General features: G+C 66.1%; 50 protein-coding genes (2 of these 50 only partly in view). 14 read left to right on the top strand and 36 right to left on the bottom strand.

The window, feature by feature from the left end:
* From trpA to BDOA9_RS05460, 4 genes are all read left to right on the top strand, one after another.
* Positions 1-212 carry the end of a tryptophan synthase subunit alpha gene (trpA, locus tag BDOA9_RS05475; protein ID WP_025032944.1) on the top strand. It extends 625 nt beyond the left edge of the window, so only the last 212 of its 837 coding nucleotides appear in the window; its start codon lies off the left edge, out of view; the stop codon is at positions 210-212.
* Positions 213-321: 109 nt separating this feature from the next.
* A complete protein-coding gene (gene accD / locus BDOA9_RS05470) occupies positions 322-1,263 on the top strand; it encodes an acetyl-CoA carboxylase, carboxyltransferase subunit beta (protein ID WP_025032943.1) in 942 nt (313 codons plus the stop codon).
* Positions 1,260-2,603 carry a bifunctional folylpolyglutamate synthase/dihydrofolate synthase gene (locus tag BDOA9_RS05465; RefSeq protein WP_025032942.1) on the top strand — a complete coding sequence of 448 codons (1,344 nt, stop codon included), beginning with the start codon at positions 1,260-1,262 and terminating at the stop codon, positions 2,601-2,603. Before accD ends, BDOA9_RS05465 begins: the two co-directional genes overlap by 4 nt.
* 22 nt (positions 2,604-2,625) lie before the next feature.
* Positions 2,626-3,366 carry a metallophosphoesterase family protein gene (locus BDOA9_RS05460; protein WP_025032941.1) on the top strand — a complete coding sequence of 247 codons (741 nt, stop codon included), beginning with the start codon at positions 2,626-2,628 and terminating at the stop codon, positions 3,364-3,366.
* Positions 3,367-3,504: 138 nt separating this feature from the next.
* Here BDOA9_RS05460 and BDOA9_RS05455 read toward each other — a convergent pair whose 3' ends face one another.
* The 12 genes from BDOA9_RS05455 to ubiE all read right to left on the bottom strand — a co-directional run bounded on the left by BDOA9_RS05455 (position 3,505) and on the right by ubiE (position 21,673).
* Positions 3,505-4,512: an ATP-dependent DNA ligase gene (locus tag BDOA9_RS05455; protein WP_025032940.1), complete on the bottom strand. Its 1,008-nt coding sequence runs from the start codon at positions 4,510-4,512 to the stop codon at positions 3,505-3,507.
* A 145-nt stretch (positions 4,513-4,657) separates the two neighbouring features.
* Entirely contained in the window at positions 4,658-4,978 is a 321-nt protein-coding gene (gene trxA, locus BDOA9_RS05450; protein ID WP_008540017.1) for a thioredoxin, read from the bottom strand.
* 70 nt (positions 4,979-5,048) lie between these two features.
* On the bottom strand, positions 5,049-8,558 hold the full coding sequence (addA, locus tag BDOA9_RS05445) for a double-strand break repair helicase AddA (protein ID WP_025032939.1): 3,510 nt from the start codon (positions 8,556-8,558) through the stop codon (positions 5,049-5,051).
* Positions 8,552-11,698, bottom strand: a complete 3,147-nt coding sequence (addB, locus tag BDOA9_RS05440; protein ID WP_025032938.1) for a double-strand break repair protein AddB — start codon at positions 11,696-11,698, stop codon at positions 8,552-8,554. Before addB ends, addA begins: the two co-directional genes overlap by 7 nt.
* 210 nt (positions 11,699-11,908) lie before the next feature.
* Positions 11,909-12,631, bottom strand: a complete 723-nt coding sequence (locus BDOA9_RS05435; RefSeq protein ID WP_025032937.1) for a nucleotidyltransferase family protein — start codon at positions 12,629-12,631, stop codon at positions 11,909-11,911.
* A 118-nt stretch (positions 12,632-12,749) separates the two neighbouring features.
* Entirely contained in the window at positions 12,750-13,067 is a 318-nt protein-coding gene (locus BDOA9_RS05430; RefSeq protein WP_025032936.1) for a PilZ domain-containing protein, read from the bottom strand.
* Positions 13,068-13,152: 85 nt separating this feature from the next.
* Positions 13,153-14,670, bottom strand: a complete 1,518-nt coding sequence (gene tsaE / locus BDOA9_RS05425; protein ID WP_025032935.1) for a tRNA (adenosine(37)-N6)-threonylcarbamoyltransferase complex ATPase subunit type 1 TsaE — start codon at positions 14,668-14,670, stop codon at positions 13,153-13,155.
* The gene (locus BDOA9_RS05420; protein WP_025032934.1) at positions 14,667-17,171 is read right to left on the bottom strand and encodes a sensor histidine kinase; all 2,505 of its coding nucleotides are present in this window, start codon (positions 17,169-17,171) and stop codon (positions 14,667-14,669) included. The genes tsaE and BDOA9_RS05420 overlap by 4 nt, the downstream gene beginning before the upstream one ends.
* Before the next feature lie 191 nt (positions 17,172-17,362).
* The gene (gene dut / locus BDOA9_RS05415; RefSeq protein WP_025032933.1) at positions 17,363-17,821 is read right to left on the bottom strand and encodes a dUTP diphosphatase; all 459 of its coding nucleotides are present in this window, start codon (positions 17,819-17,821) and stop codon (positions 17,363-17,365) included.
* A complete protein-coding gene (gene coaBC / locus BDOA9_RS05410) occupies positions 17,818-19,269 on the bottom strand; it encodes a bifunctional phosphopantothenoylcysteine decarboxylase/phosphopantothenate--cysteine ligase CoaBC (protein ID WP_025032932.1) in 1,452 nt (483 codons plus the stop codon). Before coaBC ends, dut begins: the two co-directional genes overlap by 4 nt.
* 71 nt (positions 19,270-19,340) lie before the next feature.
* The gene (gene ubiB, locus BDOA9_RS05405) at positions 19,341-20,915 is read right to left on the bottom strand and encodes a 2-polyprenylphenol 6-hydroxylase (RefSeq protein ID WP_025032931.1); all 1,575 of its coding nucleotides are present in this window, start codon (positions 20,913-20,915) and stop codon (positions 19,341-19,343) included.
* Entirely contained in the window at positions 20,912-21,673 is a 762-nt protein-coding gene (gene ubiE, locus BDOA9_RS05400; RefSeq protein ID WP_025032930.1) for a bifunctional demethylmenaquinone methyltransferase/2-methoxy-6-polyprenyl-1,4-benzoquinol methylase UbiE, read from the bottom strand. Before ubiE ends, ubiB begins: the two co-directional genes overlap by 4 nt.
* Before the next feature lie 81 nt (positions 21,674-21,754).
* Between ubiE and mutM the strand changes: the two genes are divergently transcribed.
* On the top strand, positions 21,755-22,636 hold the full coding sequence (mutM, locus tag BDOA9_RS05395) for a bifunctional DNA-formamidopyrimidine glycosylase/DNA-(apurinic or apyrimidinic site) lyase (RefSeq protein WP_025032929.1): 882 nt from the start codon (positions 21,755-21,757) through the stop codon (positions 22,634-22,636).
* Between the two features lie 256 nt (positions 22,637-22,892).
* On the opposite strand, the gene BDOA9_RS05390 is transcribed toward mutM, so the two are convergent.
* The gene (locus BDOA9_RS05390; RefSeq protein ID WP_025032928.1) at positions 22,893-23,636 is read right to left on the bottom strand and encodes a ParA family protein; all 744 of its coding nucleotides are present in this window, start codon (positions 23,634-23,636) and stop codon (positions 22,893-22,895) included.
* 353 nt (positions 23,637-23,989) lie between these two features.
* On the bottom strand, positions 23,990-25,348 hold the full coding sequence (locus tag BDOA9_RS05385; protein WP_025032927.1) for a serine protease: 1,359 nt from the start codon (positions 25,346-25,348) through the stop codon (positions 23,990-23,992).
* Between the two features lie 91 nt (positions 25,349-25,439).
* On the opposite strand from BDOA9_RS05385, the gene BDOA9_RS05380 reads away from it, so the two are divergent.
* Positions 25,440-26,243 carry a HesA/MoeB/ThiF family protein gene (locus BDOA9_RS05380; protein WP_025032926.1) on the top strand — a complete coding sequence of 268 codons (804 nt, stop codon included), beginning with the start codon at positions 25,440-25,442 and terminating at the stop codon, positions 26,241-26,243.
* Between the two features lie 95 nt (positions 26,244-26,338).
* Positions 26,339-26,614, top strand: coding sequence for a DUF3303 domain-containing protein (locus BDOA9_RS05375; protein ID WP_025032925.1), 276 nt, complete (start codon positions 26,339-26,341; stop codon positions 26,612-26,614).
* A gap of 82 nt (positions 26,615-26,696) precedes the next feature.
* On the opposite strand, the gene BDOA9_RS05370 is transcribed toward BDOA9_RS05375, so the two are convergent.
* Positions 26,697-27,698, bottom strand: a complete 1,002-nt coding sequence (locus tag BDOA9_RS05370; protein ID WP_025032924.1) for a 2-hydroxyacid dehydrogenase — start codon at positions 27,696-27,698, stop codon at positions 26,697-26,699.
* Between the two features lie 321 nt (positions 27,699-28,019).
* Between BDOA9_RS05370 and BDOA9_RS05365 the strand changes: the two genes are divergently transcribed.
* A complete protein-coding gene (locus tag BDOA9_RS05365; RefSeq protein ID WP_025032923.1) occupies positions 28,020-28,550 on the top strand; it encodes an SH3 domain-containing protein in 531 nt (176 codons plus the stop codon).
* 198 nt (positions 28,551-28,748) lie between these two features.
* Here BDOA9_RS05365 and irrA read toward each other — a convergent pair whose 3' ends face one another.
* The gene (gene irrA / locus BDOA9_RS05360) at positions 28,749-29,237 is read right to left on the bottom strand and encodes an iron response transcriptional regulator IrrA (protein WP_025032922.1); all 489 of its coding nucleotides are present in this window, start codon (positions 29,235-29,237) and stop codon (positions 28,749-28,751) included.
* 353 nt (positions 29,238-29,590) lie between these two features.
* On the opposite strand from irrA, the gene fabA reads away from it, so the two are divergent.
* From fabA to fabI, 4 genes are read left to right on the top strand one after another with little or no spacing between them, the layout of a single operon-like run.
* On the top strand, positions 29,591-30,112 hold the full coding sequence (fabA, locus tag BDOA9_RS05355; RefSeq protein ID WP_025032921.1) for a bifunctional 3-hydroxydecanoyl-ACP dehydratase/trans-2-decenoyl-ACP isomerase: 522 nt from the start codon (positions 29,591-29,593) through the stop codon (positions 30,110-30,112).
* Positions 30,113-30,162: 50 nt separating this feature from the next.
* Complete coding sequence (gene fabB, locus BDOA9_RS05350; protein WP_025032920.1) at positions 30,163-31,386, top strand: beta-ketoacyl-ACP synthase I; 1,224 nt, start codon at positions 30,163-30,165, stop codon at positions 31,384-31,386.
* 1 nt (position 31,387) lies between these two features.
* On the top strand, positions 31,388-31,747 hold the full coding sequence (locus BDOA9_RS05345) for a hypothetical protein (protein ID WP_152033139.1): 360 nt from the start codon (positions 31,388-31,390) through the stop codon (positions 31,745-31,747).
* A complete protein-coding gene (gene fabI / locus BDOA9_RS05340) occupies positions 31,744-32,544 on the top strand; it encodes an enoyl-ACP reductase FabI (RefSeq protein WP_025032918.1) in 801 nt (266 codons plus the stop codon). The genes BDOA9_RS05345 and fabI overlap by 4 nt, the downstream gene beginning before the upstream one ends.
* Here the strand turns inward: fabI and BDOA9_RS05335 are convergent.
* The 4 genes from BDOA9_RS05335 to BDOA9_RS05320 are packed head-to-tail and all read right to left on the bottom strand — an operon-like array spanning position 32,541 to position 35,461.
* Positions 32,541-33,137 (bottom strand): glutathione S-transferase family protein, encoded by a 597-nt coding sequence (locus BDOA9_RS05335; protein WP_025032917.1) that lies wholly within the window; start codon positions 33,135-33,137, stop codon positions 32,541-32,543. The two genes, fabI and BDOA9_RS05335, sit on opposite strands and share 4 nt — an antisense overlap.
* A gap of 10 nt (positions 33,138-33,147) precedes the next feature.
* On the bottom strand, positions 33,148-34,050 hold the full coding sequence (locus BDOA9_RS05330) for a hypothetical protein (protein ID WP_152033138.1): 903 nt from the start codon (positions 34,048-34,050) through the stop codon (positions 33,148-33,150).
* An 18-nt stretch (positions 34,051-34,068) separates the two neighbouring features.
* Positions 34,069-34,533, bottom strand: coding sequence for a GNAT family N-acetyltransferase (locus BDOA9_RS05325; RefSeq protein WP_025032915.1), 465 nt, complete (start codon positions 34,531-34,533; stop codon positions 34,069-34,071).
* 4 nt (positions 34,534-34,537) lie between these two features.
* The gene (locus BDOA9_RS05320; RefSeq protein WP_025032914.1) at positions 34,538-35,461 is read right to left on the bottom strand and encodes a hydrogen peroxide-inducible genes activator; all 924 of its coding nucleotides are present in this window, start codon (positions 35,459-35,461) and stop codon (positions 34,538-34,540) included.
* A gap of 114 nt (positions 35,462-35,575) precedes the next feature.
* Between BDOA9_RS05320 and katG the strand changes: the two genes are divergently transcribed.
* Entirely contained in the window at positions 35,576-37,741 is a 2,166-nt protein-coding gene (katG, locus tag BDOA9_RS05315) for a catalase/peroxidase HPI (RefSeq protein WP_025032913.1), read from the top strand.
* A gap of 196 nt (positions 37,742-37,937) precedes the next feature.
* Here katG and BDOA9_RS05310 read toward each other — a convergent pair whose 3' ends face one another.
* From BDOA9_RS05310 to rimP, 9 genes are all read right to left on the bottom strand, one after another.
* Positions 37,938-38,669, bottom strand: coding sequence for a superoxide dismutase (locus BDOA9_RS05310; RefSeq protein WP_025032912.1), 732 nt, complete (start codon positions 38,667-38,669; stop codon positions 37,938-37,940).
* 204 nt (positions 38,670-38,873) lie between these two features.
* Positions 38,874-41,036: a polyribonucleotide nucleotidyltransferase gene (pnp, locus tag BDOA9_RS05305; protein ID WP_025032911.1), complete on the bottom strand. Its 2,163-nt coding sequence runs from the start codon at positions 41,034-41,036 to the stop codon at positions 38,874-38,876.
* 377 nt (positions 41,037-41,413) lie between these two features.
* On the bottom strand, positions 41,414-41,683 hold the full coding sequence (gene rpsO / locus BDOA9_RS05300; protein WP_008540131.1) for a 30S ribosomal protein S15: 270 nt from the start codon (positions 41,681-41,683) through the stop codon (positions 41,414-41,416).
* 2 nt (positions 41,684-41,685) lie between these two features.
* Positions 41,686-42,795, bottom strand: coding sequence for a tRNA pseudouridine(55) synthase TruB (truB, locus tag BDOA9_RS05295; protein ID WP_025032910.1), 1,110 nt, complete (start codon positions 42,793-42,795; stop codon positions 41,686-41,688).
* Positions 42,792-43,223 carry a 30S ribosome-binding factor RbfA gene (rbfA, locus tag BDOA9_RS05290; protein ID WP_025032909.1) on the bottom strand — a complete coding sequence of 144 codons (432 nt, stop codon included), beginning with the start codon at positions 43,221-43,223 and terminating at the stop codon, positions 42,792-42,794. The genes truB and rbfA overlap by 4 nt, the downstream gene beginning before the upstream one ends.
* A 157-nt stretch (positions 43,224-43,380) precedes the next feature.
* Complete coding sequence (gene infB, locus BDOA9_RS05285) at positions 43,381-46,092, bottom strand: translation initiation factor IF-2 (protein WP_025032908.1); 2,712 nt, start codon at positions 46,090-46,092, stop codon at positions 43,381-43,383.
* A 69-nt stretch (positions 46,093-46,161) separates the two neighbouring features.
* Positions 46,162-46,845, bottom strand: coding sequence for an RNA-binding protein (locus BDOA9_RS05280; RefSeq protein WP_025032907.1), 684 nt, complete (start codon positions 46,843-46,845; stop codon positions 46,162-46,164).
* 23 nt (positions 46,846-46,868) lie between these two features.
* A complete protein-coding gene (nusA, locus tag BDOA9_RS05275; protein ID WP_025032906.1) occupies positions 46,869-48,479 on the bottom strand; it encodes a transcription termination factor NusA in 1,611 nt (536 codons plus the stop codon).
* Between the two features lie 2 nt (positions 48,480-48,481).
* Entirely contained in the window at positions 48,482-49,237 is a 756-nt protein-coding gene (rimP, locus tag BDOA9_RS05270) for a ribosome maturation factor RimP (RefSeq protein WP_025032905.1), read from the bottom strand.
* A 404-nt stretch (positions 49,238-49,641) separates the two neighbouring features.
* Between rimP and BDOA9_RS05265 the strand changes: the two genes are divergently transcribed.
* Positions 49,642-50,724, top strand: coding sequence for a DUF2336 domain-containing protein (locus BDOA9_RS05265; RefSeq protein WP_025032904.1), 1,083 nt, complete (start codon positions 49,642-49,644; stop codon positions 50,722-50,724).
* A 98-nt stretch (positions 50,725-50,822) separates the two neighbouring features.
* Here the strand turns inward: BDOA9_RS05265 and trmB are convergent, their stop codons facing one another.
* From trmB to BDOA9_RS05230, 7 genes are all read right to left on the bottom strand, one after another.
* Positions 50,823-51,533, bottom strand: coding sequence for a tRNA (guanosine(46)-N7)-methyltransferase TrmB (trmB, locus tag BDOA9_RS05260; protein ID WP_025032903.1), 711 nt, complete (start codon positions 51,531-51,533; stop codon positions 50,823-50,825).
* Positions 51,530-52,687, bottom strand: coding sequence for a M20 family metallopeptidase (locus BDOA9_RS05255; protein WP_025032902.1), 1,158 nt, complete (start codon positions 52,685-52,687; stop codon positions 51,530-51,532). The genes trmB and BDOA9_RS05255 overlap by 4 nt, the downstream gene beginning before the upstream one ends.
* An 86-nt stretch (positions 52,688-52,773) precedes the next feature.
* Positions 52,774-53,187: a helix-turn-helix domain-containing protein gene (locus BDOA9_RS05250; RefSeq protein ID WP_018319423.1), complete on the bottom strand. Its 414-nt coding sequence runs from the start codon at positions 53,185-53,187 to the stop codon at positions 52,774-52,776.
* Positions 53,188-53,404: 217 nt separating this feature from the next.
* Positions 53,405-55,018, bottom strand: coding sequence for an apolipoprotein N-acyltransferase (gene lnt, locus BDOA9_RS05245; protein WP_025032901.1), 1,614 nt, complete (start codon positions 55,016-55,018; stop codon positions 53,405-53,407).
* Positions 55,015-56,133, bottom strand: coding sequence for a hemolysin family protein (locus tag BDOA9_RS05240; protein ID WP_025032900.1), 1,119 nt, complete (start codon positions 56,131-56,133; stop codon positions 55,015-55,017). The genes lnt and BDOA9_RS05240 overlap by 4 nt, the downstream gene beginning before the upstream one ends.
* Before the next feature lies 1 nt (position 56,134).
* Positions 56,135-56,644 carry an rRNA maturation RNase YbeY gene (gene ybeY, locus BDOA9_RS05235; protein WP_025032899.1) on the bottom strand — a complete coding sequence of 170 codons (510 nt, stop codon included), beginning with the start codon at positions 56,642-56,644 and terminating at the stop codon, positions 56,135-56,137.
* A 60-nt stretch (positions 56,645-56,704) separates the two neighbouring features.
* On the bottom strand, positions 56,705-57,671 hold the 3' portion of the coding sequence (locus BDOA9_RS05230) for a PhoH family protein (RefSeq protein WP_025032898.1). It continues 29 nt past the right edge of the window; the window shows 967 of its 996 coding nt (coding positions 30-996); its start codon lies off the right edge, out of view; the stop codon is at positions 56,705-56,707.

Here is a 57,671-nt window from a genome sequence, read left to right as displayed (position 1 = left end):
TCTGCGTCGGTTTCGGCATCCGCACGCCGGAGGCGGCACGCGCCATTGCCGAGAAGGCCGATGGTTCGGTGGTCGGCACCGCACTGGTCGACGCGCTCAAGAACAGCCTCGATGCCGAGGGGCGGGCGACCGCCAAAACCGTTAACGCCGTCGCCGAATTGACGGCCGCCCTGGCCCAGGGCGTCAAGGGCGCGCAGCAGGCGGCGGAATAGGCCATAATTCCGCTTTTGGGGCAGTCGACACGGCGGCTTGCCGGGCCGATGCCCGGCCGCCATATATCCTTCAGGCGATTCCATGCGGGATCGCACATCGGAGCAAACCATGAACTGGCTTACCAATGTGGTTCGGCCGAAGATCCGCAACATGCTGCGGCGGGAGACGCCGGAGAATCTGTGGATCAAGTGCCCGGATTCCGGACAGCTCGTGTTCTACAAGGACGTCGAGGCCAACCAGTTCGTCATCCCCGGCTCGAACTACCACATGCGCATGGGCGCGGTGGCGCGTCTCAAGTCGATCTTCGACAACGAGACCTGGTTCGACGTCGCGCTGCCGGAGGTCACGCCTGATCCGCTCAAGTTCCGCGACGAGAAGAAATATGCCGACCGCATCAAGGATGCGCGGGCGCGGACCAATCTGAACGATGCGGTCAAGGTCGGCTACGGCAAGCTCGAAGGCGCCGCCGTCGTCGTCGCCGTGCAGGATTTCGACTTCATGGGCGGCTCGCTCGGCATGGCCGCGGGCGAGGCCATCGTGCGCGGCATGGAGCTCGCGGTCGAGAAGAAGTCGCCGTTCATCGTGTTCGCGGCGAGCGGCGGCGCGCGCATGCAGGAAGGCATCTTGTCCTTGATGCAGATGCCGCGCACCACCGTTGCGGTGCAGATGCTGCGCGAGGCAAAGCTGCCCTACATCGTCGTGCTGACCAACCCCACGACCGGCGGTGTCACCGCATCCTATGCGATGCTCGGCGATGTGCAGATCGCCGAGCCCGGCGCGCTGATCGGCTTTGCCGGCGCGCGCGTGATCGAGCAGACCATCCGCGAGAAGCTGCCCGAGGGTTTCCAGCGCGCCGAATATCTCAAGGAGCACGGCATGGTCGACATGGTCGTGCATCGCCACGAGCTGCGGCCGACGCTGGCGCGGCTCTGCCGCCTCTTGACCAAGGCGCCGGCGCAGGAAGGTGCATCGAAGTCCGCTGAGCCGGTCGCGAGCCCGGCGCAGATCGTATCGGCCGCCGAGACGGCGCCGGCTGCGCCGCACGCGTGAACGCCTCCCCTGACAGTGCAAAGACACCGCTCGGCGAATTGATCGGGCGGCTGTCGGCCCTGCATCAGAAGCGCATCGATCTCGGGCTGGAGCGGATGCACCGCCTGCTCGAGCGGCTCGGCCACCCCGAGCGCAAGCTGCCGCCGGTGATCCACATTGCCGGCACCAACGGCAAGGGCTCGACGCTGGCCTATCTGCGCGCGACGCTGGAGGCTTCAGGCCTGCGCGTCCACGCCTATACCTCGCCCTATCTCGTCCGCATCAACGAATGTTTTCGCCTTGGCCGCGTCGGTGGCGGTGTGCTCGTCGATGACGACGAGCTGCGGGCCGCGCTGGAAGAGGTCGAGCGCGTCAACGCCGGCGAGGCTGCGACCTTGTTCGAGCTGAAGACCGCCGCTGCCTTCCAGCTGTTCGCGCAGAATCCGGCCGACGTGGTGCTGCTCGAAGTCGGTCTCGGCGGCCGGCTCGATTCGACCAACGTGGTCGATGCGCCTGCGGCCTGCGTGATCACGCCTGTCAGCATGGACCACATGGATTTCCTCGGCGATACGCTGGCGTCGATTGCCGGCGAGAAGGCCGCGATCATCAAACGCGGCGTGCCCGTGATTTGCGCCGAGCAGATGCCGGAGGCGATGGCCGTGATCGAAGCGCAGGCGCGGCGCATGCATGCGCCGCTGTTTGCCGCGAACGAGAGCTGGCACGTCAATGTCGAGCGCGGGCGTCTGGTCTATTCCGACGACCGCGGCTTGATGGACCTGCCGGCGCCGCGTCTGTTCGGCCGCCACCAATTCGCCAATGCCGGGCTCGCGATCGCGACGTTGCGCGCGCTGCCGACCATCAAGGTCAACCACGCCGCGTTCGAGGCCGGCATCCTCGGAGCCGAATGGCCGGCGCGGATGCAGCGCCTCACCTCTGGCGAGCTGCTGTCCTGGGGTCCTCAGGGCTCGGAGATCTGGCTCGACGGCGGCCACAATGCCGAAGGCGGGCGGGTCGCGGCAGCGGCGGTCGGCGATCTCGAGGAGCGGGTGTCGCGGCCGCTGGTGATCATCGCCGGCATGATGGCCAACAAGGATGCGCAGGGCTTCCTCGCCAATTTCGCCGGCCTCACCCGTCACATCATCGCAGTGCCGATCCCCGACACCGAGAATGCGATGCCGGTCGACCGTCTCGCCGATGCCGCGCGCAGCCTCGGCATGCGCGTCGAGCCCGCCCCCGGCGTCGAAGCCGCCCTGCGCGCGCTGGCCCAGCTCGCCTACGAGCTGCCGCCGCGCATCCTGATCACCGGCTCGCTGTATCTCGCCGGCCACGTGCTGGCGATCAACGGCACGCCGCCTGCATAAGTCCGGGCTACAGGAAATGCCAATGCGCTTTGCCGCGATTGCCGACATCCACGGAAACTACCTCGCGCTGGAAGCCGTGCTCGCCGACATCCGCGCGCTCGGCATTGCCGACATCGTCAATCTCGGCGACATGCTGAGTGGCCCGCTCGATGCGCGCCGCACCATCGAGATCCTGATGCCGCTCGACGCCGTACATGTGCTCGGCAATCACGATCGCTACTTGCTCGACCGTCCGCCGGAGAAGATGGGCTCGTGGGATCGCCCCGCCTACGAACAGCTCGACGCCGCCCACCTCGACTGGCTGCGCGCACAACCGATGACGCGGGTCTTCGGCGAGCAGGTGTTTCTCTGCCACGCGACGCCTGATAACGACGAAGTCTACTGGCTCAACACCGTCCATCCCGACGGCGCGGTGGCGCTGTCGCCGCTTGATCGGATCGAGCAGCTCGCGCAAGGCGTCACGCAATCGCTGATCCTGTGCGCCCACACCCATCTCGCCCGCGCCGTGCGCCTGCGCGACGGCCGGCTGATCGTCAATCCCGGCAGCGTCGGCAGCCCCGGCTTTCGCGACAAGCATCCGTACCGGCATGTCGTCGAGGCCGGAACGCCGCACGCGCGCTATGCGATCCTCGAACGCGTCGATGGCGCGTGGCAGGTGACGTTCCGGCATGTCGCATATGATCACGAGGCCATGGCCGCGCTGGCGCGCCGCAACGGTCAGCCAGAGCTGGCGCACGCGCTGGCGACGGGGTGGATCGGCTAAAACCTCTCGTGTCCCGGACAAGGCGCATCGCGCAAGCGATGAGCCGCAGAGCCGGGAATCAGGCGCGACAGAGCACATTTGCCGCGACATAGGCCCCGGCTCTGCAGCGCTTCGCGCTGCGTCCGGGGCACGAGCGCGTCACGTCAGCAGCTTCATCGGATCGGCCGCCTTCTGCTTCAGCTGCTCGAAGGTGCATTGCCGCGGGGCCTTGTCCGGGCGCCAGCGCAGGATCGAGGTGCCGTGGCGAAAACGCTCGCCGCTGAAATGGTCGTAGCAGACCTCGATCACCAGCTTCGGCTTCAGCGGACACCATTTGGCCGAGCGCTCGGTCGACCAGCGGCTCGGCCCGCCCGGCGCGTTGCCGGTGAAGCCGGGCTCGCCGATCAGCGCTTCGAGCCGATCGGTCAGAGCAGGCTTTGCCTCCGCCTTGATCGCCGAGGTGAAGCCGACATGGTGCAGCAGGCCGTCATCGTCGTAGAGCCCGAGCAGCAGCGAGCCGACGACGTTCCGGCCGGCGATCTTGTTGGTGGCATAGCGGAAGCCGCCGACCACGCAATCGGCGCTGCGGAATTTCTTGATCTTCTGCATGCCGTCGCGATTTCCCGCCTGGTAGGGCAGGTCGATGCGCTTGGCGATGACGCCATCCGAGCCGCCGCCGGATTGCGCCAGCCATTTTTTGGCCGTGGCGTAGCTCGTCGTCGACGGTGAGAGACGGAAGAGGCTGCCCTTGAGATTGGACTTCGCAAAGGATTCCAGCGCAGGCCGGCGCTCGCGCAGAGTCTTTTCGGCGAGATCTTTCTCTCTGGATGTCGCGAGCAGATCGAAGACGAGGTAGAGCGCCGGTGTCTCCTGCGAGAGCTTGTTCACGCGGCTTGCCGCCGGGTGGATTCGTTGCAGCAGCGCGTCGAACGAAAAGCTCTTGCCGTGCGGCACGACGAGTTCGCCATCGAGCGTGAAGCGGTCGGCCTTCAGCTCCAGGGCCGCGGCGACGACTTCCGGGAAATAACGCGCGAGGTCCTCGCCGGATTTGGAGCGCAGGTCGACCTTGCTGCCGTTCCTCGTCAGCAGGCAGCGGAAGCCGTCCCACTTGGGCTCATATTGCCATTCATTGCCGCGCGGGATCGCGTCGACCGAACGCGCCTCCATCGCGGCGAGAGCGGTGGGCTTGCGGTCGCGCTTTCGGGCAGGAGCAGGCAAGGGCGGGACTCGTCATACGCTGAACACGTCCCATCAACGCCAAACGGCCGGCTTTCGCCGGCCGTTGTCGAAAATAATCTTTACGCGAGCTGGATCAGACCGCGGAGGTGATCCATTGCTGCAGCTTCGCCTTGGGCGCGGCACCGACCTGGCGCGAGGCCATCTCGCCGCCCTTGAAGATCATCAGGGTCGGGATCGACATCACGCCGTATTTCGAGGCGGTCTTCGGGCTCTCGTCGACATTGAGCTTGACGATCTTGACCTTGTCGCCCATCGCGCCGGCGATCTCGTCGAGAGCGGGTGCGATCATGCGGCAGGGGCCGCACCACTCGGCCCAGAAATCGACGACCACGGGGCCGTTCGCCTTGAGCACTTCGGCTTCGAAATCGGCGTCGGAAACCTTGCTAACGGCCATTGGGAGTACCTCACTCGGTTGAAAGAGAATCGGCGCGACCTGGAATCGCGCCCGGGATCATGCGGTCAACCTATGAACGGCTCCTTGCCGGGTCAAGGATGCTCACAGCGAGATGAAGGGATGCCAGCGCCGCGTCCAGCGCGGGGGCCGAAATCTCCATATATTCAAGGGTCTCGGTCCAGAGCAGCACGGCCCTGACGAGCTTTTGGGGATAAAGCCGCGCCAGCACCGCGCGGTACAGCGCAAGCTGCCGGACATAGGCGGCGGGCGCCTCGGCCGCGCTCCTGGGCGCTGCCTGGTTGGTCTTGAAGTCGACGATCAGGACCTCCTCGGGGCGCACGACCAGCCGGTCGATCTGCCCCGAGACCAGGGCCGGGGTGCGGCCCGGCCGCTCCAGCCGGCCGGCGATGGCGACCTCCGCCCGGCTGCCGGCAGCAAAGACCGGGGCGAAACGCGGGTCCGTGATCAGGGCGAGCACCTTGTCGGCCAGTGCGATGCGGTCCGCCTCGGGCCACTCCGCGGCGTTGCGCGCCATGAAGCCGAGCGCGGCCTCGCGCCGGCGCTCCATGGCGATGTCGGGCAGGGATTGCAGCAGCCGGTGCACCAGCGTGCCACGCTGCAGCGCCAGCGCGCGCGACTGGACCGATTCGCCTGATCGGACGCTGCGTCCTTCCTCGGCAGATTGGCCCGAGGGGCGCACGGGATCCTCCTCGATGATCTCGCGCGGCGCCGGTGTCCGCAGCCAGTCCGGCAAGACGATGGTCTGGTGCACCGAGGTCGCCGGCGCGCCCAGCGCCGCGGCATCCTCGGGACGGGCGAATCGCGTCACCTTGCCGAGCGGCGTCTCGATCACCTGCTTGTCGAGGCCGGAGCCTTTGAGCCCGGTGTCGACGAGGTCGTACCAGCTCAGCTTGCGCACCGTCTTCATGTTGCCGGGCATGCAGCCGCCGACGATCAGCCGGTCGGCCGCGCGCGTCATCGCGACATAGAGCAGGCGGCGGTATTCATCCTCTGTCTCCTCCAGCATCGCCTTGCGCGCATCGGCGACCGGCTTGGGATCGTCGGCCTTGCGGCCGGCCCAGACCACGATCTCGCCGCCATTGCCGCGCGGCACGTGGATCAGCCGCAGCCGCTGCGAATCGGCGGGCGAGGACGTGGTGTCGACCATGAACACGACCGAGGCCTCGAGGCCCTTGGCGCCGTGCACGGTCATCACCCGCACCTCATCGCGCGAGATCTCCATGTCGCGCTTCACCTCGGTGTCGGCCGAGCGCAGCCACGCCATGAAGCCCTGCAGCGAGGCCGGCGCCTTGCGCTCGTAGTTCAGCGCCAGTTCCAGGAACTCGTCGAGCGCGTCATTGGCCTCATGGCCGAGCCGGCGCAGGATGCGCGCACGTCCGCCGTCGCCGCCGAGCAGCCAAGCGTAGAAGGCGAACGGCGTCTCCTCGCGCGCGCGCGTTTCGCAGGCTTCCAGGCGTCGCAACACCGTGGCGAATGTCTCGCTTGTGGCCGCATGTTCGCCGAGCGCGCGGCGCAGCGAGCCCTTGCGGTCATGGGCAAGCGTGAACAGATCGTCGTCGTCGAGACCGAACAACGGGCTCTTCAGCGCCACCGCGAGCGCGAGATCGTCCTGCGGCAGCAGTAGCGCGTCGGCAAGGTTCATCAGGTCGATGATGCCGATATGCTCGGTCAGCTTGAGGCGGTCGGCACCGGCGACCGGCACGCCGGCGTGCTTCAGCGCCTGGATCACGGCGTCGAATGCGTTGCCGCGCCGGCGCACCAGGATCAGCATGTCGCCGTAGCGCAAGGGACGACGCTCGCCCTCGTGCCCTGTCAGCGTCCCGCTCTCGACCAGCCGCCTGATCTCGGCCTGGATGCGTCGGGCGAGCTTCACCTCGGGGCTGGTGACGGCGACGCCGTCGAACGGCGCGCGCCAGCCCTCGATGTCCTGCCGATCGTCGGCCTCCGCCAGGTCCCACAGCTCGATCACGCTCGGGCCGGCATCGCTGAGCGCATTGTGCAGGGGATGTCCGATCTCGACCGAGTGGATGCTCTTGTAGATCGCGGGATCGCGGAAGACGTGGTCGACCGAATGCAGGATCGTCGCGCCCGAGCGGAACGAATAGGTGAAGGCGACCGGATCGAATTTCAGCCCGGCGGCGGTGAACTTGCGGTGCAGCTCGCGCCGGCGCGCGTCGAACTCGCGGGGGTCGGCGCCCTGGAACGAGAAGATCGACTGCTTCTCGTCGCCGACGGCGAAGACCGTGCGGTTCAGGCCCTCGCGCGCGCCTTCGCCGGCGGTGAACTCGGAGATGATGTGCGCGATGATGTCCCATTGCCGCGGGCTGGTGTCCTGGGCTTCGTCGATCAGGACGTGATCGACGCCGCGGTCGAGCTTGTAATGCACCCAGCCCGACGCGATGCGGTCCAGCATCGCCAGCGTCTTGTCGATGAGGTCGTCATAGTCGAGCAGCCCGCGCTCCTGCTTCTCGCGGCGGTAATTCGCGGCGGCGGCGGTCGCGATATGCAGCAGGGCCGCGGTGCGGTCACGAACGGTCACGGCGCGACGCTTCTCGATCAGCCCTGCAAGGCGCTGCGCCTCGGCTTCGAACAAGCGGGCCACGGACGGATTGTGATCGCAGAACTTCTTGGTCAGCACCGCCTTGCGCGGCAGCTTGTCGTCGGTGAGGAACACGGACAGATAGGCATCGACCTGGTCGCAGCCGGAAAACGCCTTTGCCGCGCGCAGCCGCCCGGCCTGGTCATTGTCGGACTTGCTGCCGTCCTCCAGCGCGAAGGCGATGTCGTCCCAGCGCGCGCGCGGCAGGAACGGGCCATCCAGAATTTCCGTCTCGACGGCTTCGATACGGTCGCCGATGTCAACGCCCAGCACCGCAGCCATCTGCGCGCCAGCGGCTTCCGCATTGCCGGCTTCGTCGGTCCAGGCCATGAAATGATCGCGGCTGAGGCAGGCCTCGCGCACGACCTCCTTGAAGGTGACATCCGCGGCGCTCGCCATCGCCGTCAGCAGCGCGCGGCCGGTGACGCTCTCCGGATCGCGCGCGGCTTCCAGCAGCACCTTCAGATTGGCGCGCTCCATCATGTCGGTCTGGTCGCGCTCGTCGATCACGGCAAAGCGCGCGGGAACGTTGGCCTCGAACGGAAATTGCTGGAGCAGCCGGGTGCACAGCGCGTGGATGGTCTGCACCTTCAGCCCGCCCGGCGTCTCCAGCGCGCAGGCGAACAGCTTTCGGGCGTCGCGGCGCAGTTTTGCGCCGGGATGCGGAATGCCGACCGCCTTGATCGCCGCGTCGAGCGCACCATCGTCCAGCGTCACCCAATGACCGAGCGTGGTGAACACGCGCTCGGCCATGTTGGCGGCGGCGGCCTTGGTGAAGGTGATGCAGAGGATCTTCTCCGGCGGCACGCCCGACAGCAAGAGCCGGATCACGCGCTGCACCAGCACATGCGTCTTGCCCGAGCCGGCATTGGCCGACACGAAGGCCGAGGCGGTCGGATCGGACGCGCGCGCCTGCCGCGCGCGCACTTCATCGGGGATCGGGCGCGGCAACTTCACCATTCCTCGATTCCCAAACCGCCGGCCGCGGACCATTCCTTGATCCGGGCGAGATCGTCATAGGTGCCGTAGCGGTTCGCCCACATCGGCAGGTTCAGCGAGGTATAGGGCTGGTTCTCGTCCTCGAAGGCGCGGATCAGCGCTTCCAGCTTGGCGCGTGCTTCCGCGGCCGCGGTGTCCGGCGGCTGCGGCTCGTCGCCCGGCTTGTATTTGAGCTCGAGGATGCGCTCCTCGCCCGGTGGGTTGTTGCCGCTGAGGCGGACATAGACGAGCTGGCTCACGGAGGCGCCGGCGTCGATACCGGGAAAGCCGCCCTCGCGCAGAATCGCGGCTTCCAGCGTCAGCTGCGGCGACAGGCCCATGCGCACCTGCTTGCCGGTCGGCGGCTGCCCGGTCTTGTAGTCGAGGATGGCGTAGCCACCGCCCTGGCGGCGCTCGATGCGGTCGGCGCGCGCGGAGAGGCGGAAGCTGCGCTGAGGATCGAGCATGATCGAGATCTCGCCACGGGTCTCAGCATTGATCGCCTCGATCGCATCGCGCCGCGCCGTCTCCCATTCGCCGAACCAGCGCGCGATGCGCTGGAAGCGCGGCCACCACAGCGCCCGCGCCTCGGGCCGTTCCATCAGCGGCGCAAAATGCTTCTCGCCGATCGCTCGCAGCACGCGCGCGGGATCGTCCGGCAGACGCGTCGCATAGCTTTCCGTGAATTCGCCGATGGCGTCGTGAATCGCCGAACCGCGATCGGCGGCCGAGAGCGGCATGTCGACGGGATCGAGCGCATCGAGCCGCAGGATGCGTTTGGCGTAGATCGTGTAGGGATCGCGCAGCCAGTCCTCGATCTCGGTGACGGACATCTTGAGCGGCCGTGTCGCGCGCGGCGGGCGCGGCTCCGGCTGCTTGATCGGATTGACCTCGGCGGGCTGGTCGAGCGCCGCAGCGAACTGCACATATGTCTCGCCGACGCGGACGGCCGCCTTCCAGAGCGCATCGCCCGCCACCGCCTCCAGCCGGTGCAGGAAGCGCGAAGCCACCGCCGGCGCGCCGCCGGCCTTGGCGGAATGGGTCAGGATCACTTCATCCCCGCCGAGCAATTGCGCGAAGTCGTGCGCGGAGAGGCCGATGCGGCGCTCCGGCAGATCGAGCCCGAGCTCATGCCGCATCGGCCGGCTGAGCCAGGGATCGATGCGCGGCGCCGGCGGCCAGACGCCTTCGATCAGGCCGCCGATGATGATGCGGTCGGCCTGCATCAGGCGCGATTCCAGCGGGCCGTAGATCTGCAGCCGCGCGCCCGGCCTGTCGCGCCGCCGCACTGCGCGATCGCCGAACGCGGTCTGGAACACGTCCGCGTAGTCCGGGAGCGGCACCATCAATCCGCTGGTCGTGCCGCCGCGCAAGAGATCGTCGAACGCGCCGGCGAGCGCGAGACCATCGCGATCCTCGAAGGCGAGCGGAATGCCCTGCTCGTCGCGCGACAGCTCGATCATGATCTCGCGATGCCGATGGGCGAGCTCGGCGAAGTCGTAGGGCTTCGCGGGCGGCAGGCTCTCGATCGGCGCCAATGCCTTTTGCAGGGCCTCGATCAGAGCCTGGATGCGATCGAGATCCTCGGCCTTCAAGCTCGCCCGCGGCTCGGCGCGATGCAGCGCGGAGACCTCGCTGCGCCAGAGCTTTGCCAACTCCTCGCGGAAGCGGTTGAACTCGCGCAGCAGGCCGGGCGTGCCTGCCGGCGGACGCGTGCCGCGCAGCACGGCAAGCTCCAGGCTCTCGATTGCCATCTTCCACGCGCCCGGCGCGCGGCCGAGCCGGCACAGCGGATGCTTCAGCATCGCCAGCAAAGTCGGCGGCTCAAGGCCCTTGGTGGCCGCCTCTGCCGCGAGGCGCGCAAAGGTGCCGGCGGAGGTTTCCATCAGCACGTCGCCACCGGAATCGTCGAACGCGAGATCCCATCGGGTCAGCGCCGCCATCACCCGACGCGCCAGCGCGCGGTCGGGCGTCACCAGCGCCGCTGTCTTGTCGAGATGCCGGGCCTCGCGCATCGCGATGGCGATGGCGAGCGCTTCCATTTCAGGGTTGGGCGCCTCGACCACTGCGAGGTTCTTCATGCCGCCCGCGATCTTCGCGGCGACGTCAGGCTGCTTCAGCCGGTCGTGCCAGACTTCGGTCTTGGCGGATGGCCGCATCGATTCCGACGCAAGCAGGTCGCGGCCGTCGTCCGCCGGCGGCTGCAAGATCTCGACATCGCTGCGCTTGATGCCGAAGCGTTGCAACAGCGCATTCATGGCGTATTGCGGATGGTTCGAGGCCGGATGCTCCGCGAACTTGCCGAGCGCATCGCGCACGCCGCCGATGCTGCGCCAGGCATCGTCGTCGAGATCGGTGTCGAGGCCCGGCAGCACCACGGCGCCATGCGGCAGCGCGGCGACCGCGTGGAGAAATTTTGCGGTGGCCGGCATCGAGCCGGTCGAGCCCGCCGCGACCACGGGTCCATTTGGATGCGCGGTCAGGCGCCTCGCTTCCGCGGCGATCAGAAGATCGCGCCGCGCCGCCGGCTCGATCCGGTTGATCTCGGCGAGATGATTGGGCCAGGCGATGCGTGCGATGCGCAGGAATTCGAGCGAGTGCTGCCAGTAGCGGTCGAGATTGTCGGGCACCAGTCCGTCGAGCGCGCTCCAGTCGACGCCGCGCGTCACCATGTCGTCGATCAGGCGCGCGAGATCGGACGCAAGCGCCAGCGTCGAGGCGGGGCCGCCGACCACCAGCGGCGCCAGCACCGGACCCTTGGCCCAGGCGGCGACGAGCTGCGCCAGCGTCAGCCGCCGCTCGAGCTCGCCGAGGCGCGGCGGAATGTCAAGCGGCGCAGTCCCGGAGAACTGTTCGCTCTCGCCCGCGAAAGCGAGCTCGTCCTCGTCGATGTCGCCGAGCGCGACGATGCGCGGCAGCACGACGGCATCCGCTTTCATCTCATCGAGGAAGATCTCGCGCACGACGCGCATGGCGCGCCGCGTCGGCAGATACAGCGTGGCGTCGGCCAGCCGCGCCGGTTCCTTGCGCGCCTCGAAGCCCTCGACCAGCCGGCCGTCGAGCAGGGCCGTGACGACCGTGCGCAGGAACGGAACTGAGATGGGAACGCTGAAAACGCGCATGGGCCGCCTGATTCGAAGGATCAGGCAATATAGGGAGACGAGGTCAAATGGTCATGGGTGCGGGCGAGTAGTCCCCGCTGTTCGTGAGGCTGGCACAGGTGCCGTAGGGTGGGCAAAGCGAAGCGTGCCCACGCATTTTTGCGATCGAGAGATGGTGGGCACGGCGCAAGGGCGCCTTTGCCCACCCTACGGCACCGTCTTCGAAGCGCCCTACGCCACGCTCTCCAGAAACGCCTCTTCCGCGGCATGCACCGCGTCGGGCGTGCCGACATGCATCCAGACGCCGTCGAGGCGCAGGCCGAACAGCCGTTCCTGCTCGCCTGCACGATCGAACATCTTGGTCAGCGAGAACTCGCCCTTGGGCGCATCCGCAAAGATCGCGGGCGACATGATCGCCGCGCCGGCATAGACGAACGGAACGACCTCCTTCTCCTTGCGCTTGCGCAAGGCGCCGTCCGGCAGCATGCCGTAATCGCCGCGGCCGCCATAGCCGATGCTGGTCGCGGTCGGCGCCATCAGGAGCAGGATGTCCATGCGATCAGGATCGAAGTTTTCGGCGAGACGCAACAGGTTCGAGCGCACGCCGTCGATCCACAGCGTGTCGGAATTGACGTGGAAGAATGGCGCATCGCCGAGCAGCGGCAGCGCCTTCACGACGCCGCCGCCGGTGCCGAGCACCTGGTCGCGCTCGTCGGAGATCGTGACGCGCGGAAGCTGGCGTGATGCGACGTGGTCGATGATCTGGTCGGGGAGGTAATGCACGTTGACCACCGCCTCGGTCACGCCGGCCTGGCCCAGCTTGTCGAGCACGTGGTCGAGCAGCGGCTGGCCTGCGACCGGCACCATCGGCTTCGGCATCTTGTCCGTCAGGGGGCGCATGCGCAGGCCAAACCCTGCGGCGAGCACCATGGCTTTGGTCGGTTTGACGGACATCCTTCGCTTTCTCGGACCTTTCGCGTTCGCAGCAAGCCTAACACGAGCCTCGATCTGCCGCATCGCATCTCAATCGCCTTAACCACCCGCCGTGACGGTTGTACGACGGGTGTTGCCGTCACGCCCCAACAGTTGTGGAACGTACCTTCTTCTTCTTGTCGCCCACTTTCAGGAAATTGACGCCAATCTGGTCGCCATTGACCCAGGCCAGCTCGCAGCGTCGGTAAGCGAGTCCGGTGGACGAGAGCAGGAGAAAGAATTCCTTCAGATGGAGCCCTTCGACCGAGCCGTCGATGGTCAGCTTGGCGCCGGTCTCGGAGACGTCCTCCATGGTGCAGTCGCGCCGCCAGGTGCCGTCGATGCCCATCATCTGGGCCGAAAACCCGCGCTCGAAAACAACCCGGCTACTTCCGCGCTGATCCGCTTTCGCTGCCATCTGCCCCGCTCCAGCCCCGCAATGTTCCGGCTCCCTCGGCGCCAGAATAGCGACATCTTGGCTAACAGCCGGTAAATCGGTCAAATCAGCCTGGCGGCGGGACGTTGGCGAGATACCAGTCGCGCAGATGGGCGAGCGCGGGGTGCGCCAGCGAGCGCTGGAGATAGGTCCAGATCCGCGGCTGGTGGCGCAGATAATGCGGCTTGCCGTCGCGGCGGTTGAGCCGGGCGAAGGTGCCGAGCAGGCGCGTGTTCCGCTGCGCCGACATGATGGCGTAGCTCTCGGCGAAACCGGCGGCGTCGAAGCTCGCATCGCTTGCGCGGCGCGTCTTGATGTAGCTCGACAGCAGCGCCAGCTCGAGGCTTTCAGGGACGTCGATACGCGCATCCTGCAGCAGCGACACCACGTCATAAGAGTGCGGCCCGAGCACGGCGTCCTGGAAGTCGATCACGCCGACGCGTTTGATGGCGTCGCGGTCAGCGAGCCAGATCAAGTTCGGCGAGTGATAATCGCGGATGACCCACGTCTTCGGTCCCGCCAGCGGCTTTTTCAGCAACTCGCGCCACATCGCGAAGAACTCGGCGCGCTTCTCATCGCTCAGCAGTGCGTTGCGATCAGGCAGATACCATTCCGGCATCAAGCCGATTTCGATCAGCAGGGCCTCGATGTCGAAGGCGGGAATGGTGTAGGTCTGGTCCGCCAGCTCCAGCGTCTCAGGCAACGTTCTCCAGTGCAGCACGGCCAGCAGGTCGGTCGCAGCCTCGTAACGTTCGGCAATCGGACGCGGTGGATCACCTTCGATCACGCCGTCACTGCCGAAATCCTCGGAGATCAGGAAGCCGTGGTCGAGATCGTAATGGTGGATCGCCGGCGCCGAGATTCCGACCACGCGCAAGCCGACGTCCATGGCAACGAAAGGCCTGATGTTCTCGGCCAGATGCACCGCAGCGCTGTAGGATTTTCCGTTGTAGAGCGCCGCGCCGTCGGGCCGCTGTGGAAAATTCATGAGGATGACGATGTCCTCATCGCGCACGAGCCGCGCATAGGAGCGTGTCGAGGCGTCGCCCGGCATGCGCTTGCGGGTCGCATCGATGTAACCGGACGCGTCGAGGAAGTCGCGCAGCGCCTGCAGCCGCGCAACGATGGCGGCGGCCTTGCCATGGCCGGTGATATCGGCGGCACGTGCGTTCGAGCCCAGCGCCGGCCGGTGCGTCAGCGCGATGTCGATGCGGTCTTCAGGCATCGCCGACGGGGCGCGTTCGGGCCATTCGATCAGCACCAGCGTGGCATCGGGCAGCGGTGACAGCCCGATCTCCTCGAGCTCGCTCTCGTCCTCGACACGGTAGAGATCGGCGTGCAGCACCGGAAAGGGCGGCAGCTCGTAGCCCTGCACCAGCGTGAAGGTCGGGCTCGGCACTTCAAGCGCCTCGTCGCCGGCGAGATAGCGGATCAGGCTGCGCGCCGCCGCGGTCTTGCCGGCGCCGAGATCGCCGGTCAGCGTGATGACATCGCCGGGACCGACCAGCAGGGCGAGGTCGGCCATCAGCTGCACCGTGGCCGTCTCGTTGTGAAGCGCGACGGAGAATGTGACAGGTTCGCTCATTCGGCGGCGTCGCGGTGCGCCGCCTGGTCGGTCGGGAAATCGCAGATCACGACCGTGCCCCGGCCGACGATCGAATCCACCCGCACCTTGCCGCCATGCAGCTCGACGAAGGAGCGCACCAGCGACAGGCCGAGCCCGGCGCCGCGGTGACGCGAGCCCTGCGAGCGGCTTTCGAACCAGTTGAACACCTTGTCCTTCATGTCGGCAGGTATTCCAGGACCCGAATCTGTCACGGTGAAGACCACGCTGCGTTCGGTGCGCCGCGCGCTGATGCCGACGGTGGAATCCTGTGGAGAAAACCCGACGGCGTTGGCGAGGAGGTTATAGAGCACCTGCACCACGCGCTTCTCGTCGCCGACGAAACTGCCGACATCGGGCGCGATCTCGACCTTGAGGCGGATGCGGTCGGTGGCGAGCCGGTCCTGGATACCCTCGGCGGCGAGCTCGATGGCCTTGCTGACGTCGACCTGCCCGAGTTCCAGCTTCATCGCGCCGGCATCGATGGTGGCGAGATCCAGGATGTTGTTGGTGAGCGCGAGCAGCGCGTTGGTCGATTTGGTGACGTAGTCGAGATATTCGGCCTGCTTCGACGTCAGCGGTCCGGTCGAGGGATCGCTGAGGAAATGCGCGAAGCCGATGATGGTGGTGAGCGGCGAGCGCAGCTCGTAGGAGACGTGGTGGACGAAATCCACCTTCATCTGGTCGGCCGCCTCCAGCGCCTCGTTGCGCTCGCGCAGCGCGCGCTCGACATTCTCGGTGTCGGTGATGTCCTGGAACGTCAGCATGGTGGCGCCGTCGGGCAACGGCCGGATCATGCCGTCGAGCACGCTGCCGTCCTTGCGCTCCAGCTTCAGCGGCACGTCGGCGCGGTTCTCGATCGAGGTGATGGCCTCGCGGATCTGGCGCCAGACTTGCGGGTCGTCGAACAGCTGGTGGCACCAGCCTTCCACCGTCTGGATGTGCGGCTCGTCGCGCATGGCATCGCTCGACAGCTTCCACATCCGCACGAAGGCCGGATTGAACAGCTGCGCCTTGCCGTTGCTGCCGAACACCGCGACGCCCTCGGCGAGGCTGTCCAGCGTCTCGCGCTGGACGCGGATCAGGCCGTCGAAGCGGCGGGCGAGGTCGAGGCTTTCGGTGACGTCGTCGAACAGATAGGTCACGCCGCCTTCCGGGTTCGGCGTCGTGACGACCGAGAGCGCGCGGCCGTCAGGCAGGAACCAGGTGTCCTTGGCCGTCTCGACCGCGCGATAGGCCTCGTGCAGCTTGGCCTTCCAGGCGCGGAAATCCGGCTGCTCCGGTAATTTGCGCGCGGCGCGGAGCTGGTCGAGCACGCTGGAATCGTCCGGATGGGCGTCGAGGAAGTTGCGATCGAGATCCCACAGCCGGCGATAGGAATCGTTGTAGAACGCAAGGCGCCGCTGGCCGTCGAACACGGCAACTCCGGAGGAGAGCTGGTCGAGCGTGCGGCGGTGCGCCTCCGCCATGCGCACCAGCGCCGAGCTCAGCGCATCCGCCTCGCTGGCATCGATGGCGACGCCGACGCTGCCGCTGCCGACATTGACGGCGCGCACGTCGTAGATGCGCCGCTCGCCGCCGATCACGATCGGCAGCCGCGAGGTGAAATTGGCGGCGTCCTTCAGGCCCCGCTCCATGGCGGTGCGGTCGGCGCTGTCGAGCAGCTCGAGCTTGCGCTCCTGGGCATCGATGGCGCTGGTCGCCTCGGTGGCGCGCACATAGGCCGGGTTGGCGTAGGTCAGCGCGCCGTTCTCCGCCTTCGCCCAGATCGGCCACGGTGCGGTCGCGGCAAAGCCGCGCAGCATCTCGGTCTCATCGGAGAGCGCCTTGTAGCGCAGATGGGTCTCGGCGAGATCGCGTCGCAATCCGGACAGCTCGCGAATGCGGACGATGGCCTGGCCGCCAATGGCGCGCCCGATCGCTTCCAGCATATGGCCGTGCGCGGTGGTCAGCGTCAGCTGGAACCCGTCGCCGCGCTCGCGCAGCGCATCGACCGCGTGGTCCATCTGCAGCGCCGGCTCCGGCGGCAGCCAGGTTCCGAACGCCAGCACGCGCTGCGGCGAGGAATCGCGCGGCAGCACCAACGCGATGTCGCCGGAAATCTGCGCGCGGTTGTCGCCGGCCGGCCACGAGATCAGGATCTGCGGTTCGGCGAACAGCAGCGCGCCGAAGCGGTCGGCCTGGAGCTGAAGTTCCCCGATCCGTGCGCGCAGCCGCGCCTCGTTCTTCGCCGTGCGCACCCGCGTGCGCATCAGCAGGATCGCGGCCACGACCGAAAAGCCGAGCAGGGCCAGCGCGGTGGCGAGCACCGCGAGTTCCTGCCGGTTGAAATCCATCACTAGGGAGAGGGTGTCGATGAGGTCGGCGGCCTCGGCCGGCGCAGCCGGCAGCAGCGCTGCGAGAGCGCCCCCCACCAGGCCGTTGCGCGCCAGCGATGTGCACGACAGCAGCGTCCGACGCATCGACACGATCACGCCTGACATAGTTGCCCCAAAGACCGCACGAATTGACGCGCGGCGACCCCCGTCGCGCGCGAATCAAACGACAATACCCTCACCGCGACTCCGCCGGTAAGAGTCCAGATCGTGAACGCAGAGGCGGCCCCACAAAAATGCCCCGCGCGCGGTTCCGGCTCACGTGATTCTGCGGATGATTCGGCAGGGATTGCCGTGCGTTAGCGCCCGGTCGAGCCGAAGCCGCCGGCGCCGCGATCGGTCGCCGACAAGGTGGCGACGGGAACCAGCGTGGCCTGCAGCACCGGCGCGATCACCATCTGGGCGATACGCTCGCCGCGCGTGATCACGAACGGCGCGGTGCCGTGATTGATCAGGATCACCTTGATCTCGCCGCGGTAATCCGCATCGATCGTGCCCGGCGAATTCAGCACGGTGACGCCGTGCTTGGCCGCGAGCCCCGAACGCGGCCGCACTTGTGCCTCGTGTCCGGGCGGCAAGGCGATGGCAAGGCCGGTCGGCACCAGTGCGTATTGGCCTGGTGCGAGCGTCATGGGCTCCTCGTCCGGCACCGCGGCCATTAGATCGAGGCCGGCGGCCTCGCTGGTCTGATAGGCCGGCAGCGGCAGGCCCTCCGCGTGGGCGAGGCGCTGCAGCTCGACGGTCACCTTCGTGCTCAAGATGCGGACTCCAGGGATTTGCCGGTCACGTTTTTCGCGATATGCGCGACCAGCTCGGTGGCGACCTGTTCCTTGGTCATCGCCGGCCAGGAATCAACTGCAATCTCGCCGTCCCGCGCACCGCTCTTGCGGCTGAGCAGGTGGACCGTGTTGCGGTCGCCACCCATCACGCCGGTCGCGGGCGAGACGTCGTTGGCGACGATCCAGTCGCAGCCCTTGCGCGCAAATTTCGCTTTGGCGTTGTCGATGAGGTGCTCGGTCTCGGCGGCAAAGCCGATCACCAGCCGCGGGCGCTTGTCGGTGAGCTTGGAGATCGTGGCGAGGATGTCGGGGTTCTCGACCAGCTGAAGCGGCGGCATGCCGGCAGAAGTCTTTTTCAGCTTCTGCTCGCCCTCGTTCGCGACGCGCCAGTCGGCGACCGCGGCGGCGAAGATCGCGACGTCGGTGGGAAGCGCGGCCTCGACCTGCTCCAGCATCTGCCGCGCCGATTCCACATGTTTCACCGTCACGCCCGGGGGATCGTCGAGGTCGACCGGCCCGCTCACCAGAATGACCTCGGCGCCGGCGGCCTGCGCGGCGGCGGCAATGGCAAAACCCTGCTTGCCGGAAGAGCGGTTGGCGATATAGCGCACCGGATCGATCGGCTCGTGGGTGGGGCCGGCGGTGATCAGCACGCGCTTGCCGGCGAGCGGCTTCGGCACCGGCGCCCGCAGCAGCCGCTCGGCGGCATTGGCGATCTCGACGGCTTCCGACATGCGGCCTGTTCCGGCTTCGCCGGCTTCGGCCATCTCGCCCGCGTTCGGGCCGATCAGCACGACGCCGTCGCGCTGGAGCTGGGCGATGTTGCGCCGCGTCGCCGCGTTGCTCCACATCAGCGGATTCATCGCCGGCGCCAGCAGCACCTTGCGGTTGGTCGCAAGCAGGATGGCGCTGGCGAGATCGTCGGCGTGACCGTTCGCCATCTTCGCCATCAGGTCGGCCGTCGCGGGCGCCACCACGATCAGGTCGCAGTCGCGCGCGAGGCGGATATGGCCGGCGTCGAACTCGCTCTGCGGGTCGAACAAATCGGTATAGACGCGCTCATGCGAGAGCGCGCTCGCCGCCAGCGGCGTCACGAATTGCTGGGCCGCCTTGGTCAGCACGCAGCGGACCTCGATGCGGCGCTCCTTCAGCCTGCGGATCAGGTCGAGCGATTTGTAGGCCGCGATCCCGCCGCCGATGATCAGGGTGACACTGGCCTCAGGGACGGCGCCGGTGCGCTGAGGCGTCGGGGAAGCGGACACAGCCGGCGGCACCGCAAACGGCGTCAGCGGCTCCTCGCGGCCCTCGATCAGCTCCCGCAGGATGACCCGGACCTCCTCCTCGACCGACCTGTGGTTCTTGGCCGAACGCAGCCGCAAATAGGTTTTGACGGCGTCGTCGAGCTTGCGGATGGTCAGGCTTGCCATGACGCCCTCCGGCAGGAAATGATAGCGATGCTATCACTCGTGTGATTGCAATGCAATCAAAGTTTAGGCAATCACAGATTCCGGACGGCGATCAGGATGCCGATGAAGGTCGCGGCGATGATCCAGAGCGCCACGGTGCGCCAGCGGGTCTTGCGGCCCTCGCTGCGGCCCATGGCCGCGATGCTCTCCGGCGACAGCTTGATGCCCTCGCGGGTCATGGTCTCGAGCTGCTCGAGCACCTTCACCGACCGCTCGGCGATCTCCGGCAGGCGCATCAACACCCGCGCGAGGTCCCCGGTTCCGGCGAGCGCGCCCTGTACCCGGCCGATGGGTCCAAGATTGCGCTCGATCCATTCGCGCACCACGGGGTCGGCGATCCTCCAGATGTCGAGCTTGGGGTCGAAGCCGCGCGCCACGCCCTCGACCACCACCATGGTCTTCTGCAGCAGGATCAGCTCGGGCCGCGTCGTCATGTCGAACAGGCCGGTGACCTCGAGCAGCAGCGTCAGCAGCCGCGCCATCGAGATCTCTTCCGCCGTGCGGTTGTGGATCGGCTCGCCGATGGCGCGGATGGCTTGCGCGAAATTCTCGACCGAATGATGCGCGGGCACATAGCCGGCCTCGAAATGCACCTCGGCGACGCGGCGATAGTCGCGGGTAATGAAGCCGAGCAGGATCTCGGCGAGGAAGCGGCGCTCCTTCATGCCGAGCCGGCCCATGATGCCGAAATCGACCGCGACGAGGCGGCCGGCGTCATCCAGGAACAGATTGCCCGGATGCATGTCGGCGTGGAAGAAGCCGTCGCGCAGCGCATGGCGCAGGAAGCTCTGGATCACCTTGCGGCCGAGATCGGGCAGGTCGACCTGCGCCTCTGCGAGGCGCTTGTGGTCGTTCAGCGCGATGCCGTCGATCCATTCCATCGTCAGCACGTTGTGCGTGGTGCGGTCCCAGTCGACGGCGGGCACGCGGAAATCCGGATCGTCGCGCGTGTTCTCCGCCATCTCCGACAGCGCAGCCGCTTCGAGTCGCAGGTCCATCTCCATCGCGACCGAGCGCGACATGGTGTTGATGACCTCGATCAGGCGCAGGCGCCGTGCCTCGGCCGAATAGGCCTCGGCCTTGTGCGCGACGAAGAAGAAATCGGAGAGGTCGCGGCGGAAGCGTGCCGCGACGTTGGGCCTCAGCACCTTGATCGCGACGGACTTGCGGATGCCGTCGCGCAACACCTCGCCGCGATGCACCTGCGCGATCGAGGCCGCGGCGACCGGCGGGCCGAAGCTCACGAAGACGTCCGTCAGCGGCCGTTCCAGCGAGGTCGCGATGGTGGCCTCGGCTTCGCCTTGCGGAAACGGCGGCAGGCGGTCCTGCAGGCTCTCCAGATCGCGCGCCATGATGACGCCGACCACGTCGGGGCGCGTTGCCAGGAACTGGCCGAGCTTGAGATAGGCCGGGCCCATCCGCGTCAGCGCGCGCGAGATCCGCGGACCGTGCTTGGCGCCGCGGCGCTCGATGATGCGCGCCAGCTTCAGCGCGAGCTGTCCCGGCGGCGGCACCAGGCTCGGATCGACCGCGCCGAACACGCCTTCGCGCGCAAACACGAACGCGGCGCGGATCAGGCGCGCAATGTGGGTGACGGCAGAGATCACAAACGCCAGCCCGAATGCAGTGCGACGATGCCGCCGGAGAGTGTCTGCCAGCTGACGCGGGCAAAACCGGCCTCGCGGATTATGTCGGCGAAGGCCGCGGGCTTTGGAAACTTGCGGATGGACTCGACGAGATATTGATAGGATTCGGCGTCGCCCGTGACCATGCGCCCGAGCGGCGGGATCACCTTGAACGAGAACAGATCATAGAGCCTGTCGAGGCCGGGCATTTCGACTGTGGAGAATTCCAGGCACAGGAAGCGGCTGCCGGGCCTCAGCACGCGATAGGCCTCGCGCAGCGCAAGGTCGATCCGCGGCACGTTGCGGATGCCGAAAGCGATCGTATAGGCGTCGAAGCTGCGATCGGCAAAGCCAAGCGCTTCGGCATTGCCCTCGACGAAATCGACCTGGGTGTCGAGATGGCGCTTGGCGGCGCGCTCCCGGCCGACCGCGAGCATGTCGGAATTGATGTCGCACACCGTGGCATGGAAGCCTGGGCCGGCCGCCTTGGCGGCACGGAACGAGATGTCACCGGTGCCGCCGGCGACGTCGAGCAGCGCGAACGGCCGGTCGCTCCTCGGCGGATCCAGCGCGGTGATCATGATGTCCTTCCAGACCCGGTGCAGGCCGCCGGACATCAAATCGTTCATCAGATCATAGCGCGACGCCACGCTGTGAAACACATCGTTCACCAGCGTCTGCTTGTCCCCGAGGGGAACGTCCCTGAAGCCAAAATGCGTGGTTTCGCCCGGCCGATCCATTACTCTACTCCACTCGGCGGACCATAGCCTGCCCGCCGCAATGGCGCTATCACACCGCCCTCATAAGGTGAATGCCTGACCATGCCTGAATTGCCCGAAGTCGAGACCGTCCGCCGCGGCCTTCAGCCCGTGATGGAGGGTGCGAAAATCCTCAATGCGGAGGCCCGCCGGCCGGATTTGCGCTTTCCGTTCCAGCCCGACTTCGTGGCCCGGCTCGAGGGGCAGGTCGTCACCGGGCTCGGCCGCCGTGCAAAATATCTCATGGCCGATCTCGCCTCCGGCGACGTGCTCTTGATGCATCTGGGCATGTCGGGCTCGTTTCGTGTCATCAAGCCGGACAACGAGGCTCAGCCCGGCGAGTTTCACTATCCGAAGGCCAAGGACTCCGCGCACGACCACGTGCTGTTTCGGATGTCCTCGGGCGCCGACATCGTCTTCAACGATCCGCGCCGTTTCGGCTACATGAAAGTGATCGCGCGTGGCGCGCTCGAAGACGAGCCGCTGCTGCGCGGACTCGGTCCCGAGCCGCTCGGCAACGAATTCGATGCGGCGATGCTGGCGCGCTCCTGCCAGGGCAAGACCACCAGCCTGAAGGCCGCGCTGCTCGACCAGCGCGTGGTGGCCGGGCTCGGCAACATCTATGTCTGCGAGGCGCTGCACCGCTCGCATCTGTCGCCGCGGCGCATTGCTGCGACATTATCAACCAAGAAGGGCGAGCCGACCGATCATGGCAAGAGGCTGGTCGGTGCGATCCACACCGTGCTCAACGATGCGATCAAGGCCGGCGGCTCCAGCCTGCGCGATCACCGCCAGACGTCAGGCGAGCTCGGCTATTTCCAGCATTCGTTTAGGGTCTACGACCGCGAAGGCGAGAAATGCACGACGCCGCGCTGCGGCGGCACGATCAAGCGGTTCGTGCAGAACGGCCGCTCGACTTTCTGGTGTCCGAAATGTCAGAAGTGACCATCAGGCTTGCCGCCGAGAGGGCCTAAGTCTCGGCGAAGGCGACGACCCACCACGCCGTCATTGCGAGCGCAGCGAAGCAATCCAGAATCCCACCGCGGCGGCAGTCTGGATTGCTTCGTCGCAAGCGCTCCTCGCAATGACGGGAGGATAGAGGCGAAGCAATCCGGCCGGGCTGGGGGCCGGATCGCTTCGTCGCTTGGGCTCTTTCACCGGATGGCGCCGAGCCCGACTGTCGTCCGGGCGATTGCCCCGCTCAGGACGCCAGTGTCGTGGTCTCGTCCGAGGCAAGCTCGCTCGCAACGTGCAGCATGCCGTGGGCAGCCGAGATGACCTGGTCGATCAGGACATCGGTGGTGGCTTCGAGCTCGAGCCGGGTCTCGATCCAGCGCCAGAGGCCGCGGATCTCGTCCGCCGATTTGCCGTTCGGCGCGAATTCACCCACGGCAAGGCCGCTGGCGAGTGCGTCCTGATGATCGTTGCGCATCACGATCAGCGGCCGCGCGAGCACCTCGGCAAGATCGAGCGCGGCTTCCTCGGCGAGCGCGGTCGCGGCGTTGTCGATGCGCTGGCCGCGGATCGGCGTCTGGTTCAGCACGAAGCTGTAGGGCCGCTTCCAGGCGCGCGCCACGCTGAGCGTCGAGACGGTCGCCTCGATGTCGGCGACGCTGGGACGGGCCGGGATCAGGCAGAGGTCGGAATGGCGGATCGCGGCGGTGGTGGCGGCGGACAGGCCGGCCGCGGTGTCGACGATCGCGAGCTGGAGGCCGCTATCGGCCAGCATCTTGAGACGCGGCGCGATATCGGCGGCGTGATAGATCGGCTCGACGACGAGATCGTCGGTCGAGCGGCGGCGCTGCCAGTTGGAGAGGGTGCCCTGCGGGTCGGTCTCGATCAGGCGGACGGTGAAGCCGGCCTGCTTGGCGGCGAGGGCAAGGCCGATGGCAAGCGTGCTCTTGCCGCTGCCGCCCTTTTGGGTGGCCAGTACGATCGTGTGCATTGAAGATCAATCCTTTGGAGTGCTGGGTCAGGGATACGCCACGCGAACGTGCATCGCTTCTGGATGCTGAGCGCTTCTCGCTCAGGACGTGCCGGCCCGATCCAAAGGGATCGCGGAGGTCCGAATCAACGGTAAGGATGATGGCGGAATCACGAATGCCAGCGAATCCGTACCATTACCGGCTCAGTAGTCGTACGTATGCCGCACATGCACCCGTGCCCCGGACAAAGCGCATCGCAACGCGATGCGCTGCAGAGCCGGGGCTCAGAGAGCCACAAGCGCACCTGTTGGCGAGCTGGGTCCCGGCTCAGCGGAGCGGCATTTCATGCCGCACCGCGTCCGGGACACGAGACTTATTTGCGCACGCAGATCACACGTACGACGGAGGCCATTACGTCCGTCGACGTGCCATTCGCCGCGACCCCGTTCGCCTTCAGGAATCCGCGCACCGTCTCCGCGGAGACCATCAAAGCCTGTGACGCCGGTACCGATGTCGCGGGACCCGCGACCATGGCCGGCTTCAGCAGCGCGATGCCGGCGAACTTGCCGTCGGCGTCGATGGCCGGGCTGCCGGAGAAGCCGACCGCCGGCGGCGGCGCGAGCGCGGAATTGCCGTTCGTCGCGGGCGCCAGCGCAGCCTTGAGGCTCGATACGGCGGCCGCGCCGCCCTGGCTTTGCGGATCGGCGATGCCGACGACATCGACATTGGTCTTCGCAGCCCCGCCGGCGAGGCTGAGTGGCTTCAGCCCGCGCGCACCGTAGATGCGCAGCAGCGCGAGATCGTGCTCCTTGTCCTCGGCGAGACGGTCGGCGTTGCCATGGCCGGCGATCGTGACCGCAAGGCAGCCATCGGTGACGAGGCGGTCCGTGACGATCGTGCCGTCCTCGCTGACGACGATGCCGGTGCCGTATTCGACGGTCTTGCGTGGCGGCGGCCCGGCCAGCGGTCCCGATGGAAACGCGTTGAACGCGCTCGACATCGCGATCACGACCGGCTCGACTGTGTTCTCGGTCGCCTGGTCGTAGAGGATCGTCATGGTGCGGACCTCGTCGCCCCTGAAGGTGCCGCGGACGTAGAATTTCTTCAGGCCCTGCAAGCCGGACAGCACGAAGAAGTCGGGCTTCACCACGGTGTAATCGACCTTGCGCCCGGACGGCTCCTTCTCGAGATCGGCGAGCTTCGCCGAGGTCGGGTTCGTCTCCTTGCGGCGGCTGAGGATCACCTGCACCGTCCCGGTCGGCGAAGTCCATTTCGAGCCGTTGCCATCGCTTGCCTGCTGCGGCACCAGCTTGCTGGGAATGCCGAGGCGGGCGCCGCTGGTCGGCTCCGTCACGATCTTCCAGCCGACGCTCTCCTGCTTCTTGCGCGCCGTCTCGGCGAGGGCGGCGCGCTCCTGCGGATTGAGCACGCCGGTCGGCTTGCCGCCCTTGGCCTTCTGGTATTCCTTGATGGCGTTGACCATGCGCTCGCTGACGTCGCCGGTGATGGCGCCGTTATACTGGCCGACCCAGGCGAGGTCGGACTGCAGCGCCAGCCGTTCCGCCTTTGCCATGGCATCGGCCGTCGCGGACGGCGTCTGCATCGCCGGCGGCTGCACCGGGACGGTCTGGACCGTTTTCGGCTTGGTACCGGCGACTTGCGATGTCGTCATCTGGGCGTTCGCGCCCGTGGCCGCCGCCAACATCAAGGTTGCCGCAAGCATCGATCTCATGACAAATCCAGCCAGCCCATTGAACGCAGCGTGATTGAAGCACATCTCGTTGGTCGCGAACAATGTTGCGGTGGTTCAGGAGTCAAAGAGCTTGCTCAGCCCGGACGAACTCGAACGCTATGCCCGCCACATCGTGTTGCGCGACGTCGGCGGTCCCGGCCAGGCCGCGCTGAAGCGGGCCTCGGTGCTGGTGATCGGCGCCGGCGGGCTCGGCGCGCCCGCTTTGATGTATCTGGCCGCCGCCGGCGTCGGCACGCTCGGCGTGGTCGATGACGACGTGGTGTCGCTGTCCAACCTGCAGCGCCAGGTGATCCACACCACGCCCGACATCGGCCGGCACAAGGTCGAGAGCGCGGCCGAGCGGATCGCGGCGCTCAATCCCCATGTCCGCTTCGTCGGTCATGCCACCTGGCTCAACGCCGACAATGCGCTCGGCCTGATCGGCGATTACGACCTCGTGCTCGACGGCTCCGACAATTTCTCGACGCGCTATCTCGTTTCCGACGCCTGCTTCTTCGCCAAGCGGCCGCTGATCACGGCGGCGCTCGGCACCTTCGACGGCTCGCTCACCACCATCCGTGCGCATGAGACGAACGAGCAGGGCGAGTTCAATCCGACCTATCGCTGCCTGTTTCCCGAAGCGCCGCCGCCTGGCACCGTGCCGGCTTGTGCGGAAGCCGGGGTCATGGGCGCATTGGCGGGCGTGCTCGGCTCGATGATGGCGCTGGAGGCGATCCGCGAGATCGTCGGCTTCGGCGACGGTCTCGTCGGCCGCCTCCTGATGATCGATGCGCGCGCGATGCGCTTCGAGACGCTGCGCTATGGGCGCGATCCCGCCAATCCGCTCAACGGCGACGGGCCCGTGTTCGAGGATCTCAGCGTCCATCGCGCGTAGGTGCGCGGCACGAAAATAGATATTGCAAGCGTCTCCCTTCGTGATTGAATTCGGCTCGCCGCAAGGCGAACGTAAATTTCAGATTGGAGATTGCTATGAAGTACATCTCGAGCTGGAAATTGCCCCCGAACTTGATCGACTCCGCCATTGAAAAGTTTCTGAAGACAGGAGGAGCGCCACCGGAAGGTGTGAAGATGCTCGGCCGCTGGCACGGAATGAACGGGACGGGCTTTGCCATTTCGGAGAGCAACGACCCGAAGGCCATGTATCAATGGTATGCGCAATGGGCCAACGTGATGGAGATCACCGTTACGCCATGCGTTGAAGATGCCGAGGCCGGCCCGATCCTGGCCGCCCTGGCGAAGCACTGACTGGCTCGGAGCGGTCGCCGTACGCCGCGGCCGCTCCGCTCAATCTACAAGCCTTAAATCCATAAGATTTGGCGCAGCCCACTCACAGCATGCTCGGCAGCACGCGATCCGGCGGCTTGTGGGCGTCGAGGAAGGTGCGGATGTTGATGATCACCTTCTCGCCCATTTCGACGCGGCCTTCGATCGTGGCCGAACCCATATGCGGCAGCAGCGTCACCTTGCCGGCCTTGGCGAGCCGCACCAGCTTCGGGTTGACTGCGGGCTCGTGCTCGTAGACGTCGAGGCCGGCGCCGCCGATCTCGCCGCCTTCGATCAGCTTGATCAGCGTGTCCTCGTCGGTGACCTCGCCGCGCGCGGTGTTGACGATATAGGCGTCCTTGCGGATCAGCTTCAGCCGCCGCGCCGAGAGCAAATGATAGGTCGCCGGCGTGTGCGGACAGTTCACCGAGATGATGTCCATCCGCGCCAGCATCTGGTCGAGGCTTTCCCAATAGGTCGCGCCGAGTTCCTCGGCGATCACGGGGGCGACGGGACGGCGGTTGTGATAGTGGATCTGCAGGCCGAAGGCGCGGGCGCGGCGCGCCACCGCCTGGCCGATGCGGCCCATTCCGATGATGCCGAGGCGCTTGCCGCCGATGCGGTGGCCGAGCATCCAGGTCGGCGACCAGCCGGCCCAGGGCTTGCCCTCGGTCAGGATGGAGGCGCCCTCGATCATCCGTCGGGGAACCGCGAGGATCAGCGCCATGGTCATGTCGGCGGTGTCTTCGGTCAGCACCTTCGGCGTGTTGGTGACGGTGATGCCGCGGGCATGGGCGGCTGCGACGTCGATATTGTCGACGCCGTTGCCGAAATTGGCGATCAGGCGGAGCTTGCAGTCGGGCTGGTTCACCACGTCGGCGCTGATGTGGTCGGTCACGGTCGGAACCAGCACGTCGGCGGTGCGGGCGGCCTCGAGGATCTGCTCGGGCGACATCGGCGTGTCGTCGAGATTGATCCGCGCGTCGAACAGCTCGCGCATCCGCGTCTCGATCGAATCCGGCAGCTTGCGCGTCACCACGACGAGGGGCTTCTTCTTCACCGACATGTCCTGCTCTCATGAGGCATCGCAGGCCGCCTCTGTCGCCAAAGGCCGGTCGTTGAGGCCTCATTAACCCGGTTGTTCGACACTGCCCTTGCCGTGTCCGTCCCCGGCGTTTCCTCCAAGCTCACCCGACATTTCCGGCCGGAAAATCGGGGCCAATTGGTTGCTCAAGTGCCCGTCCTCTCTAGCAGAAGGCCGGGCCAAGACAAGAACCACGGCTTTGGGCTTGGAACCCGCGTGGGGCGGGGAGAAGGGGCAGGCGCGGCAGGGTTTTGGAATTTGCGGTGAGGGCCCGGTCTGCCGGGTCTTGAAGGAGACGGGTTGATGGCGTTGGGGCGTTTTTGTGTGGTGATGGCGCTCGTTTGCACCTGGTTGAGCGCCTCGGTCGGCCCCTCCTTTGCGGCGAAGGACAATACCCCGCAGACCGCCAGCGGCCTGCCGGTGCCGCGCTATGTCAGCCTCAAATCGGACCACGTCAATGTCCGCGCCGGCCCGACCAAGGACAATGACGTCGCCTGGGTCTACACCCGTGCCGGCCTGCCGGTCGAAATTACCGCCGAATTCGAGAACTGGCGCCGGGTGCGCGATTCCGAAGGCGCCGAGGGCTGGGTCTATCACTCGCTGCTGTCGGGCCGCCGCACCGCGGTCGTCACCATGAAGCACAAGGACGACCTTGCCCCCATCTATGACCGGCCCGATCCCGACAGCGCGGTTGCGGCCAAGCTGCAGGCCGGCGTCGTCACCCAGGTCAAGAAATGCGCCGCAGGCTGGTGCCGCGTCATCGGCAATGGCTTCGACGGCTGGATCCAGCAGGAGCGCCTCTGGGGCGTCTACTCGGACGAGCAGGTCAACTGACCCGAAGGGTCATCCCGGGGCGATGCGCAGCATTGAACTATGGTGCGCAGTTGCGCACCCGAGGATCTCGAGATTCCCCGGTGCGCGATTGCGCACCTGTGGTCTGGTGCTGGCGCACCATCCCGGAATGGCGGCATAAAACGACAATGGCCGGGACAAGCCCGGCCATGGATGATCAATTAGCGATGTAGGACGATCTCAGCGCTTCTTGCGCAGGCGCACGACCATGTCGATGCGGGCGATCTCGTAGCCCTCGGGCACCTCGGGCATCTTGGACAGCGCCAGATGCGGATCCTCGATGTCGACCAGCTCGTGGCTGTTCTCGAGATAATAGTGGTGGTGGGTGGTGACGTTGGTGTCGAAATAGGTCTTGGTGCCGTCGACGCTGACCTGGCGGAGCAGGCCGGCATCGGTGAGCTGGTTCAGCGTGTTGTAGACGGTCGCCAGCGACACCGGGACCTTGGCGAGCGTGGCTTCCTCGTAGAGCATTTCAGCCGTGAGGTGGCGTGCGCCCTTGCCGAACAGCAGCCAGCCCAGCGCCATGCGCTGGCGCGTCGGCCGCAAGCCCGCGGACTGCAGCATTTCGTTGACGTCGTGCCAGGGACACCCGGTCAGGGCCGGCTGGCGGCCGGACAGGAGGGCCGCGGCATGGTCGTCGTCGTGTTGGGACGCGGTATTCTCGTTCATTTCCAAGATTTCGGGCACGCGTGAACAATATCTCTCTGTAATATAAGAACAGAAAGATGCAGATGCAAGTTTCTCGCAACTAGAGAGGTTCTAATCAGGCTTGGAACCGCCTGGGGAGCGCGTCATTTTACCTTCATGTCAGCGCTTTGCCACCGAAATGGCCTGTGTTAGAGAGCGCGCGGTTCCGCTCAGCCGATTTTGGCGCAGCCGGGCATGGAGACCCGGTCGGCAGTCCATGCGAAGCTTGCGCAAGTCGCGGCCGGCGGTGGCAATTGGCGTTTGCTGTCCGCTCGAGACGGGGCCCAATTTCGCCAGGAACGCCGCTCAATCGGGATTTGAACAGAGGCTCGTGAATGCTGAACAGGCGCAACGGTTACGACTACGAAGATTTGCTGGCCTGTGCCCGCGGCGAAATGTTCGGGCCGGGCAATGCCCAGCTGCCGCTGCCGCCGATGCTGATGTTCGACCGCATCACTGACATCAACGACAATGGCGGCGAGTTCGGCAAGGGCCTGGTGCGCGCCGAGCTCGACGTGAAGCCCGATCTCTGGTTTTTCGGCTGCCACTTCAAGAACGATCCCGTCATGCCCGGCTGCCTCGGCCTCGACGCCCTGTGGCAAATGGTCGGCTTCTATCTGGGCTGGACCGGGGGTGAAGGCCGTGGTCGCGCGCTCGGCCTGAACGAGCTGAAGTTCAGCGGCCAGGTGCTGCCCGAGGCCCGCAAGGTTGTGTACAACGTCGATATCAAACGCGTGATGCGTTCAAAGCTGGTGCTCGGTATCGCCGACGGGTGGCTTTCGGTCGACGAGCAGATTATTTATCGCGCAAAGGACCTGAAGGTCGGCCTGTTCAAGCAGGGCACGAGCCTGGGCTGAGCGCATCATCACGAAGAGAACGAGAAGACAACGAGCAGGGCGAGGCTGTCATGAGGCGGGTTGTGGTCACCGGGATGGGCATCGTCTCGTCGATCGGAAACAACACCCAGGAAGTGCTTGCGAGCCTTCACGAGGCGAAGTCGGGCATTTCGCGGGCTGAGAAATATGCCGAGCTCGGCTTCCGTTCGCAGGTGCAAGGCGAACCGACGCTCGATCCATCGACGGTGGTCGACCGCCGCGCGATGCGCTTCCTCGGCCAGGGCGCGGCGTGGAATCACATCGCGATGGAGCAGGCGATCCAGGATTCCGGCCTGTCGCCCGACGAAGTGTCCAACGTCCGCACCGGCATCATCATGGGCTCCGGCGGGCCCTCGGCGCGCACCATCGTCGAGGCCGCCGACATCACCCGCTCCAAGGGCCCGAAGCGCGTCGGCCCGTTTGCGGTGCCGAAGGCGATGTCCTCCACGGCCTCGGCCACGCTCGCGACCTGGTTCAAGATCAAGGGCGTGAACTATTCGATCTCCTCGGCCTGCGCGACCTCGAACCATTGCGTCGGCAATGCCTATGAGACCATCCAGATCGGCAAGCAGGACGTCATCTTCGCCGGCGGCTGCGAGGAACTGGACTGGACGCTGTCGGTGCTGTTCGACGCCATGGGCGCGATGTCCTCGAAATACAACGACACGCCGGCCACCGCCTCGCGTCCCTACGATCTCAATCGCGACGGCTTCGTCATCGCCGGCGGCGCCGGCGTCTTGGTGCTGGAAGAGCTCGAGCATGCCAAGGCGCGCGGCGCGCGCATCTACGGCGAGGTCGTCGGCTACGGCGCGACCTCGGACGGCCACGACATGGTGGCGCCGTCGGGCGAAGGCGCCGAGCGTTGCATGCGCATGGCGATGTCGACGGTGAAGACCAAGGTCGACTACATCAACCCGCACGCGACCTCGACCCCGGCCGGCGATCCGCCGGAGATCGAGGCGATCCGAAAAGTGTTCGGCGTCGGCGAGAAGTGCCCGCCGATCTCGGCGACCAAGGCGCTGACCGGCCATTCGCTGGGCGCCACCGGCGTGCAGGAAGCGATCTATTCGTTGCTGATGATGAACAACGGCTTCATCTGCGAGAGCGCGCACATCCAGGAGCTCGACCCCGTGTTCGCCGACATGCCGATCGTGCGCAAGCGCATCGACAACGCCAGGATCGGCACCGTGCTGTCGAACTCCTTCGGCTTCGGCGGCACCAACGCCACGCTGGTGTTCAGCCGGCTGGATGCGTGAGTTGGGCTCTGCTGAATCCGGGAACGGGCCAGACGAGATAAACTGGCACGACGGAGTTCTCGTCGACCTGCGCTTCTCGGGATTTGAAGCGAACGAGCCGGAATTCACGCTCGTCGTCGATCTCTATCCGAACGACGATAGTTCCGCGGTGCGCCGGAGATATCATTGCGTCGGAACGGGCGTCACTCGCTTTATCATGAGTGGCGACATCGCGCGGCTTCTCAAGAATCGGGCCAGCGGGAATATCGATCTGTTGCGCATGGAATTCACGGCCGATACGGAAATCCTCGTCGCCTGCCTGTTCGGTGGCACTCTAGAGGTTGAAGCCAGATCTTTCCGATTGATGGAATCCACCACATGACATTGTTGATGAAAGGCAAGCGCGGTCTGATCATGGGCATCGCCAATGATCATTCCATCGCCTGGGGCATGGCGCGGACGCTGCATGCCCACGGCGCCGAGCTCGCCTTCACCTTCCAGGGCGAGGCGCTCGGCAAGCGCGTCAAGCCGCTCGCGGAGCAGCTCGGCGTCGACCTGGTGCTGCCTTGCGATGTCGAGGACATCGCCAGCGTCGATGCCACCTTCGCGGCGCTCCGCGACAAATGGGGCAGGCTCGACTTCGTCATCCACGCCATCGGCTTCGCCGACAAGAACGAGCTGAAGGGCCGCTACGCCGACACCAGCCGCGAGAATTTTTCGCGCACCATGGTGATCTCCTGCTTCTCGTTCACGGAGGTCGCAAAGCGCGCCGCCGAGCTGATGACGGAAGGCGGCAGCATGATCACGCTGACCTTCGGCGCCTCGGAGCGCGCGATGCCGAACTACAACGTGATGGGCGTGGCCAAGGCGGCGCTGGAGGCTTCCGTGCGCTATCTCGCCGCCGATTTCGGGCCGCGCGGCATCCGCGTCAATGCGATCTCCGCGGGGCCCATCCGCACCCTCGCCGGCTCCGGCATCGGCGAGGCGCGGGCGATGTTCGCCTACATGCAGAAGCACGCGCCGCTCCGCCGCGGTGTCACGCTCGACGAGCTCGGCGGCTCGGCGCTGTATCTGCTGTCCGATCTCTCCGGCGGCGTCACCGGCGAAATCCATTATGTGGATTCCGGCTACAACATCATCCTGATGCCGCGGCCGGACGATTTGAAGGCGGAAAGCTAACCCGCCGCGATCGTCTCCGCGCGCTGGAACGCCGGCCGCGCCGTGCAGCGCGCGAGGTAAGCGTCGAATGCCGGGCGCGACGGCACCATCTTGAACCGGCGTACCGCGAAATTCAGGCCCGAGCCGATCACGATGTCCGCGGCGGAGAATTCCTCGCCGAGAATCCACGGACCCTTGGCGAGCGCGCCTTCCAGCACGTCGAACACCTGCGTGGCGCTGCCCCAGGCCGCCGTCGAGGTCGGGATTTCGATCTTGGTGAAGATCTGGATGATGGCGGGCTCGATGCAGCCGGGCGAGAAGAACAGCCATTGCAGATAGCGCGCGCGGCGCGGGTCGGTCACGGCCGGCGCGAGCTTGGTCTCCGGATAGCGGTCGGCGATGTAGGCGCAGATGGCCGCGGCTTCGCCGAGCGCGGCCTCGCCGTCGGTCAGCGCCGGCACCTTGCCCATCGGGTTGATCTTCAGATAATCCGGCGTCTTCTGCGCGCCGGTCGTGATGTCGGTCAGCACGCGCTCATAGGGCAGGCCACTCTCCTCCATCAGCCAGAGCGCCGTGAACGAGCGTGAGCGGGGCGACCAATAGAGCTTGATCATGGCGCGGACCTCATTGCTGGAGCAGTCCCGGCAATGTCCGGTCGAGGCTTGTCGTCAATAAGGCACGGACACCGTCGCGCAGCTTTGCGTTAGCCGCCACCTCGGCGGGAGCCGATGGAAAGGCGGCTTCGTCCAACTCCTTGTTGGGACCACTGATGGGGTTGATCCCGATCAGTCGGGACATCATCGGCTCGTCATCCAGGCTTGCGGCGCCCTTTTTGACGGCCTCGAATGACTGCCCGTCGAACACGGTGATGTAGGTCAGTGCGAACAGGAACGTGCGACGCTTGATGGGGTTGCCCCATTTGACGATGCCAAAGCCTTCGACGGACTGGTTGGTATTGCTGAAGCGGTTCTGGTATCGCTCGACCAGGACATAGCGTTGACATCTGGTAGTGGCGGCGCTCTGCTGAACGAACTCCTGTCGTTCCGGGTTCCGACGCAGCATCGGCGATCCCGATTCCACGGCGTGCGCAAAAGCAGCGGGCGAATACGCAATTCGCCTGACCGACTTTCCGGCTGCGGCCGCGCGAAGCCGCGACAGGATGAGATCGTCCAGTCCCCAACTCTCGACCCCGACGGGTGTGTACTCGTTGCCGAACATGGTGAAGCCGACCTGCTGAACGCCGAAACGATTGGCCGGCGCAGCCAGGAGACCGATCTCGCATGGGCCAGCGTCTGCAGCGCCCGCCTGCTTGGGATTCGTTGCGCCTTTCGGAGTTGCGCCCTTGGCGGGGCGCGACGTTGGCGTAGCCGATGGCGGTGCAGGCTGCGCCGCGGCGACACTGATGAGGCCAAACAAGGAGATCGCGGTCAAACAGATGCGAAACATGGAATCGGCGGGATCACGAGCTTGGAAGATGTGCGGTGAGGACTTGAGACAAGTCTTAGAGCGAGCCGATGACAACTGCAAGATGAGGGTCTCGGCGCACTACGCGTCGATGGTCCTTCGCTTCCACCGATAGTACTTCATCACGAACCCGTTCGACGGCTCGATCTCTTCCTTCTCGAACACAAAGCCTTCGCGCTCGTACCAGCGCCAGGCCTTCTCGTTCTCGCGCACACAGCGCAGATGCATCTCGTCCGGCATTTGCGTACGGGTGAAGGCGAGCAATTGCCGGCCGAGCGATCGGCCTTGATAGGCGGGCGCGACGAACAGCATGTCGAGATAGAGTTTTGGCAGATGCAGCGCGAGCATCGCGGCGATCGTGCCGCGATCGTCGGCGACGAACAGGCTCCAGCCGTCCCCAATCTCGCGCCGGATGCGCGCGCGCAAATTGGCCAGCAGGAAGTCGCTTGTCTCGGCGAGCCCGGTCGAGACCCAGCTCTCCATCCAGACGCGGCCGATCTCGTCGTACTCGTCGGAACGGGCAAGGCGGATGACCGGATGCGACATCCGGTCAAGCCTTCTGGCGCACGGATTGCCGCGCCCGCACCTTGCCGGCCGACAGGCACACCACCTCGGAAATCTGCAGCAGCTGCCGCGCCAGCGGGCTGGTCTTGCGCCAGACCATGCCGATGGTGCGCGACGGCTCGGGGTCGCGGAAGCGCGCCAGCGAGACCGAGGCCGATCGCGTCTCCACCGGCACCGCCATCTCCGGGATCAGGGTGACGCCGATGCCGGCGCTGACCATCTGCACCAGCGTCGACAGCGAGTTCGCATCCAGCATCTCGCGCGGCGGCGCCGATTGCATGTTGCAGAACGACAGCGCCTGGTCGCGGAAGCAGTGCCCCTCCTCGAGCAGCAGCAGCCGCATCTCGCGCATCATCTCGCGCGACGGCACCGGCGTGCCCTCATCGGCGCCCGGCCGCACCAGCAGGAATTTCTCCTCGAACAGCGCGACCTCGGTGAGCGAGGGCTCCGACACCGGCAGCGCCACGATGGCGGTGTCCAGCCGTCCCTCCACCAGCTCCTGGATCAGCCGCGGCGTCATGGTCTCGCGGACGCGGATGTCGAGCTCCGGATGCATGCGCGTGAGGTTCTTGGTGATCTTGGGCAGCAGATAGGGCGCGATGGTCGGGATCATGCCGATGCGCAGGCGGCCGGCGAAGCGGTCCTGCGATGCGCGCGCAAAATCGCCGAGCTCGTCGACCGAGCGCAGGATGTCGCGGACCCGTTGCGCCAGCTCCTCGCCGAACCGGGTCAGCGCGACCTGCCGGGCGCTGCGCTCCAGCAGCAGGCCGCCCAGCGCCTCCTCGAGCTCCTTGATCTGCATCGACAGGGCCGGCTGCGAGATCGAGCAGGACTCGGCCGCGCGGCCGAAATGGCCGTGACGGGCCAGCGCATCGAAATACCGGAGCTGGCGCAGCGTCAGATTGATCATCAGAAAATCCTATCGCAGCGATCATTAAAGTCAACTTCCCCTGATAGGACGGGGCGCTTAGAGTGGTTCTACCTGGTCAAGGGCGCGAGTTCGACGCCGCCAGAGGAGGTATTCATGGACGACACTTCGAAGTGCCCGTTTTCGGGCGGAAAACCCACGCGCACAAACCGCGACTGGTGGCCGACGCAGCTCGACATCGAGGTCCTGCACAAGAACTCGGACAAGTCCGATCCGATGGACAAGGACTTCGATTACGCCAAGGAGTTCAAGTCGCTCGACCTGAACGCGGTCATCAAGGACCTGACCGCCCTGATGACGGATTCGCAGGAATGGTGGCCCGCCGACTTCGGTCATTACGGCGGCCTGATGATCCGCATGGCCTGGCACAGCGCGGGCACCTACCGCATCACCGACGGCCGCGGTGGCGCCGGCGCCGGTCAGCAGCGTTTCGCCCCGCTCAACAGCTGGCCCGACAACGCCAACCTCGACAAGGCCCGCCGCCTGCTCTGGCCGATCAAGCAGAAGTACGGCCGCAAGATTTCCTGGGCCGATCTGATGGTGCTCGCCGGCAACGTCGCGCTGGAATCGATGGGCTTCAAGACGTTTGGTTTCGCCGGTGGCCGCGTCGACGTCTGGGAGCCGGAAGAGCTCTATTGGGGCCCCGAAGGCACCTGGCTTGGCGATGAGCGCTACAGCGGTGAGCGTCAGCTCGCCGAGCCGCTCGGCGCCGTGCAGATGGGCCTGATTTACGTCAACCCGGAAGGCCCGAACGGCAAGCCGGATCCGGTCGCCGCGGCCAAGGACATCCGCGAGACCTTCGCCCGCATGGCGATGAACGACGAAGAGACCGTCGCGCTGATCGCCGGCGGCCACACCTTCGGCAAGACCCATGGTGCCGGCGATCCGTCGCTGGTCGGCCCGGAGCCGGAAGCCGGCGCGCTGGAAGATCAGGGCCTCGGCTGGAAGAGCAAGTACGCTTCGGGCCGCGCGGGTGATGCCATCACCAGCGGTCTCGAGGTGACCTGGACGACGACGCCGACGAAGTGGAGCAACAACTTCTTCGAGAACCTGTTCAAGTACGAATGGGAGCTGACCAAGAGCCCGGGCGGTGCGAACCAGTGGACGGCGAAGGGCGCCGACGCGGTCATTCCCGATGCCTTCGACAACTCGAAGAAGCATCGGCCGACCATGCTCACGACGGACCTCTCGCTGCGCTTCGATCCCGTCTACGAGAAGATCTCGCGGCGTTTCCTGGAGAACCCGGATCAGTTCGCGGACGCCTTTGCCCGCGCCTGGTTCAAGCTCACCCATCGCGACATGGGTCCGATCCAGCGCTATCTCGGCCCGCTGGTGCCGAAGGAGACGCTGATCTGGCAGGATCCGATTCCGGCCCTGAACCACGAGCTGGTCGGCGAGCAGGACATCGCTTCGCTGAAGAGCAAGATCCTGGCTTCGGGCCTGTCGGTGTCCGAGCTGGTCTCGACCGCCTGGGCGTCGGCCTCGACGTTCCGCGGCTCGGACAAGCGCGGCGGCGCCAACGGCGCGCGCATCCGCCTCAGCCCGCAGAAGGACTGGGAGGTCAACGACCCGGCCCAGCTCGCCAAGGTGCTCGGCAAGCTCGAAGCGATCCAGAAGGACTTCAACGCATCATCCGGTGCGAAGAAGGTCTCGCTGGCGGACCTCATCGTGCTCGGCGGCACCGCCGCGGTCGAAAAGGCTGCCAAGGATGCCGGCGTCGACGTCAAGGTCGGCTTCACGCCGGGCCGCATGGACGCCTCGCAGGAGCAGACGGATGCGGCTTCGTTCGCACCGCTGGAGCCGCGGGCCGATGGCTTCCGCAACTACATCGGCAAGCGGCATCAGTTCATGCATCCTGAAGAGGCGCTGGTCGATCGCGCGCAACTGCTCAGGCTCACCGGGCCTGAACTGACCGTGCTGGTCGGCGGCCTGCGTGTGCTCGGCGCCAATGCGAACGGCTCGAAGCACGGCGTCCTCACCGCCAAGGCGGGAACGCTGAGCAACGACTTCTTCGTCAACCTGCTCGACATGAGCACGCAGTGGACGCCGGCGGCCGACGGCTCCTATGAGGGGCACGACCGCAAGACCAATGCGGTGAAGTGGACCGCCACGCGTGTCGATCTCATCTTCGGCGCACACTCGCAGCTCCGTGCCTTCGCCGAGGTCTATGCCACCTCGGATTCCAAGGAGAAGTTCGTCAAGGACTTCGCCAAGGCCTGGACCAAGGTGATGAACCTCGATCGCTACGACCTCGCGGCGTGAGTGTGACACCTCTCCCGCTTGCGGGAGAGGTCGACGCGCGAAGCGCGGCGGGTGAGGGCTCTCTCCTCTTGGGGAGTCTTCCTGCGGAAGCAGCCCTCTCCCCGACCCTCTCCCGCAAGCGGGAGAGGGGGCGCAGCATTTCTCGAGCAGTCATAAAAAGGGCGGCCGAGAGGCCGCCCTTTTTGTCTTCGTGTCCTCACACGTCGAGCGTGCCGGCCTTCGCGGCAGCGTAGCGCTCGCCCACCACCTTCCAGTTCACCGTGTTCCACCATGCCTTGAGATAATCGGCGCGGCGGTTCTGGTAGTTCAGATAATAGGCGTGCTCCCAGACGTCGTTGCCGAGCAGCGCCCGCTTGCCGTCCATCATCGGATTGTCCTGATTGGGCCTTGTCTCGATCGCGAGCTTGCCGTCCTTGCTGACGGTCACGAACACCCAGCCCGAGCCGAACACGCGCCCGCCGGCAGCGTTGAAGTCCGTCTGCAATTTCTCCATGCCACCGAGATCGCTGTCGATCGCGGCGAGCAGGGCACCTTCCGGCTTGCCGCCGTTCGGTCCCATGATCTGCCAGAACATCGTGTGGTTGGCGTGGCCACCCATGTTGTTGCGGACGCCGGTGCGGATCGCGTCGGGTACGGCGCCGAGATTGCCGAGCACCTCGCCGACCGGCTTTCCAGCGATCTGCGGATTATCCTTGGCTAAATTGTTCAAGTTGGTGATGAACGCCTGATGATGGCGGTCGTGGTGGATTTCCATCGTCTTGGCATCGATATGCGGTTCCAGCGCATTGGCCGGATAGGCCAAAGGATCGAGCTTGAACGGCCCTGCGGGCGCCATGGCCGCCTGCGCAAACGCCAAGCGCGGGGCAGCGGCAGCCGCAACGAGGCCGGTTGCAGCGAACACGAGACGGCGCCGGGATATGGATGTCATTTGGTTCTCCTGTCTGGGGACGATCCGCTGAAGCGTACGGCGGTACGACAGGTACGCAGCGTCAGCCATCGCGGTTTTCGATCGGACGTGCGCGACGCTGCGGCGGAATCGCGCATAGGCGACTCCCTCGATCAGGCAGGGACGCCGAAACAAAAAGGGCGGCCTCTCGGCCGCCCTTCGTGGTTCTGACGTGGCTTGGAGCGGTTACTCGCCGGCCGCTTCGCGCGGAGCCTTCTCGCCCTCGCCGCCCTTGTCCTTGCCTTCGAGGTCCTCGCCGGTGGTCTGGTCGACCACCTTCATGGACAGGCGGGTCTTGCCGCGATCGTCGAAGCCGAGCAGCTTGACCTTGACCTTGTCGCCTTCCTTGACGACGTCGGAGGTCTTCTGCACGCGGTTCGATGCGAGCTGGCTGATGTGGACGAGGCCGTCCTTGGAGCCGAAGAAGTTCACGAAGGCGCCGAACTCCATCACCTTGACGACGGTGCCGTCATAGATCTGGCCGACTTCCGGATCGGACGCGATCGACTTGATCCACTTGATCGCGGCCTTCATGGCTTCGCCGTCAGAGGAGGCGACCTTCACGGTGCCGTCGTCCTCGATATTGACCTTGGCGCCGGTCTTCTCGACGATCTCGCGGATCACCTTGCCGCCGGTGCCGATCACTTCGCGGATCTTGTCGGTGGCGATCTTGAAGGTCTCGATGCGCGGCGCGTATTCGCCGAGCTCGGCGCGGGCCGCGGTGAGGGCCTTGGCCATCTCGCCGAGGATATGGATGCGGCCGTCCCTGGCCTGCGCCAGCGCCACCTTCATGATCTCTTCGGTGATGCCCTCGATCTTGATGTCCATCTGGAGCGAGGTGATGCCCGCTTCCGTGCCGGCGACCTTGAAGTCCATGTCGCCGAGATGGTCCTCGTCGCCGAGGATGTCCGAGAGAACCGCGAAGCGCTTGTCTTCGAGGATCAGGCCCATCGCGATGCCCGCGGTCGGCCGCTTCAGCGGCACGCCCGCATCCATCAGCGCCAGCGAGGCGCCGCAGACCGAAGCCATCGAGGACGAGCCGTTCGACTCGGTGATCTCCGACACCACGCGGGTGGTGTAGGGGAACTCGTGATGCGGCGGCAGCACTGGACGGATCGCGCGCCAGGCCAGCTTGCCGTGGCCGATCTCGCGGCGCTTGGTGCCGCCGAGGCGGCCGGTCTCGCCGACCGAATAGGGCGGGAAGTTGTAGTGCAGCAGGAACGTTTCCTTGTACGTCCCGGACAGCGCATCGATGTACTGCTCGTCCTCGCCGGTGCCGAGCGTGGTCACGACCATCGCCTGGGTCTCGCCGCGGGTGAACAGCGCCGAGCCGTGGGCGCGGGGCAGCACGCCGACCTCGGCGACGATGTTGCGCACCGTCTTGCTGTCGCGGCCGTCGATGCGCTTGCCGGTGTCGAGGATGTTCCAGCGGACGATCTTGGCTTCCAGCTCCTTGAACACGCCGGCGATGCGCAGCTTGTCGTATTGCGGCTCCTTCCCTTCGGGGAAGTAATGGGCCATCACCTTTTCCTTGACCTTGCCGACCGCGGCGTAGCGATCCTGCTTGACCGGAATGGCGTAGGCGGCGCGCAGCTCCTGCTCGACCAGGCCGAGCATTTCCTTCTCGAGCGCCGAATTGTCGATGACGGTGACTTCGCGCGGCTCCTTGGCGGCCTTCTCGGCGAGATCGATGATGGCGTTGATCACCGGCTGGAAGTGGCGGTGACCGAACATCACGGCGCCGAGCATGATGTCTTCGTTCAGCTCCTTGGCCTCCGATTCGACCATCAGCACGGCGTCGGCGGTGCCGGCGACGACGAGGTCGAGCTGAGTGTCGACCATCTCGTCCAGCGTCGGGTTGAGGATGAATTCGTCATTGGCAAAGCCGACGCGGGCCGCGCCGATCGGGCCCTTGAAGGGGGCGCCGGACAGCGTCAGCGCGGCGGAGGCCGCGACCATCGCCACGATATCGGGATCGTTCTCCATATCGTGCGACAGCACGGTGACGATCACCTGGGTCTCGTTGCGCCAGCCGTCGACGAACAGCGGGCGGATCGGACGGTCGATCAGGCGGGAGACCAGCGTCTCCTTCTCGGTCGGACGGCCCTCGCGCTTGAAATAGCCGCCGGGAATGCGGCCCGCAGCATAGGCCTTTTCCTGATAATCGACGGTCAGCGGCAGGAAGTCGACGCCTTCGCGCGGCGCCTTCGCCGCGACGACGGTAGCGAGCACCACGGTCTCGCCATAGGTGGCGACGACGGCGCCGTCGGCCTGGCGGGCGATCTTGCCGGTTTCGAGCTTGAGTGGGCGTCCGCCCCAGTCGATCTCGACTGAATGCTTATTGAACATAGAGGTCTTCTTTCATGGGTTCTCGAAAGAAGGGACGGCTCTCGAAAAACAAAAACCATGCGCAAGATTGCGGGACGCTGATCGGAGCGGATGATCAGCGTCCTGCGATCCTGCCATGGTTTTTGGATGTCGGATGGCGTCCATCCCTTCGGGTCATACGGGCGCCTTGCCCGTTGTGCCCAGCCGCCGGATTGCTGCTGGACTGTCAGTCGGCACGAATGCGAACACCGAAACTTCGGTCTTCGCCCATCATGCCCGGAGGCGAATCAACAATCCGCATCCGACGCGCACGCAACCTCGATCAAAAAGCTTAAAATAAGCGCTTTCACTCGAAACCACGTGCGAAAACGCGCGCCGGTGGCGCGCGCAAAGAACTCTTAACGACGAATATTGTGCTTCTCGAGCAGCGCCTTGTAGCGTGCCTCGTCCTTTTTCTTCAGGTAGTCGAGGAGCGAGCGGCGGGTCGAGACCAGCTTCAAGAGGCCGCGACGCGAATGGTTGTCCTTCACGTGGGTCTTGAAATGGTTGGTCAGGTTGTTGATGCGTTCCGACAGGATCGCGACCTGAACCTCGGGCGAGCCGGTGTCGCCGGCCTTGGTGGCATTCGTCTTGATGACTTCCGCTTTGCGTTCTGCGGCAATCGACATCGTCAATTTCTCTCGTTGCGACCGGGGCTGGCAGTCAGGCCGGTCAGGTTGAACACACGCTTGGGGATGATTTCGCCATTGCCGACTTCGGCAAGCGCCAAAAGACGGCCTGCCACCGTGACATAGACTGTGCCGCTACAAGTGGGCGCATCCCGTCCGCGCAACAAAACGGCCTGGCCCCGATGGAGCCTTGCCGCATCAGCCCGAGTGACGGCCAGTGCCGGGATGTCGTCCAGCGCGGTCTCAACGGGCAAAAGCGCGTCGGCGAGGCTGCCCTCGCCGGACGCGGCTCTATCGCACAAAGCCTCCAGCTGATCCAGCGGAATCATGTCGTTTTCGCCAAATGGGCCGACCAGGGTCCGCCGCAGCGCGCAGATATGGCCGTAAGTGCCGAGAATCCGGCCCATATCGCGGGCTAAAGCCCGGACATAGGTGCCCTTGCCGCATTCGGCCTCGAACACGGCGCGGTCGTTATCTGGTTGATCCACAAGGGTTAAATGGTGAATCTCGACCGGGCGGGGGGCCAGCTCCACGATCTCGCCGTCGCGGGCGAGGTCATAGGCGCGCTCGCCCTGGACCTTGATCGCCGAATAGCGCGGCGGGATCTGCTCGATCACCCCGGTGAAGCGGGGCAAGAGGGCCAGGATCGCCTCCCGGCTCGGGCGCTGGTCCGAGGTCGCGGTCACCCGGCCCTCGATGTCGTCGGTGTCGCGCTCCTCGCCCCAGCAGACCGTGAAGCGGTAGCGCTTGCGGCCGTCCATCACGAAGGGGACGGTCTTGGTGGCCTCGCCGAGCGCGATCGGCAAGCCCCCGGAGGCGAGCGGATCGAGCGTGCCGGCGTGTCCGGCGCGCTTGGCGTTGAACAGGCGCTTGAGCACGGCGACCGCCTGCGTCGAGGTCATGCCGATCGGCTTGTCGAGCACGACCCAGCCATGGACGTCGCGGCGGTCGCGCCGAGGCTGGTTGCCCTTCTGCTGCTTGGCGCGCGGATCGTTGTTGACGCGGCGCGGCTCCCGATGCGGCTGCGAATCCTCCGCGAAATTGTTGTTCTGCACGTCGCGCTGATCGGCCTCGTTGCCGCCGATCGTGCCGTGAGCGGGGTCCATGGTCATTGCTCTTCTTCCCGATCCGAATCCGGATCCTGTTCCAAATCCTTTTGCACCGCAGGCGTTCGCAAAAGCTTCTCGATCCGTTCCGCTTCGTCGAATCGTTCGTCGACGCGGAAGCGAATGTCAGGTGCAAATTTCAGGTTAACGCGCCGCGCGACCTCGCCGCGCAGGAACTTCTTGTTGCGTTCGAGCGCAGCGATGACGATCTCGGTGTCGCGGCCACCGAGCGGCATCACGTAGACCGTCGCGAGCTTCAGGTCGGGCGACATCCGCACCTCCGGCACGGTGATGATGTGACCTTCGAGGTCGGCATCATGCACATTGCCTTGCGCCAGAATCTCGGCCATCGCGTGGCGAACCTGCTCGCCGACGCGCAGCTGACGCTGCGAGCCGCCGGGCGCGGAACTCTTCTTCTGATGATGCCGCGGCATTTTATCGAAAATCACCTCGTCATGCCCGGTGCCTGCGACACGGGCATTGTCATTTGTCCTGTTGAAACGAAGAGGGGTGGATGGCCGGAAAAATCCGGCCATCGCACTCCCGCAATCTCAGTTCAAAAAGATCCGAACGCTTCGGTAAGATTTGGACTTACAGGGAGCGCTGGATCGTCTCCACGCGATAACACTCGATCACGTCACCGGCACGCATGTCGTGGTAGTTCTCGAAGGCCATGCCGCACTCCTGGCCGGACTGCACTTCCTTCACTTCGTCCTTGAAGCGCTTCAGCGTCGACAGCTTGCCTTCGTGCACGACGACGTTGTCGCGGATCAGGCGCACATTGGCGCCGCGTTCCACGGTGCCGTCGGTGACGCGGCAGCCGGCGACCTTGCCGACCTTGGAGATGTTGAAAATCTCCAGGATCTCGGCATTGCCCAGCATGGTTTCGCGCAAGGTCGGCGCGAGCAGGCCGCTCATCGCCTTCTTCACGTCGTCCACGAGGTCGTAGATGATGTTGTAGTAGCGGATCTCGATGCCGTTGCGCTTGGCGGCCGCAGCGGCCTCCTTGTTGGCGCGAACCGAGAAGCCGATGATCGCGGCGTTGAAGCCTTCGGCCAGCGTCACGTCGGATTCCGAGATGCCGCCGACGCCGGCATGCAGGATGCGGGCGGCGACCTCGTCGGTGCCGAGCTTCTCCAGCGAGCCGAGGATGGCCTCCAGCGAGCCCTGCACGTCGGCCTTGACGATCAGCGGGAATTCCTTGCGGCCCGCCGTCTTCAATTGCGACATCATCTGCTCGAGCGAGCCGCGCATGCCGGAGATCGAGGCAGCCGCGTTCTCGCGCTTCTGGTGCGCGCGGTAGCTGGTGACCTGGCGGGCGCGGGCTTCGTTCTCGACCACTGCGAGACGATCGCCGGCCTCGGGCGGGCCGTTGAAGCCGAGCACTTCGACCGGCACCGAGGGACCGGCCTCCTGCACGGTCTCGCCCTGATCGGAGATCAGCGCGCGGACGCGGCCCATTTCGGCACCGGCGACGATGATGTCGCCGACGCGGAGCGTGCCGCGCTGGACCAGCACGGTGGCGACCGGACCGCGGCCGCGATCGAGCTTGGCCTCGATCACGGTGCCTTCGGCCGGACGCTCCGAATTGGTCTTCAGGTCGAGGATTTCGGCCTGGAGCGCGATCATCTCGAGCAGCTTGTCGAGATTGGTCTTGTTCTTGGCGGACACCTCGACGTCGACGACTTCGCCGCCGAAGGATTCCACCTGCACCTCGTGCTGGAGCAGCTCGGTGCGCACGCGCTCGGGCTTGGCGTCGGGCTTGTCGATCTTGTTGATGGCAACGATGATCGGTACGCCGGCCGCCTTGGCGTGATTGATGGCTTCGACCGTCTGCGGCATCACGCCGTCATCGGCCGCGACCACCAGCACGACGATGTCGGTGACCTTGGCGCCGCGGGCGCGCATCGCGGTGAACGCGGCGTGGCCGGGCGTGTCGATGAAGGTGATCTTCTTGCCGGTTTCAGGCGATGTCACCTGGTAGGCGCCGATGTGCTGGGTGATGCCGCCGGCTTCGCCGGAGACCACGTTGGCGTGGCGGAGTGCGTCGAGCAGCGAAGTCTTGCCGTGGTCGACGTGACCCATGACGGTCACCACGGGCGAACGGGTCTCGGTGTCGGTCGAATCGTCGGTAGCGTCGAACAGACCTTCTTCAACGTCGGATGCAGCAACACGCTTGACGGTGTGGCCGAGCTCTTCGGCAATGAGCTGCGCGGTGTCGGCGTCGATCACGTCGGTGATCTTGTGCATCGCGCCCTGCTTCATCAGCATGCGGATGACGTCGACCGCGCGCTCGGCCATGCGGTTGGCGAGCTCCTGGATGGTGATCGCCTCCGGAATGACCACCTCGCGGATGAGCTTTTCCTTGGGCTCGTTCGAGGCGTGGCCCTTCAGGCGCTGGGTGCGGCGGCGGAACGAGGCGATCGAGCGCTCGCGCACCTCGTCGGCATTGAGCGCGGTGACGACGGTCAGGCGGCCGCGCTCCTTCTGCGGGCCGGGCTTGTGGGTGGGCTTGGGGGCGACCACGGGACGCGCGGCGCCGCCGGGACCGCGGCGGATCTGGCGCGGCGCCTCGTCTTCGTCGGGCTCGGCTGCAACGGCGGGGCCGCGGCCGGCCGGTCCACCCGGACGCTGCGCGGTCGTGGCTGCAGGACGCGCCGTCGTGGTTCCCGGACGCGCCGTGGTGGTGGTTCCAGGGCGGGACGCCGGCGCACCGGGGCGGGGAGCGGAAGCGGCCGGGGTTGCGGTCGCGGGGCGCGCGGCGGATGCCGGCTGCTCACCCTCGCCGAAACGCTTCTTGGCCTCGGTCTCGGCCTTGCGCTTGGCTTCGTCCTCGTGCCGGTGGCGCTCCTCCTCGGCCTTGCGGCGGGATTCGGCGGCTTCGCGCTCGGCGCGCTCGGCGGCCTCGCGGGCGGCGCGGCGCTGGGCCTCTTCCTCGGCCTGGCGGCGTTCCTCGACTTCGCGCAGCTTGGCATCGGCCAGCGCGCTGGCGCGGGCCGAACGCTCGTCCTCGGTGAGGGTGCGCAGCACCACACCGGAACCGGCGTTGCGCGGCGGGGGCGGAGCCGGACGCGACGGCGCGGCGGCGGGTGCGGCCGGCGCGGGCTTTGCCGTCACCTCGGGCGCGTGCGGCTCGGGTCCGTCGCCCATGCGGCGCTTGCCGCGCTTCTCGACCACGACCTGCTTGCTGCGGCCATGGCTGAAGCTCTGGCGCACGGTGCCCGTTTCGACGCGCGGCTTGAGCGATAGCGTCTTGCTCGGAACGCTCAGCTTCTTGTCGCCAGGGGTCTTGGTATCAACCATTCAGCAGTCCTAATCCTGATTTATCAGTGTTGTGCGTTGCCGCACCATCCAATTGGGTCGTCGTGTCTCTCAGAAATCCTGGCCGGGTTTTTCGGCAGTCTTGTCGTCGTCCGCCATCCGGTATCGGACCAGGATCTGGCTACGTGACAGGAATGACTTGCTCGCCGGGCCCGCGAGCAGGGCAGCATGTATCACATTTGACCGGGTCAGTGCCAAATCCAATTCTACCGATTTCAGCGCGGTGACGACGGGAATCTGCGCCTTAGCACCGCGATTCCCGGCATTCTGACGCGCCAGCATGTCCAATTTGCGGATTCCGTCCGCGGCCCCGTCGCTGGCATGGATCAGGACCTCGACCGTTCCTTCCCGGAGGGCGCTCTCGACCTTGCCGAAGCCGGCCACGACCTGGCCCGCCTTGGCGGCGATCCCAAGGGCTTCGGTCACGCTCCGGACCAGGAGCGCCTCGATGTCGGTGGGAAGCGTCTGAGGGATGCGCAGCTCGCGCTTGAAGGCCTTGCTAAATTGGTGACGCCGCACCGCTTCCGCAACCGTCTTGCGCGAGGCGGTGAGCCACATGCCGCGTCCGGGCAGCTTGCGCTTGAGATCGGGAACTATTTGCCCGTCAGGCGATGCGACGAAGCGGATCAGCTCGTCAATCGGCCGGACCTCGCGGCTGACCGCGCACATGCGCATGGTCGCGGACCTTTCGGTCCGCGGGCCATGGTCAAGTTCGAGGTCGGAATCTGCAAGCATCCGGGCGACATTCTCCTTTGCCCTTAAGCCGGCTGATCTTCGGTCGCCTCGGCCTCCTCAGCGGGCTTGGCGAGATCGGCCTCGGTGATCCAGCCGGCCTTGACGCGGGCCTGCATGATCATCGCTTCGGCATCGTCACGGGAGATGTCGATGCCGTCGAGCGCACCGGCGTGCTTGGTCGGCTCGCTGCCTTCCTTGCGCTCGGTCCAGCCGACCAGATCGTCGGTCGCGCAGCCGGCGAGGTCCTCGACGGTCTTGATGTCGTTCTCGCCGAACTTCACCAGCATCTTCGAGGTCACGCCGGGCACGTCCTTGACCGCGTCCTCGACGCCGAGCTCCTTGCGCCGCGCCTCGAGCTCGGCTTCCTGCTGCTCCAGATATTCGCGGGCGCGGTTCTGCAGCTCCTGCGCGGTTTCCTCGTCGAAGCCCTCGATGCCGGCGAGCTCCTTGACGTCCACCATCGCGAGCTCCTCGACCGAGGTGAAGCCTTCGGACGCCAGCAGCTGGCCGACCACTTCGTCGACGTTGAGCGATTCCATGAAGACGCGGGTGGAGTTCTCGAAGTCGGCCTGGCGGCGCTCCGATTCCTCCTGCTCGGTCAGGATGTCGATGTCCCAGCCGGTGAGCTGCGAGGCCAGGCGCACGTTCTGGCCGCGGCGGCCGATCGCCAGCGAGAGCTGGTTGTTGGTGTCGGGCACCACGACCTCGATGCGCTCGCGGTCCTCGTCGATGACGACCTTGGAGACTTCCGCCGGCGCCAGCGCGTTGACCACGAAGGTCGCGATGTCGGGCGACCAGGGGATGATGTCGATTTTCTCGCCCTGCAGCTCGTTCACCACGGCCTGCACGCGCGAGCCGCGCATGCCGACGCAGGCGCCGACCGGATCGACCGAGGAATCGCGGGAAATCACGCCGATTTTCGCGCGCGAGCCCGGATCGCGAGCCACCGCCTTGATCTCGACGATGCCGTCGTAGATCTCCGGCACTTCCTGCGCGAACAGCTTCGCCATGAACTGCGGATGGGTGCGGGAGAGAAAGATCTGCGGGCCTCTCGTCTCGCGGCGGACGTCGAAGATGTAGGCGCGGACGCGGTCGCCGTTGCGGAACACTTCGCGCGGCAGCATCTCGTCGCGGCGGATGATGGCTTCGCCGCGGCCGAGATCGACGATCACGCTGCCATATTCGACGCGCTTGACGACGCCGTTGACGATGTCGCCGATGCGGTCCTTGAATTCCTGGTACTGGCGGTCGCGCTCGGCCTCGCGCACCTTCTGCACGATCACCTGCTTGGCCGATTGCGCGGCGATGCGGCCATATTCGAGCGGCGGCAGGGTGTCGGCGATGGTGTCGCCGACTTGCGCGCCCGGATTGGCGCGCTGGGCATCGACCAGCGAGATCTGGTTGGAGTGATTCTCGACCTTGTCGACCACCAGCATGTGGCGCGACAGCCGCAGCTCGCCTTTCTTCGGGTCGATCTCGGCATGAACGTCAGTCTCGCTGCCGTAACGGGCGCGCGCCGCCTTGGCGATGGCGTCCTCCATCGCCGCGATGACGATGCCGCGGTCGATCGACTTTTCGCGTGCGACGGCGTCGGCGATCTGAAGCAATTCAAGTCGGTTGGCGCTGACTGCCATGGCTAGTCTCCTTGGTCAGGCTCGATCTTGCCGCGCCGCGCGCGTTCGGCGGCAAGGCGATGTTTCTTCGTGTTGGTCGGGGCCGGTTTCTTTTTCGGCTTGGTGTTCTTGGTGATCTTCGCACTGATCTCCGCGTGCGGTGCAGCCGGCGGCTCCAGTCCGAGATCCCTGCGCATCTTGCGCTCCTCGGCCTTGCCGCGGCGCATGGATTCGGCGATCAGCTCGTCGGTCAGCACCAGCCGCGCATCGCCGATATCCTCCATCGTCAGGAGAACGTCGGCATCGTCGCCGGCCTTGGCATCGTCGCGATGCAGATGCACGCAATCGCCCTCGACCGGGCCGAGCGTGCCGCGGAAGCGCTTGCGCCCTTCATGGGCGACCGCCATCTCGATCTTCACCAGATGCCCGGAATAGCGTTCGAAATCGGAGCGGCGCACCAGCGGGCGGTCGATTCCCGGCGAGGAGATCTCGAGGCGATAGGCGCGGTCGATGGGGTCGGCGACGTCGAGCACGGGCGACAGCGCCCGCGAGATCGCCTCGCAATCCTCGATCTGCATCGAGCCGTCCGGCCGCTCGGCCATGATCTGCACGGTGCAGCCGGCTTCCCCGGAAATGCGGATCCGGACCAGGCGGTAGCCCATGCCCTGGAGCACGGGAGCTGCCACCGCGGACACCCGTGCCGCGACGCCGGGCTCGACCACGAGCCGCGGCTCGGCCAGCAATTCGGCATCGGTGGAACCAGGGGTCGGTTCGGTCATGTCCAGGGTCAGGGCGCTCGTTGGTTAAGGCTTGGGTAGTTAAGGTTTGGGTAGTTAAGGTTTGGGTTAAGGCTTGGTTACGATTTCAAAAGCCCGCTTCGGAACCTTCCCGACAACGCGCCGGGCCGCATCTCCCGCCGAGCCGCGTCCAGGTAACAAAAAAGAGCGGGTCCTTTCGGGCCCACTCTCACTACGCGGATCGTATGAGAAGATGAATTGGCGCTGATATAGCGCTTTCTTGACTCCCGGACAAGGCCCATTGCAGCGGCAACGGGGCCTTTTTGCGCCCGGTCTCGCCGGCCCCGCGCAACGCTTCCTTCATCAAGCAGGCCTAGATTTCCCGATTGTGGGGCGGCTTGAACCAAGGGCGCACCCGCGGCGTGCCCCGTTCGAGTTGCGTTTTCATGACCGTTGCCACGTCGCTCATTCCAGGACTGGACGACATCGTCAAGCGCGGCGATCCGCGCCGCCGCGGCGAGATCGCGCGTGCCATCTCCCAATTGTTCTTCCGCGACGCGGACAAGCTACGCCCCGAGCTGATCGACCTCTTCGACAATCTCCTGATCGATCTCGTCCCCCATGCCGAGCTCGCCTCGCGCATCGATCTGGCCGAGCGCTTCTCGCACCTCGACAACGCGCCGCCACACCTCGTCAATCAGCTCGCGCGCGAGAACGAGATCATGGTGGCCGGCCCCGTGCTGCGCCGCTCGCCCGTGCTCGACGAGACGGCGCTGGTCGAGATCGCGCGCCTGAAGGGCCAGGGCCATCTGCTGGCAATGACCGAGCGTCCGGCCTTGTCGCCCGCCGTCACCGACGTGCTGGTCGAGCGCGGCGATCGCGACGTGGTGCGCCGTGCCGCCGCCAATGCCGGTGCGGAATTCTCGCCGGGCAGCTATTCCGAGATGATCAAGCGCGCGGCGCAGGACGGCGTGCTCACACTGAAGATCGGCCAGCGCAACGACCTTTCCGGCGAGAACCTGAAGCAGCTGCTCGACGGCACGCTCGACGTCATCCGCCGCCGTCTCTCCACCGTGGTCAATCCCGCGCGCCAGGTCGAGATCAAGCGCGCGATGGCCGCAATCGAGGAAGCCGCCTTGCCGCCGGGCCCGCGCCGCGATTTCTCCGCGGCACAGCGCACCGTGCTGACCTTGAATCGCGACGGCCATCTCGGCGAGAGCGCGCTGCTCGGCTTCGCCAAGGCGCACAAATACGAGGAATCGGTCGCCGCGCTGTCGGCGATGTCGGGCGTTCGCCTCCAGGTCCTCGACCGCCTGATCGCGGGCGACCGCTACGATCCGCTGCTGATCCTCGGCCGCGTGCTGAACCTCGGCTGGCCCACGGTGCGCGCGCTCATCCTGCTCTGGTACGGGTCGAACCGCACGCCGGCCGATGCCGACATCGAGACCGCGCGCCTCAACTTCACGCGTTTGATGCCGGCCACCGCCGAGCGCGTCGTGAATTTCTGGCGCAACCGGCAGACGATTTAGCCCCGCGTTCCGTCATTGCGAGCGAAGCGAAGCAATCCAGAAATCTCTCCGAACGGGCACTCTGGATTGCTTCGTCGCTTCGCTCCTCGCAATGACGACTACGTTCGTCTGAATCGCAGATAAGCCGCCTTGCGCCCTTCGCGCGCGGCCTTTCGGCCGTAGCGCGTCATGGTGTAGCCCGGCCCTGGAAGCCGGAAATCGTCGGCGCGTTCGGCGAGCCAGACGAAATCGGGCGAGCGCGCAAGATGCGACAGCGTCCAGGCGCAGTAATCGTCGATGTCGCAGACGAAGCGGAATTCGCCGCCTCGCTTGAGCACGCGCGCCATCGCCGCGATGGTGCGGTCCTGGACGAAACGCCGCTTCCAGTGCCGCCGCTTCGGCCAGGGATCGGGATGGATCAGGTCGATCCGCGACAGCGACTCCCGGGGCAGCCAGGCCAGGAGCTCGGCGGCATCGCCCGCGAACAGGCGGATGTTGCCGATGTTGGCCGCCTCGATCTGCGCGAGGATCTTGGCCATGCCGTTGACATAGGGCTCGCAGCCGATGAAGCCGGTGGCCGGAAAGTTTTGCGCCTCGGCCGCAAGATGCTCGCCGCCTCCGAAGCCGATCTCGAGCCTGATATCGTCGGCGGCGGGATCGAAGATGTCGCTTGCGTCCGCCGGCTTCTCGCCTTCGATGTCGAGCGCAAGATGCGGCAGCAGATTGTCGATCAGGTCGGCCTGGTGTTGCCTGAGCTTGTGGCCCTTGCGGCGCCCGAAGAAGGCGCGCTCGCTGTCGTCGCGATCGGGGCTTGATTTACGTTCGCTCATCGCAGCGTCTGAAACAGGCGATGGAGCAGCCGCGCGCGCGGCGCCAGCGAGGGGACGTAGAGCTGCTCGTAATGGGTGTGCGCGCCCTTGCCGTCGACGCCGAGCCCGTCGAGCGTCGCGGTGAAGGGAGCGGTGAAATTGCCGTCCGATCCGCCGCCGGTATGGGTGTCGACCAGCTCGAAGCCGATCTCGCCGGCGAGCGCCTTGGCATGCTCGTACAGCGATGCGCCTGCATTGCTCTTCTCGTAAGGCGGCCGGTTGAGCTCGCCGGTGACCGTGACGGTGACGCCCTCGGTCTTCGATCTCAGGGCGAGGATCTTGCCGACGAACTCGTCTGCATCCTTGAGGCTCACGACGCGCAGATCGACTTCCGCGTAAGCTTCCTCGGGGGTGACGTTGGGCCGCGTGCCGCCGCGCACCACGCCGACATTGACGGTGACGCCGCGCGCAAGATCGTTCATCCCTTCCAGCGCCAGGATGACGTTGCCGAGCTCGCGGACGGCGCTGCGGCCGTCTTCGGGCCGCGATCCGGCATGCGCGGGCACGCCCTTGATGAAGACCCGGAAGCGTCCGACGCCCTTGCGTCCCGTGACGATCTTGCCGCCGTCGCGCGCCGGCTCGGTCACCAGCACATATTTGGCCTTGCGCCCTTCCTGCTCGATCAGCGCGCGCGACGTCGGGCTGCCGATTTCCTCGTCGGAGCTGAACAGATGCGTGATGCCGAGCGGCGAGCGATCGCCCGTCGCGCACAGCGTACGGAAGGCGTGATGGGCGATGTAGGCGCCGCCCTTCATGTCGTAGATGCCCGGACCGAACGCGACGTCGCCTTCGATCCTGAACGGCAGGCGTTCGATGAAGCCCATCGGATGGACGGTATCGAGGTGGCTCAGCACCAGGATGCCCGGCTGCTCCTGCCCCCAATTCGAGCGCACCACGAGATGGTCGCCGCAGCCGTCCACGCCCGCGATGCGCTCGAGCGTGACGGGCAGGCCGCGATATTGCTCCGCGACCACTGAGACCAGCTTGTTGACCTGTTCAGGCGCTTCCGTCGGCGTCTCGATCTCGACCCAGCGGCGGATGCCATCGAGAATAGTTTGCGAATCGAACCAGTTGGAGTCGGTCATGGACGCATCTGTGCCTTTGAATCGCATCATCGCAGCGGACGCGCATCAAAGCGCGGTCGTAAATGACGACATAGGCCAGATTTGATGCAGTCTCAAATCGCCGTGGAGATGGCGATTCAGCGCTTGTCGGGACCTTCGCGGGCCGCAATCTGCTCGACCAGATCGACGATCGAGCGGCGCATCTTCGAATCGGTGATTCGCGTGAACGCCTTGGTCAAGGCGAGCCCTTCGGAAGTCGCGAGAAAGTCCGAGACGTAAGACGGCGAGGCGCCTTCGCTGAAGCCATCCGGACCCGGCACGCCGCTCGGGCCGCCCTCGAACAGGAAGGACACCGGCACCTGCAGGATCTCGGCGATCTGCTGGATACGGCTCGCGCCGACCCGGTTGGTGCCCTTCTCGTACTTCTGAATCTGCTGGAAAGTCAGGCCCAAAGCTTCACCGAGCTTTTCCTGGCTCATGCCCAACATGATGCGGCGCATGCGCACGCGACTGCCGACATATTTGTCAACAGGGTTGGGCGCTTTCGACATTTCCTCAGCCCTCCAAACACCACCTTCGGCGCAATGATCAAGCATGCCTCGGGCGCAACATCGCAATATCAAACCCTGTTATTGGGAAACATTGCGGAGAAATTTAGCAATGCACCGCTGTCTTTTGCAGCCGATGCAGAATGGGGAGCCCGCCTGCAGTCTGTCAACCGTGGGACTACGGTTGTCAAAGGTTTCCGGCTACGCCCATCAGAGGCGATCAGGGGTGTCGTTTGGCGACGCGGCGGCGGATGACTACAATCACGGCGAGCGCGACAAGCATGATTGCTGGTACATCACCCACGCGCGCATAGATCGTCGGCGGGAGCGCAGCAGGCAGGTTTGCATCCAAAATGCCTTCGATGCCGAGACCGAGGCTCGCGACCGTGCGTCCGACCGGATCGATCACTGCGGAGATGCCGGTATTGGCCGAGCGGACCAGCGGCAATCCGAGCTCGATCGCGCGCATGCGCGATTGCTCCAGGTGCTGATAGGGACCGGTCGAGATGCCGAACCAGCCGTCATTGGTGAGGTTCACGATCCAGCCCGGACGTTCGTTGCGTCCGGCCACTTCGCCGGGGAAGATCGCCTCGTAGCAGATCAGCGGCAGCGCGGGCGGCGCGCCGGCGACCGGCAGCGCATGCCGCACGGTCCCTGGAATGAAGCCGCCGCGCACACGCGTCAGTTGCTCGAGACCGAGCTTCTCCATCAACGACTGGTAGGGAAGAAATTCTCCGAACGGGACCAGATGCAGCTTGTCGTAAACGGCGAGCACGCTGCCGTCGTGATCGATCACGTAGATCGAGTTATAGGCGCGCGTGATCGGCGTGCCCCGCGGCAGGTCAGGTGCACGGACCGATCCCGTGATCAGCACCGTGCCCTTCGGCAAGAGATCGGCGATTTGCGCCATCGCGTCGGCTTCGCGGGTCAGGAAGAACGGAAAGGCGGATTCCGGCCAGATCAGGATGGTGGCATCGCGCACGCCGGTCGCTTGCGGGCCGGAGGCGCGGTCCGACAGCGCGAGATACTTCTTCATCACCTCCGGCTTGGCGGCGTAGTTGAACTTCGCGTCCTGCGGCAGGTTGGGCTGCATCAGGCGCAGCTTGGCGCCTGACACCATCGTGGTCGGATGCAGCGACAGGCGGATTGCGCCGAAAATGCTCATGACAAGCAGGAGCGCGACGGCCGCGGCCGGCACCCGCCATTGCAGGCGCCGATCGGGCGTGCGGTCGATCAGCGTCGCCGGGCTCGCGAAGATCGCGACCGTCAGGAACGTCATGCCCCACAGGCCGATCAGCGAAGCCGTCTGCGCCAGCGGCAAGGGCTCGGACAGCGCATAGCCGAACGCATTCCAGGGAAAGCCGGTCAGCGCATGGCCGCGCAACCATTCGCTGATGGTGAGGCTCGCCGCCAGCGCCAGCACGCGCGTCGCGTTCTTGCTCCAGAGCAGCCGCGCCAGCGCAAAGCCGATCGCCGTGAAGATCGCAAGATAGGCCGGCAGGCCCAGCACCGCGAACGGCGTCAGCCAGGCGAATATGTCGGCGTCGACGAAGAAGGCGTAGCCGATCCAGTAGAGGCCCGGCACGAAATAGCCGAGCCCGAACCAGTAGCCGGTCAAGGCGGCGGCGGGCACGCCGCCGTAGCGGCCGGCTCCGGCGCCGTCGATCAGCCAGACCAGCACCGGGAAGGTGACGAACAGCACCGGAAACAGGTTGAACGGCGCCAGCGCCAGCACCGACAGCGCGCCGGCCGCCATGGCGACGATGGCGCGCTGCCATCCCCAGGTGAGGATGATGGCCAGCGCAATTTGCCGAAGGCGCTGCGATGGGCTCACTGCGGGCCGGCCCCGTCGCTCGGCGGCGGCGTGGGCGTGTCGCTGGCCGGCGCTTGTCCGCTCTCAGGCGTCGCTTCACGGCGGCGGCTCTCGCGCTGGGTGCGGGGCACCGGGCGCTCCTTCCGCGTCGCGATGCGCAGCCGCTTGACGCGGCGCGGATCGGCATCGAGCACCTCGATCTCGTAATTGCCGGGGCCCGAGATCACCTCGCCGCGCACCGGCAGGCGCCCGACGAAGCTGACGAGATAGCCGCCCAGCGTCTCCACCTCCTCGCCGGCCTCGCCGGTGACGAAATCCTCGCCGATCACCGAGCGGGCGTCGTCGAGGCTGGCGCGGGCGTCGGCGATGAAGGCGTTGTCGGGCAGGCGCACGATCGAGGGCGGCTCGTCGCTGTCGTGCTCGTCGTCGATCTCGCCGACGATCTGCTCGACGATGTCCTCGATCGAGACCAGCCCGTCGCTGCCGCCATATTCGTCGACCACCAGCGCCAGATGGATGCGCGAGGCCTGCATCTGCGCGAGCAGGTCGATCGCCCGCATCGACGGCGGCACGTAGAGCAGCTTGCGGATGATGTGCGCCTCGTGAAGCGGCAGCGCGAGATCGACGGCGCGCAAATCGAGCCCGGCCGGCAGCGGCTTCTTGCGCTTGGTCTTGGTGGCTTCCGACACGCGGGCGCGCGCGGTCATGAAGGCGAGCAGGTCGCGGATGTGGACGATGCCGACGGGATCGTCGAGCGTCTCGTCGAAGACGACGAGGCGCGAATGGCCGGCGCTCTCGAAGCGGTCCATCAATTCCCCGAGCGGGATGTCGCGCTTCACCGCGACGATGTCGGCGCGATGCACCATGACGTCGGCGATGCGGCGCTCGTGCAGGCCGAGGATGTTGCGCAGCATGGTGCGCTCGACCGCGGAGAAGCCGGTGTCGTCGGGCGTCGAGGCGTCGAGCACGACCTGGAGGTCGTCGCGCACCGACCCCGCCTTCCAGCCGAACAGCGTGCGGATGGCGCGCAGCAGCCAGCTGTCTGCGCTCGGGCGCAGCACCTCGCCCGGCGTCACCACGGCCGGCAGATTGGCGGGGTTGCGGGGATTGTCGTGGGTAGGCTCGGAATCCGGCATCTCAGTGCGTCCCCGGGCGGTCGGCATAGGGATCGGGGATGCCGAGATGGGCGAGGATCTCGGTCTCGAGCGCCTCCATCTCCTCGGCGTCGTCGTCGTTCTCGTGGTCGTAGCCGACCAGATGCAGGAAGCCGTGCACGGCGAGGTGACTCAGATGATGCTCAAACGGCTTGTGTTCCTCGTCCGCCTCGCGCCGCATGGTCTCGTAGGCGATCGCGATGTCGCCGAGCATGCGCGGCGCATCGCCTACCTTCCACGCGCCCTCCGGCTGCAGCGCTGGGAACGACAGCACGTTGGTCGGCTTGTCGATGCCGCGCCAGTTGCTGTTGAGCGTGCGGATGCCTGCATCATCGGTCAGCATCACGGCCACTTCCGCGTCGGCAACGTCTTCGTCGACGCTCTCGGCGGCAGCCGCCACCGCGCGTTGGATCACGGCTTCGGAATCGGGCTCGTGCTGCCAGCAATCGGCGACGACGAGGACCTCGGTCATGGGAAGGTTGGGATGGGACATTGTGTTGTCTCGGACGAAGGGCGCCGTGCTCGCGCCCTCTTTTGGTCCGGTGTTGCCTCGTCAGGATTGACCGGTGGCCGGCCGCTGCGGCGGCCCTTCGTAGGCGGCGACGATCCGCGCCACGAGCTCGTGGCGGATCACGTCCTCGGCCTTGAAATGAACCTGGGCGATGCCCTCGACGCCGCTCAACAGGCGGGTCGCCTCGGCCAGGCCCGAGGTCTGGCCGTTCGGCAGGTCGATCTGCGAGGGATCGCCCGTCACGATCATGCGGCTGTTCTCGCCGAGACGCGTCAGGAACATCTTCATCTGCATCGACGTGGTGTTCTGGGCCTCGTCCAGGATGATGGCGGCATTGGTCAGCGTGCGGCCGCGCATGAAGGCGAGCGGCGCGATCTCGATCTCGCCGGTCTGCAGCGCGCGCTCGACGATGCGCGCATCCATGAGGTCGTAGAGCGCATCGTAGATCGGCCGCAGATAAGGATCGACCTTCTCGCGGAGATCGCCGGGCAAAAAGCCGAGCCGCTCGCCGGCTTCCACCGCCGGCCGCGACAGGATGATCTTGTCGACCTCCTTGCGTTCGAACAGCTGCGCGGCATGGGCGACGGCGAGCCAGGTCTTGCCGGTGCCGGCCGGGCCGATGCCGAACACCAGCTCGTGCCGCTTCAGCGCGCGGATGTAGGAGTCTTGCGCCGCGGTACGCGCCCGCACCGGGCGCTTGCGCAAATTGATGCTGTCGAAGGTGGACTTGGCCGATTTGGCGTCGAACTCGAACAGCGAGCCCTGCGCGATCACGGCGCGGATGGCGCCCTCGACCTCGCCCTGGTCGAGGTCCTGTCCCTTCACGGCCTGCGCGTAGAGCATCTCCAGCACGCGGCGCGCGGCGTCGCAGCCATCGCGCGTGCCGCCGATGGTGATGTGGTTGCCCTTGGAATCGACGACGACGCCGAGCCGCCGCTCGATCTGCGCCAGGTGCTGGCCGTAGGGGCCGACCAGCGCGGAAGCGGCGCGATTGTCGTCGAAGTCGATG

It is taken from the genome of Bradyrhizobium sp. DOA9 (genome assembly GCF_000617845.2).
GTDB lineage: Bacteria > Pseudomonadota > Alphaproteobacteria > Rhizobiales > Xanthobacteraceae > Bradyrhizobium.
Note: the sequence above shows the minus strand (reverse complement) of the source record. Positions and strands in the feature narration are given on the sequence as shown.

Coding starts and splice junctions, on each gene's coding strand:
- ubiE (WP_025032930.1), bottom strand. CDS start 21,673: ATGGATCGGCCGGGCGAAACCACGCATTTTGGCTTCAGGGACGTTCCC.
- nusA (WP_025032906.1), bottom strand. CDS start 48,479: ATGGCAGTCAGCGCCAACCGACTTGAATTGCTTCAGATCGCCGACGCC.
- BDOA9_RS05385 (WP_025032927.1), bottom strand. CDS start 25,348: ATGAGATCGATGCTTGCGGCAACCTTGATGTTGGCGGCGGCCACGGGC.
- BDOA9_RS05280 (WP_025032907.1), bottom strand. CDS start 46,845: ATGCTTGCAGATTCCGACCTCGAACTTGACCATGGCCCGCGGACCGAA.
- BDOA9_RS05430 (WP_025032936.1), bottom strand. CDS start 13,067: ATGGCAGCGAAAGCGGATCAGCGCGGAAGTAGCCGGGTTGTTTTCGAG.
- BDOA9_RS05310 (WP_025032912.1), bottom strand. CDS start 38,669: ATGACATCCATATCCCGGCGCCGTCTCGTGTTCGCTGCAACCGGCCTC.
- BDOA9_RS05435 (WP_025032937.1), bottom strand. CDS start 12,631: ATGTCCGTCAAACCGACCAAAGCCATGGTGCTCGCCGCAGGGTTTGGC.
- BDOA9_RS05420 (WP_025032934.1), bottom strand. CDS start 17,171: ATGTCAGGCGTGATCGTGTCGATGCGTCGGACGCTGCTGTCGTGCACA.
- pnp (WP_025032911.1), bottom strand. CDS start 41,036: ATGTTCAATAAGCATTCAGTCGAGATCGACTGGGGCGGACGCCCACTC.
- BDOA9_RS05320 (WP_025032914.1), bottom strand. CDS start 35,461: ATGATCAATCTGACGCTGCGCCAGCTCCGGTATTTCGATGCGCTGGCC.
- fabI (WP_025032918.1), top strand. CDS start 31,744: ATGACATTGTTGATGAAAGGCAAGCGCGGTCTGATCATGGGCATCGCC.
- BDOA9_RS05265 (WP_025032904.1), top strand. CDS start 49,642: ATGACCGTTGCCACGTCGCTCATTCCAGGACTGGACGACATCGTCAAG.
- infB (WP_025032908.1), bottom strand. CDS start 46,092: ATGGTTGATACCAAGACCCCTGGCGACAAGAAGCTGAGCGTTCCGAGC.
- fabB (WP_025032920.1), top strand. CDS start 30,163: ATGAGGCGGGTTGTGGTCACCGGGATGGGCATCGTCTCGTCGATCGGA.
- BDOA9_RS05240 (WP_025032900.1), bottom strand. CDS start 56,133: ATGCCGGATTCCGAGCCTACCCACGACAATCCCCGCAACCCCGCCAAT.
- trmB (WP_025032903.1), bottom strand. CDS start 51,533: ATGAGCGAACGTAAATCAAGCCCCGATCGCGACGACAGCGAGCGCGCC.
- BDOA9_RS05370 (WP_025032924.1), bottom strand. CDS start 27,698: ATGTCGGTGAAGAAGAAGCCCCTCGTCGTGGTGACGCGCAAGCTGCCG.
- BDOA9_RS05455 (WP_025032940.1), bottom strand. CDS start 4,512: ATGGAGGCGCGTTCGGTCGACGCGATCCCGCGCGGCAATGAATGGCAA.
- rpsO (WP_008540131.1), bottom strand. CDS start 41,683: ATGTCGATTGCCGCAGAACGCAAAGCGGAAGTCATCAAGACGAATGCC.
- BDOA9_RS05255 (WP_025032902.1), bottom strand. CDS start 52,687: ATGATGCGATTCAAAGGCACAGATGCGTCCATGACCGACTCCAACTGG.
- rimP (WP_025032905.1), bottom strand. CDS start 49,237: ATGACCGAACCGACCCCTGGTTCCACCGATGCCGAATTGCTGGCCGAG.
- trxA (WP_008540017.1), bottom strand. CDS start 4,978: ATGGCCGTTAGCAAGGTTTCCGACGCCGATTTCGAAGCCGAAGTGCTC.
- truB (WP_025032910.1), bottom strand. CDS start 42,795: ATGACCATGGACCCCGCTCACGGCACGATCGGCGGCAACGAGGCCGAT.
- BDOA9_RS05460 (WP_025032941.1), top strand. CDS start 2,626: ATGCGCTTTGCCGCGATTGCCGACATCCACGGAAACTACCTCGCGCTG.
- mutM (WP_025032929.1), top strand. CDS start 21,755: ATGCCTGAATTGCCCGAAGTCGAGACCGTCCGCCGCGGCCTTCAGCCC.
- BDOA9_RS05325 (WP_025032915.1), bottom strand. CDS start 34,533: ATGTCGCATCCGGTCATCCGCCTTGCCCGTTCCGACGAGTACGACGAG.
- ybeY (WP_025032899.1), bottom strand. CDS start 56,644: ATGTCCCATCCCAACCTTCCCATGACCGAGGTCCTCGTCGTCGCCGAT.
- accD (WP_025032943.1), top strand. CDS start 322: ATGAACTGGCTTACCAATGTGGTTCGGCCGAAGATCCGCAACATGCTG.
- fabA (WP_025032921.1), top strand. CDS start 29,591: ATGCTGAACAGGCGCAACGGTTACGACTACGAAGATTTGCTGGCCTGT.
- tsaE (WP_025032935.1), bottom strand. CDS start 14,670: ATGAGCGAACCTGTCACATTCTCCGTCGCGCTTCACAACGAGACGGCC.
- irrA (WP_025032922.1), bottom strand. CDS start 29,237: ATGAACGAGAATACCGCGTCCCAACACGACGACGACCATGCCGCGGCC.
- BDOA9_RS05335 (WP_025032917.1), bottom strand. CDS start 33,137: ATGATCAAGCTCTATTGGTCGCCCCGCTCACGCTCGTTCACGGCGCTC.
- rbfA (WP_025032909.1), bottom strand. CDS start 43,223: ATGCCGCGGCATCATCAGAAGAAGAGTTCCGCGCCCGGCGGCTCGCAG.
- coaBC (WP_025032932.1), bottom strand. CDS start 19,269: ATGGCAAGCCTGACCATCCGCAAGCTCGACGACGCCGTCAAAACCTAT.
- BDOA9_RS05375 (WP_025032925.1), top strand. CDS start 26,339: ATGAAGTACATCTCGAGCTGGAAATTGCCCCCGAACTTGATCGACTCC.
- BDOA9_RS05250 (WP_018319423.1), bottom strand. CDS start 53,187: ATGTCGAAAGCGCCCAACCCTGTTGACAAATATGTCGGCAGTCGCGTG.
- addA (WP_025032939.1), bottom strand. CDS start 8,558: ATGGTGAAGTTGCCGCGCCCGATCCCCGATGAAGTGCGCGCGCGGCAG.
- BDOA9_RS05390 (WP_025032928.1), bottom strand. CDS start 23,636: ATGCACACGATCGTACTGGCCACCCAAAAGGGCGGCAGCGGCAAGAGC.
- addB (WP_025032938.1), bottom strand. CDS start 11,698: ATGCGCGTTTTCAGCGTTCCCATCTCAGTTCCGTTCCTGCGCACGGTC.
- katG (WP_025032913.1), top strand. CDS start 35,576: ATGGACGACACTTCGAAGTGCCCGTTTTCGGGCGGAAAACCCACGCGC.
- BDOA9_RS05365 (WP_025032923.1), top strand. CDS start 28,020: ATGGCGTTGGGGCGTTTTTGTGTGGTGATGGCGCTCGTTTGCACCTGG.